The sequence below is a fragment of the Cecembia lonarensis LW9 genome (assembly GCF_000298295.1).
Classification (GTDB): Bacteria; Bacteroidota; Bacteroidia; order Cytophagales; family Cyclobacteriaceae; genus Cecembia; species Cecembia lonarensis.
Genome location: NZ_AMGM01000002.1, coordinates 1 through 57,671, shown reverse-complemented (window position 1 = coordinate 57,671; position 57,671 = coordinate 1). Strand labels below are relative to the sequence as shown.

General features: G+C 39.5%; 44 protein-coding genes (1 of these 44 running past the window's edge). 29 read left to right on the top strand and 15 right to left on the bottom strand.

Annotation, left to right across the window (positions count from 1 at the left end):
• Window positions 1-778: the 3' portion of a mechanosensitive ion channel domain-containing protein gene (locus B879_RS00970; protein ID WP_009183249.1), read on the top strand. 1,685 nt of this gene lie to the left of the window's left edge; 778 of the gene's 2,463 nt are visible here — the last part of the coding sequence; its start codon lies beyond the left edge, outside the window; the stop codon is at window positions 776-778.
• Between the two features lie 605 nt (window positions 779-1,383).
• On the opposite strand, the gene rlmB is transcribed toward B879_RS00970, so the two are convergent.
• Window positions 1,384-2,157 carry a 23S rRNA (guanosine(2251)-2'-O)-methyltransferase RlmB gene (gene rlmB, locus B879_RS00965; protein WP_009183248.1) on the bottom strand — a complete coding sequence of 258 codons (774 nt, stop codon included), beginning with the start codon at window positions 2,155-2,157 and terminating at the stop codon, window positions 1,384-1,386.
• On the bottom strand, window positions 2,130-3,380 hold the full coding sequence (locus tag B879_RS00960) for a GWxTD domain-containing protein (RefSeq protein ID WP_009183247.1): 1,251 nt from the start codon (window positions 3,378-3,380) through the stop codon (window positions 2,130-2,132). Before B879_RS00960 ends, rlmB begins: the two co-directional genes overlap by 28 nt.
• Window positions 3,381-3,428: 48 nt before the next feature.
• Here B879_RS00960 and B879_RS00955 point away from each other — a divergent pair, with 48 nt between their 5' ends.
• Entirely contained in the window at window positions 3,429-4,205 is a 777-nt protein-coding gene (locus tag B879_RS00955) for a class I SAM-dependent methyltransferase (protein ID WP_009183246.1), read from the top strand.
• Window positions 4,206-5,378: 1,173 nt separating this feature from the next.
• On the opposite strand, the gene B879_RS00950 is transcribed toward B879_RS00955, so the two are convergent.
• Window positions 5,379-8,360 carry a glycosyltransferase family 117 protein gene (locus B879_RS00950; protein WP_009183245.1) on the bottom strand — a complete coding sequence of 994 codons (2,982 nt, stop codon included), beginning with the start codon at window positions 8,358-8,360 and terminating at the stop codon, window positions 5,379-5,381.
• Window positions 8,361-9,287: 927 nt separating this feature from the next.
• Between B879_RS00950 and trxA the strand changes: the two genes are divergently transcribed.
• The 5 genes from trxA (at window position 9,288) to B879_RS00920 (ending at window position 13,819) form a co-directional block, all read left to right on the top strand.
• Complete coding sequence (gene trxA, locus B879_RS00940) at window positions 9,288-9,608, top strand: thioredoxin (protein WP_009183244.1); 321 nt, start codon at window positions 9,288-9,290, stop codon at window positions 9,606-9,608.
• 111 nt (window positions 9,609-9,719) lie between these two features.
• Window positions 9,720-11,141, top strand: a complete 1,422-nt coding sequence (locus B879_RS00935) for an MBL fold metallo-hydrolase (RefSeq protein WP_009183243.1) — start codon at window positions 9,720-9,722, stop codon at window positions 11,139-11,141.
• Between the two features lie 132 nt (window positions 11,142-11,273).
• Window positions 11,274-12,662: an OprD family outer membrane porin gene (locus B879_RS00930; RefSeq protein ID WP_083847913.1), complete on the top strand. Its 1,389-nt coding sequence runs from the start codon at window positions 11,274-11,276 to the stop codon at window positions 12,660-12,662.
• Between the two features lie 81 nt (window positions 12,663-12,743).
• On the top strand, window positions 12,744-13,325 hold the full coding sequence (locus B879_RS00925; protein WP_009183241.1) for a YeeE/YedE family protein: 582 nt from the start codon (window positions 12,744-12,746) through the stop codon (window positions 13,323-13,325).
• A gap of 11 nt (window positions 13,326-13,336) precedes the next feature.
• A complete protein-coding gene (locus B879_RS00920) occupies window positions 13,337-13,819 on the top strand; it encodes a DUF6691 family protein (RefSeq protein ID WP_009183240.1) in 483 nt (160 codons plus the stop codon).
• 244 nt (window positions 13,820-14,063) lie between these two features.
• Here B879_RS00920 and B879_RS22810 read toward each other — a convergent pair whose 3' ends face one another.
• Complete coding sequence (locus tag B879_RS22810; protein WP_162136882.1) at window positions 14,064-14,264, bottom strand: hypothetical protein; 201 nt, start codon at window positions 14,262-14,264, stop codon at window positions 14,064-14,066.
• Window positions 14,265-14,277: 13 nt separating this feature from the next.
• On the opposite strand from B879_RS22810, the gene B879_RS00910 reads away from it, so the two are divergent.
• Both B879_RS00910 and B879_RS00905 read left to right on the top strand, forming a co-directional pair.
• Complete coding sequence (locus B879_RS00910) at window positions 14,278-15,456, top strand: MFS transporter (RefSeq protein ID WP_040400040.1); 1,179 nt, start codon at window positions 14,278-14,280, stop codon at window positions 15,454-15,456.
• On the top strand, window positions 15,437-16,171 hold the full coding sequence (locus B879_RS00905; RefSeq protein WP_009183238.1) for an acyl-[acyl-carrier-protein] thioesterase: 735 nt from the start codon (window positions 15,437-15,439) through the stop codon (window positions 16,169-16,171). The genes B879_RS00910 and B879_RS00905 overlap by 20 nt, the downstream gene beginning before the upstream one ends.
• A 33-nt stretch (window positions 16,172-16,204) precedes the next feature.
• On the opposite strand, the gene B879_RS00900 is transcribed toward B879_RS00905, so the two are convergent.
• A complete protein-coding gene (locus B879_RS00900) occupies window positions 16,205-16,504 on the bottom strand; it encodes a hypothetical protein (protein ID WP_083847912.1) in 300 nt (99 codons plus the stop codon).
• A gap of 539 nt (window positions 16,505-17,043) precedes the next feature.
• Between B879_RS00900 and B879_RS00895 the strand changes: the two genes are divergently transcribed.
• From B879_RS00895 to B879_RS00815, 18 genes are all read left to right on the top strand, one after another.
• A complete protein-coding gene (locus B879_RS00895; RefSeq protein WP_009183236.1) occupies window positions 17,044-17,319 on the top strand; it encodes a GIY-YIG nuclease family protein in 276 nt (91 codons plus the stop codon).
• Between the two features lie 588 nt (window positions 17,320-17,907).
• The gene (locus B879_RS00890; protein ID WP_009183235.1) at window positions 17,908-18,975 is read left to right on the top strand and encodes a c-type cytochrome; all 1,068 of its coding nucleotides are present in this window, start codon (window positions 17,908-17,910) and stop codon (window positions 18,973-18,975) included.
• Window positions 18,972-20,348 carry a hypothetical protein gene (locus B879_RS00885; RefSeq protein ID WP_009183234.1) on the top strand — a complete coding sequence of 459 codons (1,377 nt, stop codon included), beginning with the start codon at window positions 18,972-18,974 and terminating at the stop codon, window positions 20,346-20,348. Before B879_RS00890 ends, B879_RS00885 begins: the two co-directional genes overlap by 4 nt.
• Window positions 20,339-20,674, top strand: coding sequence for a thioredoxin family protein (locus B879_RS00880; RefSeq protein WP_009183233.1), 336 nt, complete (start codon window positions 20,339-20,341; stop codon window positions 20,672-20,674). Before B879_RS00885 ends, B879_RS00880 begins: the two co-directional genes overlap by 10 nt.
• Before the next feature lie 205 nt (window positions 20,675-20,879).
• Window positions 20,880-21,218, top strand: a complete 339-nt coding sequence (locus B879_RS00875) for a hypothetical protein (RefSeq protein WP_009183232.1) — start codon at window positions 20,880-20,882, stop codon at window positions 21,216-21,218.
• 6 nt (window positions 21,219-21,224) lie between these two features.
• Window positions 21,225-22,286, top strand: coding sequence for a coiled-coil domain-containing protein (locus tag B879_RS00870; RefSeq protein ID WP_009183231.1), 1,062 nt, complete (start codon window positions 21,225-21,227; stop codon window positions 22,284-22,286).
• Window positions 22,287-22,491: 205 nt separating this feature from the next.
• Window positions 22,492-24,165, top strand: a complete 1,674-nt coding sequence (locus tag B879_RS00865) for a hypothetical protein (RefSeq protein ID WP_009183230.1) — start codon at window positions 22,492-22,494, stop codon at window positions 24,163-24,165.
• 3 nt (window positions 24,166-24,168) lie between these two features.
• Window positions 24,169-25,692 carry an Hsp70 family protein gene (locus B879_RS00860; RefSeq protein ID WP_009183229.1) on the top strand — a complete coding sequence of 508 codons (1,524 nt, stop codon included), beginning with the start codon at window positions 24,169-24,171 and terminating at the stop codon, window positions 25,690-25,692.
• Between the two features lies 1 nt (window position 25,693).
• Window positions 25,694-26,794: a formylglycine-generating enzyme family protein gene (locus B879_RS21700; RefSeq protein ID WP_009183228.1), complete on the top strand. Its 1,101-nt coding sequence runs from the start codon at window positions 25,694-25,696 to the stop codon at window positions 26,792-26,794.
• Window positions 26,795-26,796: 2 nt separating this feature from the next.
• A complete protein-coding gene (locus B879_RS22920) occupies window positions 26,797-27,723 on the top strand; it encodes a hypothetical protein (protein ID WP_009183227.1) in 927 nt (308 codons plus the stop codon).
• A gap of 122 nt (window positions 27,724-27,845) precedes the next feature.
• On the top strand, window positions 27,846-29,183 hold the full coding sequence (locus B879_RS23475; RefSeq protein ID WP_009183226.1) for a tetratricopeptide repeat protein: 1,338 nt from the start codon (window positions 27,846-27,848) through the stop codon (window positions 29,181-29,183).
• Between the two features lie 104 nt (window positions 29,184-29,287).
• The gene (locus tag B879_RS22940; RefSeq protein WP_009183225.1) at window positions 29,288-31,168 is read left to right on the top strand and encodes an SUMF1/EgtB/PvdO family nonheme iron enzyme; all 1,881 of its coding nucleotides are present in this window, start codon (window positions 29,288-29,290) and stop codon (window positions 31,166-31,168) included.
• 67 nt (window positions 31,169-31,235) lie between these two features.
• Entirely contained in the window at window positions 31,236-32,705 is a 1,470-nt protein-coding gene (locus B879_RS23075) for an energy transducer TonB (protein ID WP_009183224.1), read from the top strand.
• Between the two features lie 147 nt (window positions 32,706-32,852).
• The gene (locus tag B879_RS21680; protein ID WP_009183223.1) at window positions 32,853-34,205 is read left to right on the top strand and encodes a fibrobacter succinogenes major paralogous domain-containing protein; all 1,353 of its coding nucleotides are present in this window, start codon (window positions 32,853-32,855) and stop codon (window positions 34,203-34,205) included.
• A gap of 76 nt (window positions 34,206-34,281) precedes the next feature.
• Complete coding sequence (locus B879_RS00825) at window positions 34,282-34,881, top strand: hypothetical protein (RefSeq protein ID WP_157231481.1); 600 nt, start codon at window positions 34,282-34,284, stop codon at window positions 34,879-34,881.
• Window positions 34,878-35,129 (top strand): FISUMP domain-containing protein, encoded by a 252-nt coding sequence (locus B879_RS00820; protein ID WP_009183221.1) that lies wholly within the window; start codon window positions 34,878-34,880, stop codon window positions 35,127-35,129. Before B879_RS00825 ends, B879_RS00820 begins: the two co-directional genes overlap by 4 nt.
• A gap of 12 nt (window positions 35,130-35,141) precedes the next feature.
• A complete protein-coding gene (locus B879_RS23555) occupies window positions 35,142-35,336 on the top strand; it encodes an SUMF1/EgtB/PvdO family nonheme iron enzyme (protein ID WP_368678975.1) in 195 nt (64 codons plus the stop codon).
• Window positions 35,337-36,621: 1,285 nt separating this feature from the next.
• Window positions 36,622-37,218 carry an outer membrane beta-barrel protein gene (locus B879_RS00815; protein WP_009183219.1) on the top strand — a complete coding sequence of 199 codons (597 nt, stop codon included), beginning with the start codon at window positions 36,622-36,624 and terminating at the stop codon, window positions 37,216-37,218.
• Between the two features lie 433 nt (window positions 37,219-37,651).
• Here the strand turns inward: B879_RS00815 and B879_RS00810 are convergent, their stop codons facing one another.
• The 3 genes from B879_RS00810 to B879_RS00800 all read right to left on the bottom strand — a co-directional run bounded on the left by B879_RS00810 (window position 37,652) and on the right by B879_RS00800 (window position 40,839).
• On the bottom strand, window positions 37,652-38,251 hold the full coding sequence (locus B879_RS00810) for a hypothetical protein (RefSeq protein WP_238542055.1): 600 nt from the start codon (window positions 38,249-38,251) through the stop codon (window positions 37,652-37,654).
• Between the two features lie 193 nt (window positions 38,252-38,444).
• Window positions 38,445-40,016, bottom strand: a complete 1,572-nt coding sequence (locus B879_RS00805; protein ID WP_009183217.1) for a tetratricopeptide repeat protein — start codon at window positions 40,014-40,016, stop codon at window positions 38,445-38,447.
• Between the two features lie 484 nt (window positions 40,017-40,500).
• Entirely contained in the window at window positions 40,501-40,839 is a 339-nt protein-coding gene (locus B879_RS00800; protein ID WP_157231479.1) for a hypothetical protein, read from the bottom strand.
• 423 nt (window positions 40,840-41,262) lie between these two features.
• Here B879_RS00800 and B879_RS00795 point away from each other — a divergent pair, with 423 nt between their 5' ends.
• Window positions 41,263-41,664, top strand: a complete 402-nt coding sequence (locus tag B879_RS00795) for a response regulator (protein WP_009183215.1) — start codon at window positions 41,263-41,265, stop codon at window positions 41,662-41,664.
• Here the strand turns inward: B879_RS00795 and B879_RS00790 are convergent.
• Window positions 41,646-42,695, bottom strand: coding sequence for a hybrid sensor histidine kinase/response regulator (locus B879_RS00790; RefSeq protein WP_009183214.1), 1,050 nt, complete (start codon window positions 42,693-42,695; stop codon window positions 41,646-41,648). The genes B879_RS00795 and B879_RS00790 overlap by 19 nt on opposite strands.
• On the bottom strand, window positions 42,685-45,237 hold the full coding sequence (locus B879_RS00785; RefSeq protein ID WP_009183213.1) for a PAS domain S-box protein: 2,553 nt from the start codon (window positions 45,235-45,237) through the stop codon (window positions 42,685-42,687). Before B879_RS00785 ends, B879_RS00790 begins: the two co-directional genes overlap by 11 nt.
• Window positions 45,238-45,436: 199 nt before the next feature.
• Between B879_RS00785 and B879_RS00780 the strand changes: the two genes are divergently transcribed.
• Window positions 45,437-46,144 carry a LytR/AlgR family response regulator transcription factor gene (locus tag B879_RS00780; RefSeq protein ID WP_157231478.1) on the top strand — a complete coding sequence of 236 codons (708 nt, stop codon included), beginning with the start codon at window positions 45,437-45,439 and terminating at the stop codon, window positions 46,142-46,144.
• A gap of 98 nt (window positions 46,145-46,242) precedes the next feature.
• Here B879_RS00780 and B879_RS00775 read toward each other — a convergent pair whose 3' ends face one another.
• The 5 genes from B879_RS00775 to B879_RS00755 all read right to left on the bottom strand — a co-directional run bounded on the left by B879_RS00775 (window position 46,243) and on the right by B879_RS00755 (window position 57,465).
• A complete protein-coding gene (locus B879_RS00775; protein ID WP_157231477.1) occupies window positions 46,243-47,115 on the bottom strand; it encodes a hypothetical protein in 873 nt (290 codons plus the stop codon).
• A 138-nt stretch (window positions 47,116-47,253) separates the two neighbouring features.
• Complete coding sequence (locus B879_RS00770; protein ID WP_009183210.1) at window positions 47,254-49,551, bottom strand: OmpA family protein; 2,298 nt, start codon at window positions 49,549-49,551, stop codon at window positions 47,254-47,256.
• 8 nt (window positions 49,552-49,559) lie between these two features.
• On the bottom strand, window positions 49,560-50,519 hold the full coding sequence (locus B879_RS00765) for a PorP/SprF family type IX secretion system membrane protein (RefSeq protein WP_040400058.1): 960 nt from the start codon (window positions 50,517-50,519) through the stop codon (window positions 49,560-49,562).
• Window positions 50,520-50,524: 5 nt separating this feature from the next.
• Window positions 50,525-55,438 carry an Ig-like domain-containing protein gene (locus B879_RS00760; RefSeq protein ID WP_162136881.1) on the bottom strand — a complete coding sequence of 1,638 codons (4,914 nt, stop codon included), beginning with the start codon at window positions 55,436-55,438 and terminating at the stop codon, window positions 50,525-50,527.
• A 191-nt stretch (window positions 55,439-55,629) separates the two neighbouring features.
• Complete coding sequence (locus B879_RS00755) at window positions 55,630-57,465, bottom strand: AraC family transcriptional regulator (RefSeq protein ID WP_009183207.1); 1,836 nt, start codon at window positions 57,463-57,465, stop codon at window positions 55,630-55,632.
• Between the last annotated feature and the right edge of the window lie 206 nt (window positions 57,466-57,671).

Sequence of the window (57,671 nt, the reverse complement as noted above, 5' to 3'; positions counted from 1 at the left end):
TCTGTATATCGCAGTCTTTCTGGCCAATGTTGTGGCTTATATATCTTCATTAAGAGATCAGCAAACTGGGAATTTAAGAGGTAAAAAATTGGGCTCTACCGTTTTATTGATCAGATTAGCCCTTTTGATCACCGGTTTTTTGATTGCAGCCGCAGCTTCCGGTATTTCATTGGATAAAATTGCCATTATCCTGGGCGCCTTTTCCCTGGGTATTTCCTTTGGCCTTCAGACCATAGTCAACAACTTGGTTTCGGGGGTAATATTGGCCTTTGAAAAACCCATCCAAATTGGTGACACAGTACAGGTTGGAAATGTTGAAGGCATTGTTAAGGACATAGGCATCAGAGCAAGTAAAATCAAAAACTGGGATGGGGCAGAGGTTATCATTCCCAATGGAGACCTATTGGCCCAGTCCTTAACCAACTGGACCTTATCCGACAAACAAAGACGGGTAGAGCTGATTATTGGTGTAAGTTATAATGCAGATATGGACCAGGTCACCCAGCTCATCCAAAAACAGTTGGAAGTGGAAGGCATATTGAACTCCCCTCCTTCCAGGGTATTGCTTCAGACTTTTGCGGACAATTCCGTTAATTTCCGTGTACTCTTTTGGGTAGAGGATATCGATGTATGGATAACCATACGTGATAGGGTAATGCGCGGAATTTTCAAATCATTTAAAGAACATGGAGTGGAAATTCCGTTCCCTCAGCGTGATTTGCATGTCAAAAGCTTTCCCGGTTTAATCCAGGAAAAAGTGTTCAAAGCAGATGATTGACAACTGGAAACAAGTAGTATCTAAAATGGAAATACGGGGATATCCATGTTGGATCAGGTCATAAATTCCAAGGTTATCCGTGGCTTCCAGCCCCGGTCGGTATCAAACCTTGTCGTCAAACTTCGGGATAGGCCTTCGACCTATCCTATTATATCCAGGGCCTTCAGCCCTATTTTGTATATCTGTAAAACAAGAGATTAGTGTAATTAGTGGCTTAAAAATATTTCCTGCTCACTTTTCACCTTTCCCCTCGTACCTTTTCCCTTTTAAACTATGTTGGAGACCCTCTTTGGCCCGTCCTGAAAACACTAGACAGGTATTATACTTTCTTCCCTTTTGTTTGACTCCTTTGGAGTCGGGATTCCCGAATATAATAATTGCTTCACAACCCCGGGTTTACCCACCCTAAAGGGATTAAACCCCTATCGGGGTTGTTTTGTCACTATTTTAAGCAATCACCTTAATGAATCCCTTAAAACCTTAACTACTTAATGGTTCCGAAATCAGCCTTCCGAAATCCCACTTTGATTCTTGTCTCTTGTCTCTTATTTCTTGACTCTAAGTCTCGCTTCTAACCTCCTACCTAAAGGTAGGCAAGCTCGCTTCTACTGCCTTTGCCTTATCGCCTCGTAAATCACTACCCCAGCAGAAACAGAAACATTCAAACTTTCAATTTTACCCGACAGAGGAATTTTAACAGCAGTATCAGATTGACCCATGAGCTCATCTGAAATACCGTCTTCCTCAGAACCCATGACCAGTGCAGTGGGCAAGGTAAAGTCTGCCTGATACATAAGTTGCTCTGTCTTTTCGGTAACCGCTACCACTTGCAGGCCCATTTTTTTTAGGTCTTTGACGGTATAGTATAAATTTTTTACACGGGCAATGGGAAGGTGGTTAAGAGCTCCAACGGAGGTTTTAACCGCATCTGAATTAATCTGCGCACTGCCTTTTTCCGGAATGACGATGGCATGAACGCCTGCGCATTCTGCTGTCCTGGCAATGGCCCCAAAATTCCTTACATCTGTGATACGGTCCAATACTAAAATCAAAGGAGCGATTCCTTTGGAAAAGCAGGACTCTATCACATTATCCAATGAGGCGTATTGGATCGCGGACATATGCGCCACAACGCCCTGATGATTTTTACGTGTGATGCGGTTAAGCTTGGCATCTGGTACCCTTACTACAGGGATTCTCTCTTGTTTAGCCAAAGACAATAACTCCTTGACCAATTCATTATTTACTTCTTTATCTACTAAAATCTTGTCAATATCTTTCCCAGCAAGGATCGCCTCCATGACTGCCCTGGTGCCAAAAATAAAATCTTTATCGTGCTCTCCTTTATTGATCAGAAAACCATCTGTCCGTTTCTCCATGTAGTGATGCTTTTGAACCATTCCGGCTGAAGGGCTCTGGAACGGTTGAGTATGTAATAATTTGGTGTCAGGATATTCTTGACGCGTGCAAAGGTAAAGGTAATTTTTGAATTTGAATTGGCACTCAAATAAGACCACACTTCCCCATTGGGTCTAAAGTACACTTCATTGGGTGGCCCCATCACTGTATAGACCATGCCCCGGTCGGTTTTCCATCCTTCTTTAAAATCGGTAAACAAAATATTGGCAAATTCAATCTGTTTGAAATATTCACGAATGACATTGATAGCGGTCTGTTCATCTTTCAACATCCCAATCCAATATTTGTCCAGGGCAAGTTTTTTGTCAGTTGCCTCCATGAGGGCCTCATGTTCTCTTCTTGTGGATATATAGGCCACCATGTCGACCATTTCTTCATAATCTTTAACCCTTGGAAAGGCTTCATGCACAGTTTTCACCAACATACCTTGGGTAGAATTGGTGTCGGCCTGAATGAAATAATAGCCCTCTTGATCAAAGGATTTTGGTGCGTTAAGAAAAAATTCTCCCTCGTAATTGACCACTACCTCCCGCGGAACATTGGCAGGCCTGATTTCCATAGGGGGTAAAGGCACATCAAACTGTGTGGGGTAATGAAAGGAATGCAAACTAATCCCCGTTCTGCCCTTGAATTCAAGTGGATCATTTTTCTGAATAAAGGTCTGGTCAAAAGGAATCCTATCGCCGTAATAGGCCCAAAAATCAGGATGACCAAAGATATAGGGGCTCATGAGGTCAATATGATAATAATAAATATCACCTTGACGGGTATCCGTCACTTGCAGCAGTGCAATGGCTAAATTTTGATCTTCCGGGATCTGGACGCTTTTTTCAAAATAATAATGGAAATCAGTGTCGGCTACCAAATCATTTTCAGAAAGGGGTACTAAATTTTGTGCTGTAATGGGCTCCTGATAGCTATTCAATACCACATAGGCAAACTGATAAGTTTCAAATTGAATGTTTTCCTCAATTTTCTCAACAGGCATTTGGAGCAAAAATAACCTTTCATCCTCCTGGACAGGAATAATTTTAAGAGCCAATCTAGCGTACCTTGAATACCTCAAGGATTGGTCGATGGTCTCTAGTGTTTGTTGGGCCAGTAGAACAAAAGGTGCCAAAAACAAGGACATGAAAACTAGTGCTTTTGCCATTGGGTATGTTTTGGTAATGATTTTGGTCATCTGTTTTAAAAATTAAACGTAATTTTGCCCAAATTAATGAAATTTTAGATGGCTACCTATACTACTGAGATTGCATCTGACCGATTGATCAGCGATAATCCCATACATCAACGTTTACTAAAGGCCTATATTGCTGCCAAACCTTGGATTAAAGGTGATTTACTGGAAGTGGGATGTGGAGAAGGAAGAGGAGTGGAAATTTTGATTGAAAATTCGGACTCCTATTTGGGAATTGATAAAATCCAGGAAGTTGTGGACAGGTTGACCGAAAAATACCCACAGGCCAATTTCAAACAAGCCTTTATCCCACCATTTGCTGACATAGCTGACAACAGCTTTGATACTGTAGTGAGTTTTCAGGTGATCGAACATATTAAAAATGACCGGCTGTTTTTGGAGGAAATCAAACGGGTATTGAAACCCGGCGGCAAAGCCATCATATCTACCCCAAATATCCGCCATACCCTATCAAGGAATCCATGGCACATCAGAGAATATACCACCCGACAACTTAAAGAACTTTGCTTAGGTGTTTTTGAAAAGGTCACTGCAATGGGTATCGGTGGAAACGAAAAGGTATGGGATTACCATGAGGCCAACAGAAAGTCGGTCAATAAAATTATGCGATGGGATATTTTGAACCTACAGCACAGACTACCTGCTGTCATGCTCCGATGGCCCTATGAAGTGCTAAACAGGATCAACCGCAATAAACTGCACCAACAAAAAGGGAATGCAGTCACTGACATCAGCCATGAGGACTATACCCTGGAGGATAGTCCGGAAAAGGGATTGGATTTATTCTTTATGCTGAGGAAGGGGTAGTAAAATTAGGATAAAGGTTCGAAAGTTGGATTCCCAAATCCCCCTTTCCATTTCCGAAATCTTTTGTCTTGTGACTTAGGTCTTGCGTCTTGCCTCTAAATTTCGTAAAGGCTGGCAAAGGAGGCGCTGAGGTACGCAAAGCAGTAAGGAATGAAGAATTAGTGGTTTTCACTAATCAACTCTTAACGTTTTTAACGCTTAACAAAATATTTTATTTAAACCACGAATTCCACAAATTACACTAATTATACTGAATCACAGCTGCTTAGAATCTTTGATGTGTTTGTGATATTCTACTGGCAAGGCATAATGAATTAGGCGCAGGGCTTACGAATTAACGCGAATTAGATCCAGCTTCTAAGTATTTGGGAGAAATCAGTCTAATTTCTCGACTCTAGCTTCATGGCACCTCCCCTGGTACTTCGTATTTGGTTCTTGGTACAAAATTATTTAGTGATCAGCAAGTAACACAACAAGTTGAAGAAGGATCTTATCCAAAAAAAGACCGCCAAGGTTTTCATAACCCGAGTGGTCCATATGTAAAATTCTGTTTCACTAAATTTTCAATTTCGAGAAGCCATTAATTGGCTTTCAAATCCATGGTATCAAGTTCGGGGCTACAAATCCCAAAGAGCACCCTTATCCGTGGCTTCCAGCCCCGGTCGGAAACATACCTTGCCGTCAACTTTGGGATAGGCCTCCGACCTACACTATTATATCTAAGCTCTATTTCTGTAGATCTGAAAAACAGGAAATTTGTGGAAATTCGTAAGCCCCGCGCTTAATTCAGTTTCATCATTAACATATGTTATACAATCAGCCAGCAAGAAACCTCATTACTTGAGAAACTAGTAATTAGTGTAAATCTGTGAAATTAGTGGCCTAAAAACGAATTGCTAAAAGACCTGTCTCTCAAACCTTACCAAGGTTCCTTTTCCACTTGCATCCTTTGCGGTTACAAGAATAGCTGAAAGCTTCATATTCAATGGCCCCGCGATACAACCGCGGGACAACAGCACCTGCCACTTTTTTTATTTGCGTGGAATTGGAGAATTCTTCCGAAATCCGACTTCTTACTTCCGAAATTTTTATCTCTTGTCTCTTGTTTCTCGCTTCTCGCCTCTAAACTCTCCCCTCTTGGTACTTGGTACATTGTACTTGGTACAACCACCTCTATCTTCTATCCAACATAGAACCTCCACCAATCGGCCCCATCACCCTTTCAAAATCCTTTCTGATCTGGGAAGAAAGCTCTGTATAACCCCTTTCATCCAGCAATGGGATAAAGAATTTCAACATTTCAGAAGAAATCATCGCTTCCCGATCAAAATCCCTGTTTTCCCTGTTATAGAACTCCAACATTTGTACCGATTTATGGGAAAGCTTTTCTACGATATCCAAAGCCAAGTCATCTTCACCAACTTCAAAGAGCAGCGGTACCATCTGACCGGAAGCCAAATCATAGGGTATAGCTTCATTGGGCATTACCTTTAAGCTGTATTTCAGTATCTCAGCTGCCCTATCCAGATCATCTTCATCCAATAAGGCTATTGCAATGGAATTGATAGCCGAACGGTGATTAGAAGTAAACCTTCTGTACTCATCATCAAAGTAGTTATTAGGATCATCCATACCTCTAAAGGCAAATTTCTCCATGACATTTTCAAAGGCCAAATCGGTATTGACCAATTCGGTGCGCATGCCCTGTGGCTTTCTGACCGGCAATAACCTGTACGTGAGTCCTTCCATGACCACATAATCTTCAATGTCCAAGCCAATGGTAGCCAATGAGGTATTGTTAAAATAAATTGGCCTTTCCCAATTATTGCTGGTAATTAGGTCAATCAACATCATATTCCCTTTGGTAAGATAGTTGCCTTTCACCCTCAGATTCATTTGATCCACCATGATTCCTTCCATGCCTTCTGGTATCAGCCCCTTATTATAAGCTTTTTCAATATCCACATCCAAAATCAGGTTCCTCGAAGGCACCATATTGTAGGTACTTCTACCGCTTGAAGATAACCTTAACAGCTCACTTTCATTTTTCAATAATCTTAAGTACTCTCTTGCAGATATTGCCTCCAGATTTTGGCGGTCCATGACATATAAAACATCATTAGTGCCCTTTCTGTAATTGCGGAATTCTAATGAAAATGGCAAAGGAGCAGACTCATTCGCTTGACGGGTCATCTGTTCCACGTACCAATCTGTATCAAAGTAACTCAATACCACTACCCTTACATCAGTTCTGAAGCCCTCCACTTCCTGCACATACCAAAGCGGGAAAGTATCATTATCCCCCCCTGTAAATAAGATGGCATTTGGCGCACAGCTTGCAAGAAAATTCCTGGCCGAATCCACAGAAAGAAACCTGCCTCTCCTGTTGTGATCATCCCAGTTTTGGGAAGCCATCAATACAGGAACTGGGAAAGTAATTAAAGTGGCCATCATCCCGGCAAAAGCAAGATTTTTATTGAGTTTACCTATCCAATGGGCCAAAGCCAATACCCCCAAACCAATCCAAATGGCAAAGGCATAAAAAGAACCCACATAAATATAATCTCTTTCCCTTGGCTCCACAGGAGGAGAATTCAGGTAAAGGACCAAAATAACACCCATCATTAAAAAGAGCATGGCGTTGACATAGAATGATTTGGGGTCATTTTTTGCCTGGAAAAACAAACCGATCAACCCTAATAGCAAAGGCAACATCAGATAATTGTTATGTGCCTTATTCTCTTTGATATAATCCGGAAATTTATCGGTAAAGAAATCGGATATGCCCAACCATGGCGCATCCGAATAATCACTTTCCCTGCCAGAGAAATTCCACATGAAATAACGCCAGTACATGTGCCCCAATTGATGGGAGAACATAAAATACAGGTTATCACCAAAAGTAGGTTTTTGCCCTTCTCTTAATCCCAACTTGGAACGGTAAATTTGCTTATGCCTTTCCTGGGTGGAATAAATGCGAGGTAAAATAGTGGTTCTATCAGGATCATAAACATTCACAGTAGCATAATCCACCACCTCATATTTATCTTTCCCTTTCACATAAATTGGCGCTCCTTCTTTTTGATCAATCAGTTCTGCATCAAAATATTGTCCATGCAAAAGCGGCCTGTAACCATATTGCTCCCGCTTCAGATAGGAAACAAAGCTGATAATGTCCTTTGGCGCATTTTCATTGATCACAGGGTTTTGATTGGAACGGATGACAATCAAAGCATAGGATCCATATCCAATCAAAACAAATGTCAGTGAGAGAAGAATGGTATTCAGCACCACTTTTTGCTTTTTGATGGAATACAGCATGCCATAAATTAAAGCACCAATAAAAGCAGCCGAGAAAAAGACAATACCCGACCCAAATGGCAATCCAATACTGTTTACAAAAAAGATTTCAATAGAACCTGCCAAACTTGGCAAGCCCGGGATAATGATATTATTGATGACAATCAATACCAGTCCTCCGGCAGCTAAGGCCAGAACTCCCCCTTTAAGGTTAGGATTGGGATATTTTTTGAAATAATAAATTAAGGCCAAAGCAGGAAGGGTCACCAAGTTAAGTAAGTGTACGCCTATGGATAAACCCACTAGATAGGCAATAAATATCATCCAACGGTTTTCTTCCTTAGGATCTTCGATGGTGTCCCATTTCAAAAATGCCCAAATCACAATTGCCGTAAAGAAAGAGGACATGGCATAAACTTCTGACTCAACTGCTGAAAACCAAAAGCTGTCTGTAAAGGTATAGGCCAAAGCACCGATCAATCCCGCACCCATCAAAGAGATGGTCTGACCTTTGCTCACTTCCTCCGCTTTGATCTGAAATAGTTTCTGGCCAAATAAGGTGATGGACCAAAACAAAAACAGGATGGTGAGCCCTGAAAATAAAGCACTGGCAATATTCATCCAAAATGCCACCTGCAGCACATCCCCTAAAGCAAAAAAGGCAAACATCCTGTATATCAACAGGAAAAATGGCGCTCCCGGAGGATGGGGAACCTGAAGCTTATAGGAAACCGCAATAAACTCTCCCGGATCCCAAAAACTGGCAGTTTCTTCCACTGTCAGCACATAAACCATGGTAGCTACCAAAAAAACCAACCATCCGGTGAGGTTATTGACCTTTTTATAATCAAGCATTGTATAAATAAATAGTTGTGATGGGCGAAAATAATGAATTAATCCTAATCAAAAGCCAAATTAACAGCATTTAACCCTGCTTCTCGAAATTTGTCCCCGCTTATCGGAATTTGCAATTTCGAAAAGGGATAAAATGGATTTCAAATGCTAAGGGATGAACGGTTTAGAGGTTAAATTGATCTAAAAAAGTAATCAAGGTCGCAAAGGCAGCCAAGTGTGGCTGCAAAGCCACCTTTGCGCAACTTTTCTTTGCGTCCCTTGAGAAAACCCTCGCGTCCTTTGCGGTTAATGGAAGAGCTGAAAGCTCCATATTCAATGGTTCCGCGGTTCAACCGCGTGACAACATCACCGGCCACTTTTTATTTGGCAGTATATGGAAAATTGAGTCTGTATATCTGAAAAACAAGGAATTAGTGTAAATCCGTAAAATTAGTGGCCTATAACTCTTTCCTAAAAGACCTATCTCTCAAACCTTTCCAAGGTTCCTTTTCAATTCAACTCCTACCGGAGTTGGGAAAAGCGGAAACTTAGGCTACCCTTAACCACCGGGTTATACCCAGGGCAAATAACCTCCGGTATTTGACGCTTTCTGCGTCCGGAATCAGGAAAATTTACAATTCTTGCTCATTACTGCCCGGCAGAAATAGTGAATGATTATTGAACCAAACGGTCAACCTATTTCAGGGAAGGACATCCATCCCACTTTTGCCTTTTGCCTTTTTACTTGGCTCTTAATTCCTGTCTCTCTCCTTGATGAAATCCTTAAAAATCTTAACTTCATAATGGTTCCACTTTCGAAATTCCACTTCCAACCTCCCCCCTCCTAAGGACATCTGAGCTAAGCGATCTTGGTCTGTGATAAACATTACTGTATGACAGCCTTTAAGCGATCTATCTTTGTAATGTTCAAAATAAATATTCAAGACTATGAGCACACAACCAAAAACATTCAGCGAACTGATTTCAGGAGACCAACCGGTATTGGTTGACTTTTTTGCCACTTGGTGCGGACCATGCCAAATGATGCAGCCCATATTAGAAGATACTTCGCGTCAATTGGGCGAAAAAATAAAGATCGTCAAGGTTGATGTGGACAGAAACCCATTGGCTGCCAGCAAATTTCAGGTTCGTGGTGTACCCACACTTATTCTTTTTCACAAAGGGGAAGTAATTTGGAGGCAGTCAGGAGTAGTTCCTGCCCACCAATTGGTCAACATTGTAGAAACACATTTGACTGAGAAAGTTTAACCATACCAATCACATTTTATTTTACTCAAAATGTGTGACAAATGTCATTTTAAAAAAAGGACCAAAGAAATAATTTTACATCATCATTAAAATAAAAAACCCAATAAAGCTATGATAATCGAACAAATTTATACAGGATGTTTGGCTCAAGGAGCTTACTACATCGAATCAAATGGAGAAGCTGCAATCATTGATCCTTTGAGAGAAGTTCAGCCATATATTGAAAAAGCAGAACAGAATGGAGCCAAAATCAAATATATTTTTGAAACCCACTTTCATGCGGACTTTGTATCAGGCCACCAAGATCTTTCAAAGAAAACAGGTGCACCCATTGTTTTCGGTCCTACCGGTATGAAGATGGGATTTGATGCCATTGTTGCAGAGGACAATCAAATTTTTGAAATCGGAGACATCAAAATTAAAGTAATTCATACACCGGGCCATACCATGGAAAGCTCCTGTTTCCTTTTGATCAATGAAGAAGGAAAAGAAGAAGCCCTGTTTACAGGCGATACCTTGTTTATCGGAGATGTAGGTCGACCAGACTTGGCACAAAAGGTCATCAAAGATTTGACACAGGAAAAATTAGCGGCTCATTTGTATGATTCCCTGAGAAATAAAATCATGCCATTGTCTGATGACATCATTGTTTATCCGGCTCATGGTGCAGGTAGTGCCTGTGGCAAAAACATGAGTAAGGAGACTACCGACACCTTGGGTAATCAAAAGAAGACCAACTATGCGCTTCAGGATATGACCAAAGATGAATTTATCAAGGAAGTACTGACAGGTTTGACACCTCCTCCTGCTTATTTCCCACAAAACGTTTTGATGAACATCCAAGGTTATGATTCCATCGATGAAGTATTGAACAGAGGTTTTAACCCATTAAGTCCCGCTGCTTTTGAAGCTGCTGCCAATGAGACTGGAGCCATTGTATTAGATACACGTGATGCCCAGGTCTTTGCAAAAGGATTTATACCTAATTCTGTAAATATCGGAATTGATGGAAGTTTTGCGGTATGGGTAGGGACCCTAGTTCCTGATGTGAAACAAGAAATTTTAGTGGTGGCCGAAGCTGGAAGAGAAGAAGAGATAATCACCAGATTGGCCAGAGTTGGTTATGACCATTGTATCGGCTACATCAAAGGTGGATTTGAGGCTTGGAAAGCCGATGGCAGAGAAGTGGATACCATCACATCCATCTCAGCTGAAGAACTTGCTAACATTATGGAAAAAGAAGGAAATGTGAACATTCTAGATGTGAGAAAAGCCAGTGAGCACCAAAGTGAGCACGTTATTGACTCCATCAATGCGCCTTTGGATTACATCAATGACAGCATGACCAAGGTAGACAAAAACAAAACTTATTATGTACACTGTGCAGGAGGATATAGGTCTATGGCTTTTACTTCCATATTGAGAGCGAGAGGCTATGAAAATCTTATCGATGTTAAGGGTGGTTTTGACGCCATAAAAGACTCTGCCTTGTTCCAAGTAAGCGATTATGTTTGCCCAACAACATTGCTATAACAATTAACTGAAAGTCGATAATTATCCCAACCGAGAAATGGCAAGGCGTAGATGTCTTGCCATTTTTCATTAGAAATCAGGTTGGGTGATAAATGTCACTTATTTGATCCAAAAGATTAGTGAATTTTGAGTATGCTGCGATTTATGATATTTGTCATCTTTTTTGCCTTAGGCAGTAATGTGTTTGCCCAAGGTGAGGAGGTTGCAGAAGACTCAGTACAGGTGGAAAAAGAAAGTTTAGCCAAAATACTGAAAAGTGGTGAAGTGGATTTTCACATAAAATCCTTCTTCATGGCGACTTTGAACAAGGGGGATCTATTGAATTATGCCACCCTGGCTTCGGGTGCTGGGATCGGTTATACCACACCGGAATGGAGGGGATTTCAAGCCAGATTTAATGGTTTCTTTACCTTTCAGGTATTTGAGCAGAATGTACGTATTCCTGACCCAATTACTGGAGCTGGAAACAGGTACGAACTTTTGCTTTATGACATGAATGACCTGACCAATACCAATAGATTGGACCGTTTGGAAGAATTGTACCTTACTTACCGAAAAAATAGGTTCAAATTCACCTTTGGTAGGCAAAAAATAGTTACACCCTTGCTTAACGAGCAGGACAACCGCATGAGGCCTAACGTTTTTGGAGGATTGTCCGCCGTATACTCAGGGATGAACACCAAGTTGACAGCCATGTGGATCAACTCTGTAACCATACGGGGTACAGTAGACTGGTATTCCATTGAGGAGTCATTTGGGGTCTATCCTTTTGGAAGGAACTTGTATGGAGAACCTTCTGATTACAAAGGGAAAATTTCTTCTAAAGGCATCGGCATGACAGGAGTCCAGTATTATAAAAGTGGTCTGACCCTCCAAGGATGGAATTATTTTGTGGAAAATGTATTCAACATGAGTTTTCTTCAAAGTGATTATACACTGAATGTGGGAAGAACCAGAATCCTTACGGGGCTTCAGGGGTTTCACCAATTTCCCGTTAATGAGGGTGGTAATCCTGATTCTCAAAGGACATACATGCATCCTGATGAACGGTCTTCAGGAATAGGAGCAAAAGTGGGTGTGTTTTCAGGAAGACATAATGTATCTTTGAATTACCTAGGCATCAATGACAAAGGAAGATTTCTCTTTCCAAGAGAATGGGGAAGAGAAATTCTTTTTGCAAGCCTACCCAGAGAAAGATATGAGGGAGCCGGAAATATGAATGCCTGGGTAATAAAATATGACTTGATCACCCCATTCGATGGTTTATTTGCACAGTTTGGTGCCGGAAAGGTTAATCATTCCGGCCTTGACTCCTACCGGACAAACAAGTATGCCATTCCATCTTACTACCATTTTTCGGGAATGTTGGACTTTAGGTTCAAGGATTACTTCGAAGGCGTTAACCTGATGCTATTGGTAGTGAACAAGGCTCCTCAGGATAGGGAAATCATGACCGATAGACTTCGAATCAATCGGGTAGAAATGTGGAACTTCAATTTGGTAATGGATTATAGATTTTGAAAAAGAAGCAAGCTTGCCTACCTTCTGGCAGGAGATGAGACAAATGAAAAACAAAATAAAAATTAAATAAAAACTATTGTTATGGAACAGTTTATCGAGTGGATCACTCAGCCTTGGCCCTGGTATGTAGCGGGCCCTTTGATTGGATTGACAGTACCGATTCTATTAATAGTCGGCAACAAATCTTTCGGGATATCATCTTCACTCAGACACGTCTGCGCGATGTGTGTACCTGCAAATATTCCTTTTTTCACTTATAACTGGAAAAAGGAAATGTGGAATATTGCATTTGTAGTTGGTGTATTGTTAGGAGGTTTCTTGGCAACCACCTTCCTATCGAATCCTGATACCATAGTAGTAGCTGAAGCTACACAGCAGGACTTAGCTGCACTTGGTATTACAGATTATTCTCAATTATTACCCGCCGAGATTTTCAATTGGGAAAATCTTTTTACTGCTAAAGGACTTCTTTTCTTTGTTATAGGTGGTTTTATGGTAGGGTTTGGAACAAGGTATGCCGGTGGTTGTACATCTGGACATGCCATTATGGGAATCAGCTCCTTGCAATGGCCCTCATTGGTTGCTACCATCTTCTTCATGATCGGTGGTTTCTTAATGACCCATGTATTTTTGGGGCCTTTAATGAAAATGGTTGGATTTTAAATTAGATTAGGATGAAAGTAGAAGAAAAAGCAAAAAATACACAGCCTGTAGAGTGCGAAGCACCAAATATGCAGGATAGCAGCGATGGATTATTGAAATACCTCATCATAGGAATTTTATTCGGAGGAATATTTGTGAAAGCAGAAATCATTTCCTGGTTTAGGATCCAGGAGATGTTCAGACTTCAATCCTTCTTTATGTATGGGGTTATCGGTTCAGCAATTCTTGTTGGTATAATCTCCATACAGTTGATCAAAAAATTCAACATCAAAACCATTAAGGGAGAGGTCATCAATATCCCTAAGAAGGAATTCAGAAAAGGCCAGATCATAGGTGGATTTATCTTTGGATTGGGTTGGGCACTTACCGGTGCATGTCCTGGACCATTATTTGCCCAAATAGGAAGTGGGTTTACGGTGATTCTGGTAACCTTGGTTTCAGCCATAGCCGGAACTTGGGTGTACGGTAAATTTTCCGACAAACTCCCGAATTAATAGATATTGAAAGTAATTGAAAAGCCATCTCCAAAAGGGGGTGGCTTTTTTTAACCCGAAATATGCATTAGGAATTCTATTACGAGCTAAAAACACTTCATAATCAATCGCTTCACTGCATTTAGCTCATTCACCATAGATATGACTATGATTCATTCGCTAAATGCTTGATTATTTTGTGTTTTTAACTCTTCCCGATAGTCATCGGGACAGGCTACTACGAAACCTAATGCATAATCCGGGTTTATTGAAAAACCTTTTTGACAATTACCCTAATCATAAGTATGGCTGCTAAAATAACTGAGCCTGCGATAACAAATTCCATATTTTTTCTTTTATCAACATTAAAAACAGCAATATGTTTTTCCAAATTTAAGTAAACTCCGAGGTAATTGATTTTCTTATTTCCCTTTTTTGGCCTTAGCTTTGCCTCTTCAAACCTCAACCTATTCCTATTCATGACTTTGCTTCAGAAAAGAAGGCTTGCGCTGGGCAGTATATTTTTTATTGCCGGGCTATGCTTCGCATCATGGGCTTCCAGAATCCCTGATATTCAAATGAAGTTCAATTTATCCGAAGCACAATTGGGCACCCTCCTTTTGGGCCTACCAATTGGTTCTTTGGTAGCTTTACCTTTAGCAGGCTGGGCGGTGTATAAATTTGGAAGCAAAAAAGTAATCCTGGCAAGCGGCTTGGGGTATCTGGTTTTTTTACCCCTGATAGGATTTAGTCCTTCCATATTCCTTTTGGTGCCTATTGTGGTTGTATTTGGGATGATAGGAAACATGATGAATATCTCCTTGAATACACAAGCATTGGCATTAGAAGACAGTTATGGAAGAAGTATCCTGGCTTCCTTTCATGGATTATGGAGTCTTGCTGGATTTACTGGGGCTGGCATTGGTGCTGCTATGATTTACTTTGATGTTGTCCCAAAATTCCATTACCTATTCATTTCCACCATCGTATGCTTAACCCTTCTTCTAGCCCGAACCTATTTAATCAGTGAACAAAGAGCTGGAGGTGGTGGTGGCCTGGTACTCAGAAAACCAGATCCCCTTTTACTCAGAATTGGTGTCATCGCTTTTTTGGGGATGCTCAGTGAAGGTTGTATGTTTGACTGGAGTGGTGTTTATTTCAAAAAAGTGGTGGAAATCGAACCTGGCTTGGTGGCTTTGGGCTATGTTTCTTTTATGGGTGCCATGGCCGGTGGCAGGTTTGTCACCGATAGGATCATCAATAAGATTGGGCGCCTAAACCTGTTAAGGATAAGTGGAATATTGATCTTCTTCGGATTATTACTTGCAGTACTTATTCCTGTTCCGCTCACAGCGACACTAGGTTTTTTATTGGTAGGTTTTGGAGTGGCTGCTATCATACCCATCGCTTACAGTACGGCAGGAAGGTCTAAATTATATTCTCCAGGAGTAGCCCTTGCCATGGTATCTACCATTTCTTTTTTTGGTTTTTTATTGGGTCCCCCACTCATTGGTTACATTGCAGAAATATTTAACCTGAAAGTTTCCTTTACACTGATAGCTCTTGCTGGATTGGGAATTGCTATTTTATCCAGTGTTAGGTTAGAAGTATTTGAATCTGTAAAATCCTTAAAAAATCATGAAGGAATCGAGCAATAAACCCTTTCAGTTCCAAAAAACCTTTGAGATTCTTTCTTTCCAAATTGATCCGTCTGGAAAGCTCCGATGGGCTGCCTTGGCGGATTTGTTACAAGAGGTAGCCTGGAAACATGCAGACAGCAGGGAATTTGGCCAAGTGCTTTTTGACAAAGGCTTTATGTGGGTGCTTTCCAGATTTGACATCCAAGTCCATGCCATGCCTTCTTGGGGAGAGACTATCCACATAGAAACGGCAGGCAGGGGAATAAATAAACTCTTTGCCCTTCGGGAATTTAGAGTCACCGATAGTAGTGGAACTGTTTTGGCCACAGCCATGTCAGCGTGGCTGTTGTTGGATATTAAAACCAAGAGACCTCAAAGGCCTTCTCTGGTCCTTCCCTCTGAACTTTTTGAGACCGAGCCTTCAGACTATGCCCCACCGGAAAAAATCTCTGTTCCTGAAAAAGGTCACACTGGAAAGACTTTCCATGTAAATCATTCTGATTTGGATATGAATAACCATGTCAATAATGTCAGCTATATCCGATGGATAGAAGATTTTTGTTTGGAACAGGGATTTACTTTCGACAAAATAAGCATCAATTACCTGAATGAGGCACTACTTGGGGAGAATATTGAAATTCTCTTTTCCTTAGATGCTCAAAAAATGTTGGTCTCTGGCCGGTCTGGAGAAAGGGATGTTTTTACTTCTTGGGTAGAGAAATTAAATGGGTAAGGTTGTATTACTAAAAAAACTATATGCATATCCTCAAAGCTGCCAGTAAGTGGGGCGTGCTGAAAAACGCCAATTGGAGAATGATTTCTTTAAATTTAGATGAATACCAAATTTATTAAGAGTTGTCTTTTTAAGCAGCTGCAAACTTGTTAAATGATTTAGTTTGATTGGCATGGACTTGAAAATTTCAAAATCCGAAATTTTCAGGCTAGCCTCAGGCATACCATTCCTGCCTGGCGACTTGACAGGTTCTTCATTGGGCTCATTCGAAGTATAAGCATACATCTTCATTCGCCCGCTTCGAACTTGCCTACCGATAGGAAGGGCTGGCATACCTGAGACTTTTTCAGCAAGCCCTAAGTACCATTGGGCCTCGGCTTCGCTCTGCCACCGAGAATAGCGGACTTTGTTAGGGGGGAGGGGCGGCTTCGCCGCCCCTCCCCCCTAACAACTCAAAAATCCCGGTCACCGAGCAAAGCCGAGGTGTATTCAAATTAGATAAAGCTACTGGCAGGATTGCGGATAACCGTAAAAACTTAAAGATCACCGGATAAATTTGATGATATGGAGAAGGCCTTCTCAACCTTTACAGGCGAAGACGGGACTGGCAACCGGAGAAAAAACATGATGAAAGAAGTGGGTCTCGGCAAGTCTGCTTGAGGCAGGTAAGCTCGGCCAGTGTAATAAAATTAATAAAAGGAGTGGGTCTCGGCAAGCTCGACCACCGGAGGTTATAGATTTTAAGAGGAGGGGGGGAGATGGGGGCGGCGAAGCCGCCCCCATCCCCCCCTCCTCTGTTTATATTTAGTCCGGTCACCGAGCTTGCCGAGGTGCCAATTATTTAATAAATTGAGAATTAATCTTTTCAAATCATGAAAGCCTACATGTACATTTTACTTTGCAGCAATGGCCAATATTACGTTGGTAGTACAAAAAATCTAGAAAAAAGGTTAGAAGAACATCAAATGGGAAATGGTTCTAATTTCACCAAAAAACACCTTCCTGTAAAATTGATGTATTTTGAAGAATTTGACAGTATCACGCTTGCATTTAGAAGAGAAAAACAAATCCAGAATTGGAGTCAAGGTAAAAAAGAGGCTTTAATCAAAGGCGACATCGCTTTGTTAAAAAAGCTTTCTAATTCTTAGAATTGAAATTTCCGGAACAAAGGCAATTTTTAAATAAAAATTCCTGAGTAATCGTAATCTTAGGCATAGTAGAATTAAATTTGGTTGAAGAGCCCCACGGCAAGCCTGACAGGCGAAGACTGACTCTACCACCAGAAAAAGTATGATTTAGAGAGGGGTCTCGGCAAGCCTGCTTGAGGAAGGCAAGCTCGACCAGTGGAAAAAATTTAATAAAAGGAATGGGTCTCGGCAAGCTCGACCACCGGAGGTTATAGATTTTAAGAGGAGGGGGGAGGGGCGGCTTCGCCGCCCCCATCCCCCCTTCTCTCTATTTTTTTTACTCCGGTCACCGAGCTTGCCGAGGTGCCAGTAACCTCAATCTCTATATATCAAATATTCTGGTCACCGAGCCAGGTTGGTGAGCTTGCCGAACCAGGTTGGTGAGCTTGCCGAACCATGCCGAGGTGCCCATTATTTAATATTGAGATTTCATTTTACCCCAACAGGCTTTTTTTCTCCAGTTCGTTAAAACAATAACCTATGTGATGAAAATCACAGCATTTTCTTTGGGAATTGAATCATATTTGTAATTAGCTGACATTAAACCCAATGAAAAATATTTTCGAACCCCTTGTTAAAATGATGTCCTTAATGGTAGGTTTGCTGGCCTCAATCACTTTGCTCACTGCATTATTGATTGGCTTAGTAGTCTTCTTATTCAATGGAGGAAGTCTACCATCTATCAATCAATCTTCTGATATGACCATAGCAGTGGTTGAAACACAGCCAATCTACAGGGGTGTTGTCCCAAAAGAAGGCATGTGGAAAGCACCGGAATGGAGTACTGTGGACCAAGAACCTAATGCAGATGACATTCGATATGGACGGGAATTAATAGCTAATACTTCAGCTTATCTAGGACCAAATGGTAGTGTAAGAAAAATTTCCAATGGCATGAACTGTCAAAATTGCCACCTGAATGCCGGTACCGCACCATTGGGTAACAATTATTCAGCAGTAGCATCTACCTATCCGAAAATCCGTGGCAGGTCAGGGCAAATGGAAGATATCCCCAAAAGAATCAATGATTGTTTTGAGCGCAGCCTGAATGGCAAAGCTTTGGACCGAAATAGCCCAGAAATGATTGCCATGGTGGCTTATATGGAATGGTTGGGAAAAGATGTTATTCAAGGTGAAACGCCTCAGGGGGTTGGCCTCTACGAAATCCCATTTTTGGACAGAGCAGCTGATCCCATCAAAGGCAAATCAGTCTACGCGCAACATTGTCAGAGCTGTCATATGGAAGATGGCAACGGGATGATGAAGCCAGACAAGTCCGGATATACTTATCCTCCACTTTGGGGAGACAATAGTTATAACCATGGGGCTGGCCTGTACAGGATGTCCAGGTTTGCAGGCTATGTGAAAACCAATATGCCACTAGGCGCAACATTTGAAAGGCCCATGCTGACCGATGAAGAGTCTTGGGATGTGGCCGCTTATGTCAACTCCATGCCAAGGCCAGCAAAAGACCTGAGCAAGGACTGGCCTGATATTTCCAAAAAACCCATTGACCATCCATTTGGACCATTTTCAGATGAGTTCAGTGAAGAACAACACAAATTTGGACCCTTTAAGCCAATAAAAGCAGCAAGGGAAACGCAAGCGACAAAATGAAATTTCTAAGTATAGTATTTACACTTTTTTTTCTATTACAGCACAACAATTTTGCTCAAGAAACTGAACCCGTGAACAATAAGGCTAAGCCTCCCATTTCTGGGGAGATTGGCCTTCGTTCCTTTTGGATGTCCACCAGTTACTGGGAGGACTTTAAGGGGGATTTTGCCCTAGGTCAAAGTGCTTATCTACAATTAAAGACCCAATCTTACAAAGGGTTTTCGGCTATTGGAAGATATACGGTCTTTGGTAATGCCTGGAGCTCTGATCTTTTGGCACGTGACCCCATTACCCAAAACTTCAACCGCTATGAAGTAGGCTTATTTGATGTTTTGAATCCTGATGATCGGTTCTTCGGAAAGCTTGAAGAATTCCAACTCCGCTATCAATCGGAAAAGTTTGAGGCCGCTATAGGCCGAATGGATATCAACACCCCATTTATAAACCCTCAGGACGGAAGGTTATCTCCTACTTTCGTAGAAGGCATACGCATAAACTTCAAACCAGATCCTAAAAATAGTTTCTCCGCTGATATTATAGGCAGAATGAGCCCCAGATCCACTTCAGGTTGGTTTGATATAGGAGAGACCATAGGCATTTATCCCGTTGGACAAAGTGAAATGGGGATGCCTTCTAAATATCAGGGAAATACAGCCAGTGATTTCTTTACGGTATTGGACTGGCAGCACCATTTTGACAAAGGCGTTCAACTACAGGTAAATCATACTTATGTAGATAATATTTCCAGTACCTACCTGACTCAGGCAGTAAAAGACTGGAATATAAGTAACAGTAACAACAAATTGTTAACAGGTCTTCAATTGACGTTTCAACACGGCATAGGAGAAGGGGGAAATCCTGAGCCGGAAAGAAGGTTTAAAAATCCAGATGATGCCAATGTGGTTATCAGCGGCCGTTTGGGAATCAAAAATCCAAGATCCCTCCTTTTCTTCAACTATACACGCATAGACGGCAGCGGCCGGTTTCTTAATCCAAGAGAATGGGGGAGGGATCCTTTTTTTACCTTTATTCCACGGGAGAGGAACGAAGGGTATAACCAGGTAAATGCATTCACAACATATTACCAAAGAAATTTACCTGAGAAAGGACTTCAGTTTTATGGTTTTGCCGGATTGCATTTTCTGCCTGACCCTGCTAATGCAGAATTGAATAAATATGCATTTCCATCTTATGCACAAGCCAATCTTGGCAGCCGGTATAGTCCTGGATGGGCAAATGGACTGGACTTACACTTCATCCTGATGAGCAAAATCAACCTCAAATCAGGAGAAATGAGACCACAATGGATTTACAACAAAGTAAATATGATCCACGTCAATCTTATGGTGAATTACAAAATACAATGGAACTAAACCAAACTTTGACAACAGGGGAATTTGAAGGCCTGATAAGGCAAAAAGAAGCCCTCATGATTTATTTTTATCAGGATCGGTGCGGGGTATGTAAAGTGCTTTTTCCAAAGGTAAAGCGCTTGCTGGAAAGCCAATTTCCAAAAATTGAATTGATTGTACTGGAGGCTGAAATAAACAGGGAACTTGCCGCTCAATTGCGTATGTTGGCCGTACCAGGGATATTGGTATTTTTTGATGGGAAAGAATTTCTACGTTTCAATGGTTTAGTGACCATTAATGAACTGGAAAGTAAAATTGAAAGGCCTTATGGCTTGTTTTTTGGGTAAAAAAATAAAAGTCCATTTTTTTAAACTAGGATTTAAAATTTAGAATTTCAGAAAATTCCAAAAAAACAGTGTTTAAATTGGCGTTCAAGCAATTTAATTTATATTTTTCAATCTAAATTTTGTTTTTAATTATGAAAGTTTTGAATAAATTTTATAAATAATACAGCTTTATGAATTCAACTTTCAAATATCTGTTCACAAAATCATGAAAAAAGATTCTGATAAAAAAGAAAAAACTCGCTTGAAAAAAGAAAAAATAGCAACTGCTGCAGGGGGAGTAATCGCAGGAGGAGCAGCGGCCGGCCTTTCAAATAAGGTGATGGGAGACCAACAATACTCAGGCAGCCCAGGTAATATCGAAGAACAGGATGCGGCTTTATCTTCTGAAAACAGCGAGGTAATTGATAAAAACACTACAGTCAGTGCTGTGACAGCTAAAACCACTAGCAGCGCTAAGTCAGAAGAAGCAAAAGATATCAATCTTCTCATGACTGAAATTCTTGAAAAAGCAAGCATTTTAAATTCAACCATTCAAAACCTATAAATAATCATGGAATCACCACAAGAACTTTTAGCCATCGCAGCGGAGCTGGACAGTGCTTTAACAAATCTAAATAGTAAGGTATTTGAGATGCAGAGTTTATACGAAGAGATTCAAAACAACCATCAACAAATACAGGCATTAACTGAGGAGGTTAATAATTACAGAAATGAAGTTATAGCACTTAGGGAAGAAATCAACGAAAACAAAAATCAAACAGATGTCTTTCGTAATGAGAGTGAAGCCTTAAGGGGAGAGATCGAAGTTTTTAAAGAACAATCTCAAGAACTATTAGATCAAACAAACGCACATCAAAACAATGCCCTGGAGTCTTTAAACATTACTAAGGAGCATGAAAACAATGCGCTGGAATCATTAAATATTGTAAAGGAGCATGAAGGGAACGCATTAGAATCCTTCAATCTTACAAAAGAACATGAAGCTAATACATTGGAGTCTCTAAATATTACGAAAGAACATGAAGCCGCTTCTCTTGAGTCACTTAATATCACAAAAGAGCATGAAGGAAATGCACTAGATTCATTAAATAATAGTAGAGATCATGAAAACAATGCGCTAGAATCATTGAACATAACCAGAGAGCACGAGAATAATGCGCTTGAGTCACTCAATATGACTAGAGAACATGAAAATAACGCGCTGCAATCTTTAAATACTACTCACGAACATGAAAACGGCGCATTAGAGTCCTTGAATACAACAAAAGAACATGAAAATGCCGCATTGGAGTCTCTGGATACAACAAAAGAACATGAAAGTAATGCCTCGGAAGCGTTGAATACCACCAAAGAACATGAAAACAGTGCTTTAGAAGAACTCAATACCATTAAGGACCATGAAAGTAATGCATCTAATGCATTAAGGGAGACAGAGGAACATGCAAGTAATGCTGAGAGTGCGTTGAGCAACATACAGCAGGCAGAAAGTGCTGTGGAGAGTGCTGCAAGCAATGCAGAAAGTGCTGCAAATAGAGCCGAAGGTGCTGCAAGTGATGCTGAAGCGGCTGCAGCCCGCGCCAATTCATCCGGCGGCAGTTTTGGTTCTTGGTAAGTACATTACGGATTACCCAAAATTTAACATTATATAAAGCTTAGATAATCAAATACATTGAAAACTTTATATCAGATACCCTGATCCGGTCAGAATTACCGAACCGGGGTATTTTCCTTTTAATTCACCCTGTTTGAAAATTGGTAAAAAGACTGCGACACCTATTTGACTGAATTTTAAACACTTTCACCTTTTTATTAGGGACATGCATATTTCCAAAATAAAAAATGCTCTTAAAGATCTGAATAAAATTGCAGAGCTTTCTTTAGAGCATGGTGCTATAGCACACCTAACGGACACCATTTTTAAAATAGAAAATGAGATTTCTTCAGCCAAACTTAAACTGGATATACTTTTTTTGGGAAATGAAAAAATGCTGAACAAAGTAATTCCGGAAAATCTTTTAGGTGATTGGCAACAAAAGGAATTTCTACAATGGAATGATGGGAAATACATCATCAGAGTTTTTGGCCCCAAAAATTTCCCATTGGTAAAAATTGACGAGCTACAGCCTGTAATCAAAATAATAATTTGGGATAATATTGAATTAGACCAAGAGGATTTCAATTATATGATTGAGCGTTTCACAAAAAATACCGCCTTCATATATTTTTTTAGCAATCTTTCCAAAGACAAGATGAGCTTTGAAGGACAGCAATTGATTCATGCCTGGAAAATGAAACTAAATGCTCTCGATGAATTTTTGGGACCTGTTGAATTTTGTAATTCACTGCCAGAACAGGCGAAGAAAGCTTTCATTTTTATCAGTGCCGTTTTTGCAATAAGAAAGATTTCAGAGTTTTTGGAAATTCAGATGATAAATGAACAAAAAGACCTTGATGCAAAAAAAATCTCGGTAACTAAGGAATTGGAAACTCATAAAAAGTCCGCAAACTCAAAAACTGGTCAGGAAATCTATAGCCATATTAAAACCAATCTTTCGAAAAGCGCTTCAGAATTTGAAAAAGGAATAGGTGAGCGATTCGGTAAAATTACAAAAGTACAGGATAACTCATTGTTTTATAAGATAGAAAAAGAAATAGATGAATTGAAAGCCCTGAGTGAAAAGGAAGTAGATGGAGAGATGATACTCAAGCTTCCCTCATCTGTCGATCAGCTTTTGGGATGGATAAAAGAGGAATTAAAAGACCATCTTACCAATGATGTTATTTCCTTGAATGATTTTCTATCCGCTTCTGTGGAAGAAGTGGAAGAACAATTGGAAAAAGCAGGACTTTCTAATGCTAAGATCCCATTTGAAGTTTTCGATAAAAATAAAATCGATCCGCTATTGGTGCACAATATCAGATTGGAAAAAGATTTCGAAGCTAAAGGAGTAAGCAAAAACTTCAATACCATATTCAGTGCCATCAGACAACCTGTATTTATGGTCATGTCTATTTTTATGATAGCAGGATTTGCAGGATTTAACCAAGAGATTCAGTTCATTAAGGATAATTTCAGCATTCTAATCGTAATTCTATTAGGATTTGGTACCTATCAGGCATTTCATAATATCGCAAAGGAAAAGAGAAGGAAAATGTCAGAAGAGACAAAAAAAGCCAAACAATTTTTATTGACTGAGTTAAAAAAAATACTTTCAAACATAGAACGAGAGTGGAAACAACCTTATACCGATTTTTTGAAAAAACAAATCAGGGATGTAATTGACAGCTGCGAAACCGAATTAAAAAATATGAGCCAGAAACAGGCTCAGGAAAGTCATGATAAGAATTTACTCACACAGCGAAAGATGCTGACCATCAATAACCAGGAAAAACAATTTCAGAGTGGGTTAAGGGAAAAACAGAATTTTGACAATAAGCTAAAAAGCCTGATAACCGATACAAAACTGGAATTTAACAACTTAGCGAAGTAGTATATGTTGGTAGGAATCGACTTGGGCACTACTTATTCCCTGATATCCAGGGTTGGAAAAAACGGAATACCTGTATTGATTCCGGATAATCATAAAAACAGTGTATTTACGACGCCATCAATCATACATATCGATGGCGATACGGCTTACATTGGTGAGTTTTTAGAGACAAAATTGGAACGAAATCCCGGGCTCAATCTGATCAAATTCTTTAAACGACACTTTGGAGAAAACAAAGCCCTATATTATGACAGGGACGGTACCCCTTGGTATCCTGAAGGATTGGCTGCCTTATTATTAAAAAAGCTTATAATCGATGCAGAAGCCTATACTACTGAGAAAATAGAAGGAGCTGTAATTACTGTTCCTGCACATTTCACAGATGTACAGAGGAAGGCTGTTCTCAATGCTGCTGCACTGATAGACCTTCCCGTACTCAATCTGTTGGAAGAACCCATAGCCGCAGCCATGCATTATGGCCTAAGCAATAAAAAATACAATAAAACCATCATGGTCTATGATTTAGGTGGTGGCACCTTTGATGTTACCATCATGACCATGGATCAAAACGGAATCTACGTAATTGCCAAAGATGGACATACAGAAATTGGGGGGAAAGAATTCGATGAAAAAATCGGAGAAATCATTCTTAACCAATTCAAAGAAGCATATGGGAAAGAGCCTGTATTAGATGCAAGAAATGCACTCCACCTTAGACGCTTTTCTGAGATGCTGAAGGTAGAGCTTTGCATGCCGGGAACACGATTTGTTGACCAAGTTTGTGTTATTGGAAATCAATCACTTGAAGTTCACGTATCCCGTCAGGATTTTGAAGGGGCCATAGAATCGTATCTGATAGACTGCGAAGAAATACTGGGGAGGTGTCTTAAAAGTGCGAGCCTGGATTATTCAGACGTAGATACCCTCCTATTGGTCGGAGGGTCCTCCATGGTTCCACTCATTAAAAAGCGGCTACAGAAAATTTTTTCGGATGAGCACCAAGAAATACTGACGCATGAGCCCATGCGGGCCGTAGCTTATGGGGCAGCTCTGCATGCAGTCCAGTTATCCGACCAAAAAATAGATTTTGAACTCCCGCCGGAACTAAGGGGAGTTACGGGGTACAACCTTGGAGTCCGTGCCATCAATCCAAGAACAGGGAGAATAGTTATCGATAATATGGTCAAAAAAAATATGCCTTTGCCTTTTCAAAATTCCAAAACATACTATACCTCCAATGCTGACCAGAAGAAAATGAAATTGGAAATCATACAGTATATTAATAAAGGTGAAAAAGAAGTCAGCCTTGGTACCTTGGTGATAGGACCACTACCCTCTTTTGATGCCAATTATCCTATAGAAGTGAAGATCGAAAACAGAGTAGATGGTACAGTATGGTTTTCGGCTTTTGATCCAAAAACAGGTATTGAAATAGAAAAAGTTTTTGGAGATGAAGTAGAAGGGATTTCAAAATTACCAAGGCAGAAAAGTATTGTCCGGTCCACTTATGTCAACATGATTGTATAAAATGAAAAAAGCAGAAGCCTTGGCCATACTTAAGATTTCAGAAGATGCCTCTCCTACAGAGATCAAAAATGCCTTCGAAAAACAGTACGAAGCAGCCAAGCGCCTTGCAGAACATGCACCTCTAGCGAGTCAGAAGCATCAATATAGACAAAAAATGAGTTTGTACTGGCAAGCTTATGCTTCACTCGTAGATATCCAAAACCCGGCAAACCTAACGAAATTCTCAGGGACTAAAGAAAATGCTCCTATTATCGGAAAATCAGATAAAACCGGACAAATATTTCAGCAGGAACATCCAAAAGCATCGAAAAACGAGACAAATAAATTACACTGGAAGCCTGTCCTGATAATAATCCTGCTTATTGGAGCATTGGTTTTAGGATGGCAATACCTGAACAGAGTTCCTGAACCAGTCAAGCAATTAATAGCTGACATGGAATACATTTCCGGTGGCACTTTTGAAATGGGCTGCACTCCAGAACAATTTGGAAAATGTGCCGAAAATGAAAAACCCGCCCATGCCGTAAGCCTTTCCAGCTTTAATATTGGAAAATTCGAGGTCACCAGAGCGCAATGGGTTTCAGTAATGAAATATCTTCCAAAAACGGATAGTCCCTGTAAAGACCCACGTTGTCTAATCGTGAATGTGACCTGGGAAGAAGTAAAGACCTTTATCCAAAAACTCAACAAAATGACGGGGCAGGCCTATAGATTACCCACTGAAGCAGAATGGGAGTATGCAGCGAGAGGGGGTAACAGTGCCCGTAAAAGCATATTTGCCGGATCAAATCAGCAGAATCAGGTAGCCAAAACAAGTAAAGCCCCTTACATTGTAGGAACTCTAAGACCAAATGAAAAGCAACTTTTCGACATGAGTGGTAATGTTTGGGAGTGGTGCGCTGATGGATTCGATGCTGAATATTATAAAAAAAGCCCAAAAACTGATCCCCAGGGCAAAAGTACAGCCAGTTGTAAAGTAATCAGAGGTGGAAGTTTTCAATCAACTGATCAAAGCTTGCGCGTTAGTAGTCGCAACTGCCTCGATAAGGATAAGTTTTCCAACGAAGTTGGGTTTAGGTTAGCCATTTCATTCAATCGATAAAAATGTGCAGTAAATTATCAGACAGGTTTCAAGATAAGCAAGTCCGATTGTCCGACTTTGAAAAAGAGGTTTGGGTAAAATGCCCCAAGTGCGAGGCTATGGCAACATGCACTGTAGATTTTGAAATTAAGCGTGCCAAACTTGTATGCTTACACTGTGGTAATAATCAACAAAAAAGCACCGTTTATGCAAAAAATGGCAGTTGGGAAGTAGCCGCTCACGTATATTTTGAAGCAGAATTGTGGTTGTCTTCCAATTTTAGAGGAAATCACCTATTTGCCTACAACAAGGCCCATCTTGAATATTTGGAAAAATACATTGCAGCAGACCTGAGAGAAAACAAAAACCGGAATTTTTTTACCATGCTGGAAAAATTACCCAAATGGATGCAGTTAGCCAAAAATCGGGAAATGCTGCTAAAACAGATTGCTGTCTTAAAAAGAAAATTCCATCTATCTAATCATGTCAAAATGAAAGAAGAAAAAGCCTTAGAACTCCTGGACCTTGAACCCGGCGCCTCTGCCTCTGAGATCCGCAGGGCCTATCAGGAAATCTACAACGAACTGCAGATCCGCCTGACCAATGCCCCTACCGAGCATCAAAAAGAACTCTACCGCAAGCGACTTACTGCTGTGGAAGAAGCCTATCTCTTTCTCGGCGGAAAAAGCGAAGAAGACCTCAGCGAACTCCCCAGTATGGGGCCTGTGGAAACTGCTCCTGAAGAAAAAGCCCAAGCTTCCAAGCCCCAACCTATCACTGAGGTAGCTGCTTTAGAACTACTGGGACTCAGCAAGACTTTTACCCAGACTGACCTCGATGAAGCATACCAACAAAAAAAGAGGCCTTTCAAAAAGGTCTTGAGGCAGCTCCTAACACGACGCTTAAAGCTGCTTACCAGCAATCGCTTTCAGAACTGGAAGAGGCCATAAAGATTCTAAAGCCATTGGCTGAAAAACCCAGCCAAGTAAATCCAGCACCAAAGCCTGATCAAAAATCACAAACCCAAATAAAAAAGAACAAGCCAATAAAAAAGCAGAAAAAAAGCCATCTTTTGTGGGTTCTACCATTGGTAATCTTACTAGGATCAGTCCTTTGGTTTGTCTTAAAAAAAGAGCGTATCAGCCCAGAGACTCAAGCCCGGTTTACTGCATTAAAAGCACAAGCCGACCTATTTGCTGAAAAACTCGAATGGAAACATGCTTTAGAAAAATACCAGGAAGCATATAGCCTGATTTCTGATGAAGTTGTTCAGGACAGTATCTCCAGTATCAATCACCGATTTGATCTATTGGAAAGTGGAATGAGAGCCTACAACCAAGTTGATTACAAGGAAGCCATGGCTTCCTTCCAGGTAGCAGCCAACCTAAATCTAGCCGAGGCTTACACGATGTTGGGTTTTATGCATTACTGGGGGCATGGTTTAGATGCTATAGATCGTACAAAAGCTGGGGAACTTTTTGAAAAAGCAGTGTCGCTGGGTGATGATAAGGCAAACCTTGGATTGGCTTCTTCTGAAAAAAACCCTGTCAATAAAGAAGACCTTTATCGCAGAGCCAGTAAGGCCATCATACAAAGAGCGGAAGAAAAAGAGCCGTTTTGGAAGGTCAGATTGGCAGGACTGTATCAAGATGGCAATGGGGTGCAAAAGGATGTACAAAAAGGAATTAGTTTACTAAAAGAGGCAGCTCAAGCTGGGAATCCTCAAGCACAACTCAACCTGGGCTTCGCTTTTCATTATGGTAATGGAGTCCAAAAGAATTACCAAGAAACAGAAAGACTCTATAGATTGGCTGCAGACCAAGGACACCCAGCAGCTGAATTTAATATGGGCATTTTGTATCGGGATGGATTAAGTGTTCAGCAAAATTTCGCTGAAGCTTACAACTGGTTTGAAAGAGCAGCAAAAAAGGGATTTGCAAATGCCGAATTTGAAATTGGCCTTTTGTACTATAATGGAACAGGAGTAAAAAAAGACGATACTGAAGCTGTGAAATGGTACCTAAAAGCAGCAGAGCAAGAGTACACTTTAGCAGAAAGAAGTTTGGGGATTATGTATGCAAACGGTTACGGAGTAAAAAAAGACGATACTGAAGCTGTGAAATGGTACCGCAAAGCTGCCAATAAGGGAAATGCTACCGCTCAACTTAATTTAGGGATTATGTATGCAAACGGTCGCGGGGTTAAAAGAGACTACACCGAAGCTGTGAAATGGTACCGCAAAGCTGCCGATCAGGGAAACGCTTCCGCTCAAAATAATTTAGGAGTGATGTATGCTAGGGGAACAGGAGTAAATAAAAATGAAAATGAAGCTATCAATTGGTTTAAAAAGGCTGCTGCTCAAGGTAATGTTAATGCAAAGAATAGCTTAAGAAGTAGAGGTATAAATTGAAGTAAGGCAGTATTTACGGGATTAACCCCGTAATCGGATAGTTAAAGAGGTGTTTTCACCCGAAAATCAGCTCTTTGAGATTACAAATCCTAAACCAGAACACCATGAACGAACAAAAAGCTTTAGAACTCCTGGACCTTGAACCCGGCGCCTCTGCCTCGGAGATCCGCAGGGCCTATCAGGAGGTCTACAACGAACTGCAGATCCGCCTGACCAATGCCCCTACCGAGCACCAAAAGGAACTCTACCGTAAGCGACTTGCCGCGGTGGAAGAAGCCTATCTCTTTCTGGGCGGGGAAAGCGAAGAAGACCTCAGCGAACTCCCCAGTATGGGGCCTGTGGAAACTGCTCCCGAAGAAAAAGCTCAAACTTCAAAGCCCATGTCTGAGTCAGCTGCTTTAGAGTTACTGGGACTCAGCAAGCCTTTTTCCAGAGGGAGATTAGTAGATGCTTATAAAGGCAAGAAGGAAGAGTTTGAAAGGGGGTTTAAGAGTGCTCCTAATAATGAAATAAAGAATGCCTTTAAAAAAACATTGGGTGATCTTGAAAATGCTTTTAGCTTATTGGAACCCTTAGCAGAAAGCCCTGCCCCTCCCAGATCAGAAACTCCTAAACCGGATCCTCCCAAACAAGAAATTCCCAAACCCCAGCCTGAAAAGAAAAAATCACCCCCTTTGCTTTGGGCAATTCCTGTCCTATTGCTTTTGGCAGCGGGAATTTGGTTTTTCCTGCCTAAAGGAGAGAAACAAGATGAAATCTCTCAGGAGGTTAAGGAAGAATTTATTAAGGTTAAAAGTCAGGCAGATCTATTGGCTGAAAAACAGTACTGGGATCAGGCCTTGGAGAAATACCAGGAAGCTTATGCTTTGATGGCGGATGCAGAAGTTCAAGATAGTATTACAAGTATGGAAAAGCGCCTGGGAGACATAGCATCTGCAGCACAAAAAGAAGCAGAGTCCAAAGACTGGGCTACTGCCCAAAGGGCCAATAGCACTTCTGCTTACCTGGATTTCATCAAAAAACACCCCTCGAGTAGCTACACTGCCCAAGCAGAGCAAAAGATCAAGGATTTGGAGTCACAACTGAGAAACCAAAGACAAGCAAGTAGTACCTCCACAAACCGGAGCACACAGACCACCTCACCGGCAAGTACAGCGACAAGCATCCCTTCTACTTCAAGTATGGGATCTTTACCACAAGCTATTCAAGAATTACAGCGGAATATGGTATTAGTACAAGGTGGTACCTTTACTATGGGTTGTAACACTGGACCATTTGGTTGTTCTGATCGAGAGAAAACCATATTCAATGTAAGCCTTTCTGATTATTACATAGGAAAGTATGAGATTACAGTTGCTCAGTTTAAAGCATTTATAGATGCTACTAATTATCAGACTGATGCTGAAAAGGAAGGCATTGGCACAGTATGGAATGGGAATTTTGAAGTGATTAATGGTGTAAATTGGCGTCATGACTCTAGAGGCAAAATCCGTTCTATTAGTGATTACAACCATCCTGTAGTCCATATCAGTTGGAATGATGCAACTGCTTTCGCGAAATGGTTAAGCAGAATAACTGGTAAGAACTATAGATTACCTACAGAAGCAGAATGGGAATTCGCAGCGCGAGGTGGAAATAAATCAAAAGGCTTTACATATTCTGGAACAAGTCGAAATATTAAAGATTATGCTTGGTACTATTTTTCCAATAGTGGGAATACATCACCAGTTGGACAAAAAAATGCAAATGAACTAGGTATATTTGATATGAGCGGTAATGTTGCCGAGTGGTGTGGAGATTGGTACGGGAATTATACATCCACTCCCAAAACAAATCCTGTAGGACCATCAAATGGATCAAAACGCGTTATAAGAGGAGGCGGTTGGATGAGCGAATCTGAGGGCCTTCGAGTATCAAGTTCTGGTGCTGCATCTTCAAATACTTTTAATTTCCAATTAGGTTTTCGTCTAGTATATATTAATTGACCTTCCTTTCGAGATTACAAATCCTGAAGCGCGATACCAAGGATTTTAAATCCTAAACCAGAACACCATGACCGAACAAAAAGCCTTAGAACTCCTGGACCTTGAACCCGGCGCCTCTGCCTCGGAGATCCGCAGGGCTTATCAAGAGATCTACAACGAACTGCAGATACGCCTGACCAATGCCCCTACGGAGCACCAAAAGGAACTCTACCGCAAGCGCCTTGCCGCGGTGGAAGAAGCCTATCTCTTTCTGGGCGGGGAGAGCGAAGAAGACCTCAGCGAACTGCCCAGCATGGGGCCTGTGGAAAATACTTCGGAAGAAAAAGCCCAAGCTTTCAAGCCCCAGCACCTTAGTGAGGCAGCTGCTTTGGAATTACTCGGAATTAGCAAGCCATTTTCAAGAGGGAAATTAATAGATGCGTACAAGGATAAGAAAGAAGGTTTTGAAAAGGGAATCAAAGTAGCCCCTAATAATGAAATAAAGAATGCCTTTCAAAAATCATTGGTTGATCTTGAAAATGCTTTTAGCTTATTGGAACCCCTAGCCGAAAGGCCTACTCCAGTCCCTCCCAAACCAGAGCCTTCCAAATCCAAACCTGAAAAGAAAAAAGCATCCCCTTTGCTTTGGGCAATTCCTGCCCTTTTGTTTTTGGCAGCAGGGATCTGGTTTTACCTGACTAAAGGAGAGAAACGAGATGAAATCTCTCAGGAGGTTAAGGAAGAATTTATTAAGGTTAAAAGTCAGGCAGATCTTTTGGCTGAAAAACAGTACTGGGATCAGGCCTTGGAGAAATACGAGGAAGCCTATGGATTGTTGGCAGATACGGAGGTCGGTGATAGTATGCGGAGTATTGGGCAGCGCTTGGAAGCTATGGCATTGGACGCCAAGGCCGAAGAACAGGCCTTAGCCTGGGCTATTGCCCAAAGGGCCAACAGCACTTCTGCTTATGAAGACTTTATCAACAAATATCCTTCCGGCACCTATACTGCACAAGCTGAGCAGAAGATCAGGGATTTGGAGGCCAATAGCGAACGGAAAGCAGCAGAACAGCAACAGAGGTGGCGGGAAGCCGAAGAACAAAGGAGAAGAGACCAAGCTGAAGTAGAAGAACAAACGCGTAAAAAACAGGCAGAAAGTGACAGAAGAATAACCGAAGAAGCAGAGCTTTTACGCAGAGAGGCCGAAGTGGTTTCTAGTAAGCCAATTGAGGAAGTCACAAATGAAATTTATGACAAACCCGAGGTACTTCCTACTTTTCCAGGAGGACTAGCATCATTTTCACACTATTTATCAAATAACCTGGTATATCCTACACTTGCAAGGAATATTGGTGTCGAAGGGATAGTTTATGTAAAGTTAATTATTGACACTGATGGGTCTATTCAGGATGTTGAATTGCTAAAAGGTATAGGTGCAGGCTGTGATGAAGAAGCTATAAGAGTAGTTCAAAATTCACCCAAATGGAATCCCGGAATGGTTAAAGGAAGGCCTGTAAAAGTAAGAATGAACCTGCCGATTAGGTTCAAGCTTAGTTGATTATGGGCAAGTCTGGAAAATAAATTGAATTTAGAAGAGAAGAAAATGAATCTAAATTTTCATTAAAGATTTGAAATCTCCCGCTCTTCGGGATTTGTAAACCCGAAGTTCAACACCAAGAATTTCTAATCCAAAAATTAGAACACCATGACCGAACAAAAAGCTTTAGAACTCCTGGACCTTGAACCCGGCGCCTCTGCCTCCGAGATCCGCAGGGCCTATCAGGAAATCTACAACGAACTGCAGATACGCCTGACCAATGCCCCTACGGAGCACCAAAAGGAACTCTATCGCAAGCGCCTTGCCGCCGTGGAGGAGGCCTATCTCTTTCTGGGCGGGGAAAGCGAAGAAGACCTCAGCGAACTGCCCAGCATGGGGCCTGAGGAAAATGCTCCCGAAGAAAAAGCCCAAGCTTCCAAGCCCCAACCTATGTCTGAGTCAGCTGCTTTGGAGTTACTGGGACTCAATAAGCCTTTTTCCAGAGGGGAATTAATGGATGTTTATAAAGAGAAGAAGGAGGATTTTGAAAGGGGGTTTAAGAGTGCTCCTAATAAAGCCATCAAAGATAGTTTTCAGCAACTTCTCAAGGAGCTCGAGATTGCCTTTCGCCTATTAGAACCCTTAGCCGAAAGTCCTGCCCCTCCCAGACCAGAACCCTCCAAACCCCAGCCCGAAAAGAAAAAAGCATCCCTTTTGCTCTGGGCTATCTCGGTCCTTTTGCTTTTGGCAGTGGGAATTTGGTTCTTCCTACCTAAAGGAGAAAAACAAGATGAAATCTCTCAGGAGGTTAAGGAAGAATTTATTAAGGTAAAAAGTCAGGCCAATCTATTGGCTGAAAAACAATACTGGGATCAGGCTTTGGAGAAATACGAAGATGCTTATGCTTTGATTGCGGATGCAGAAGTTCAAGATAGTATTAAAAGTATAAATATACGTTTAGACCTAGGGAAAAAGGACAATTCTAACTTTAAAACTGTAGAAGTGGGTGAACAGGTTTGGATGGCAGAAAATTTAAATGTGGATACATTTAATAATGGGGACACGATTTTTCATGCCAAGACTGCTGCGGATTGGTTAAAAGCTGGACAAGAAAAAATTCCTGCTTGGTGTTATTTTGAAAACAACCCAGCAAATTATAGTTTAGGCAAACTATATAATTGGTATGCAGTAAATGATACCAGAGGACTAGCTCCAGAAGGATGGAGGATCCCAAACAATAACGACTGGAATGTATTCTCCGGTTTATTGAAGGGAAATTTGGTGATAATGAAAATATGGCACTCTTACCTCAATGAAAGGGGTTTCTCTGCCGTTCCTAGTGGATCCCGTTATTATTATAATGGTGGATTCACGGAAATCGATCGTTATTGGAGTGCTTCAGAAGCTAATGGCCAAGCAGCCTTCCTTGCTTGGGCTGATTTAGTATCCAAAAGATCGCGCGGACCTATATGGTTGGGATCAAAAAACAACGGCTTTTATGTGCGATGTATTCAAAATTAATCAAATAAACATTCAATTCCCGGTTCAAATACTTAAGAAAAAAGATACCTTTCTTGAAAAAAATGACTTTTCAAATATGACAAATCTTGATTTTGAGCAAACACTTGAAAAAACAATAACTTCTAAATTGAATAATATTAATATTAAAAACATAATCATTGTTTTAATATTTAGCCTATTCTCTTCCTGCTCAAATAAAGACACCCTTTGCCACAATGAGCAATCCAAAGCAGCACTTCAGGAAAGCATCATCGAGTCAATCAAGGAACAGGCAATTATCATTGACAAGCAGGACATAAGCCAGCTTGAGCTTCAATTAAGGGATTTGTTTAGAGAAAGTAATATCCAACTGAACCATGTTTCTTTGATAAGTGAGGATATGGATGCTGATTCAAATACAACCTGCACTTGTGGTACCAGAATGTCTTTTGCTGATGAGGGGGCATTTCTAAAAGCCGTTGGGCCCAAAGTGTCAGCGCTAAAAGAAAAAAACGACAAATACAGTAACGAATATTTAAAAAATAAGCACCTCATGGAGTACTATGAAAAGCAATACTATCCTTTCTTTTTTACTGTGATTGAAACAAAAGAGGGTATTTCTGCCTCGCCCCATGATTATAAAGTTGCTTCATTATTGTTGGACTATTTAAAATTTTTGAAAACAAATGAAAAATGAAAAACAGAAAAGGATGGGAAAATAATGGGAATGGAAATAATAGAAGCGGTTTCTCAGGACTACCGGGAGGTTATGTCAATTCGATGGGGCACTTCTCTGACCTTGGACTTGGTGGCTATTGGTGGTCAGCTTCTAAAAACAACAAAGATAATGTCACACACAGACAGTTAAGCGCCAACGATGAATACCTCAGTCGGTTCCAGTCTACTAAAACTGCCGGGTTTTATGTCCGATGTCTTAAAGATTAGTTATCAAAATACATTAAAAAACCAAATGAGCTTGGTCTTTACGATATGGGCCGAAATGTATTGGAATGCTATAGTGGTTGGTACCACGAGGATTATTATTCCAATAGTCCGCAGACTCATTCAAAGGGGCCTTTTTCTGGAACATGGAAAATATTAAGAGGTTGCAATTGGCCCTATGATCCAGTTCGAACATCAGTTTATTTTTGAAGCTTCAACTTCCCTAATGACGGTTACGGTACCGTTGGATTCCGGCTGGCATCATATATTCAATAGCTATAGAATTTCTACGTTTCAATGGTTTAGTGACCATTAATGAACTGGAAAGTAAAATTGAAAGGCCTTATCAGCTTTTATTCGAATAAAAAAAGAGGTGCCAAAAACACCTCCTTTACGAGAGCAGAATGCAAATGCGTTGAACCATTAATTAATTATGTCTATCAAGTTAATCTTCAATAAATAAGTATTCATCACAAATGCTGCTTTTTGTAAACAATATGGATGAAATGAATCCAATTTCTTCAATTATTCGGATTTTCTTTTAACAGTGCTACTCTTATGACATTTTATTTACAGATCAAAGCATAACGGTTCTTGTATCAATTTAAGGCAATAAATTTGAATGTTATTGTTAGGTCAATCCCATTAGGAATTGATTTCAAAAACCATCATTACAATAACTAATCGGTCTATTTTAAAATACTAAAGAGGTTGCTCTTAAAGTCGCAACCTCTTTTTTATTAAAACGAAATGACCTTTGAATAAATAGAGAATATCACTCCCCAAAAGTTAAATATTCACTTCATTTACAATTAGATACAAAGTAAATATGCTTGTGCATTTTAATTGTATCATTGTAGTATTGATTTTTTATGCGGAATTGTTGATATGTTTGTAGCTAACCAAATCTCCTAAATCTCCGCAGAATCAGTCTGGTCTATTTGACTTTTTTAAGGCTGTCAGTTGTAGGGCTGACAGCTTTTTTTTTAAATGGTTAACCCTTAACTGTTAACATCCCGATATGAAACCATACCAGCCTTAGAAGTGCGGAGAGACATGAGGTTCAATTGTTCAGGGTTCATTGTTCAAGGTTCCACTCCGAAATCCGCCTTCCGAAATCCCACTTTGTTCAGGGTTCAATGTTCAGGGTTCAAGGTAGGCTCATGAAAGTTACTAAGCTATTTTTATAGGTTAACAGTTAACTTTTAACTTTTAACCCTTAACTCTTAACCTAGTCCTTAGTCTCTGGGGAAGTGCACCTAAAAAATCCAATAATTTAAAAAATCGGTCTCACGAACCTTAAAATCCCCTACGCTCAGAAAGCCATGTGTTTTTATTTACAAAAAGTGACAAAATATTAATTATTAACAATTTAAACCAATTGTTCACCATCAATTTATCTTATTTTAATGATGAAGTTTTCTAGTTGGCTTAGCCGGAATACAAGTCTAAGCGCATGATTAATAATAATTACTATACATAATAATAATTTAACATGGAGAGAAAATTTAAAATCTGCATAGGCGCAATAGGGCTAATTTTTGTCATTTTCAGTATGCAGTTACAGGCACAGACAAAAAGTGGCTTCGGTATCAAAGGAGGTTTAAATTACAATTACAACGAAAACTTCTTTAAGGATGCACAGCTGATCATGGAAGACCCATTCTCTAGTTTGGGTTACAATGTCGGTTTTTTTGGTAAAATTAAGCTTCCTTTGGTTTACTTAAGGCCGGAATTGGTTTACAGTAATTTGAGTACAGTAGTTCAGAACCAAACCTTTACCACCCAAAGACTTGATGTTCCAATTTTGATAGGGGTAGATCTATTAGGTTCATTTATATCTGTTTTTGCAGGTCCAACTCTGCATTACCGTATTTCGGATGATTTAAAGGACTTCAAAGTAGATGCTTTGTCAACAGATTTCACTACAGGCTACCAAATAGGTGTAGGTCTCAATCTGGGTCCTGTTGGAATAGACCTACGCTACGAAAAAGAGCTTACTGCCCAAATTTGGGGCCTCAATCAAGCATTGAACCAAAATACAGAATTCCGATTCCAACAACTCATTTTAGGCCTATCCTTTAAATTTTAACTGTTAAGATCCTTACTTGAAAGCTTCCTCATTTATTGGATGAGAAGAGAAAATTGTTCAGGGTTCAATGTTCAAATGTTTAAGGTAAGCTCATGAAGGTTACCAAGCTTTTTTTGAAGGGCGGAGAGGCGAAGGAGCAAAGAGGCGGAGAAGCGGAGGTTCATTGTTCAATATTCTGTGTTCCATTCCGAAATCCGCCTTCCGAAATCCTACTTTGTTCAGGGTTCATTGTTCAGAGTTCAAGGTAGCGTAGTTAAAGGTTACCAAGCTTTTTTTTGGTTAAGGGTTAAGGGTTAACTGTTAACTGTTAACATCCCGATATGAAACCATACCAGCATTCGGAGGGCGGAGAGACATGAGGTTCAATTGTTCAGGGTTCATTGTTCAAGGTTCCGTTCCGAAATCCGCCTTCCGCAATCCCACTTTTAATTCCTCACTCCTCCCTGTTCACCCCCTCCATGACCGCCATGCTACTGACTTCAGATTGATACAAACGAATAATTTCCAAAATATTTTCAGCACTTAAATAACCCTCCAAAATCAAAGATTTAACCTCAGGCTTATCTCCAAAGAAGTGCAGTAAGTTATTTTTAAAGAAAATATCCTGATTATTACTTACATGCAACCAAGTAGCCATTTTTGCACCTTCCTCCAAGCCAAAGTAATACCACTTTTCATGAAGCTTGTTTTTACCTGTTTTGTACAACTTGACATGCCTGTAGATTTTTTTACCGTTCAGGTCTGCAAAATACATCAACCATTGTCCTCCATAAAAACTTACAGGAACATATTGGTAGCGAATGATTTCATCTTCATAAAATATGAAAACATCCTCTACCGCTTCTGCCGGTATCTTGATAAAACCTCCTGAATCCGCAGTCTTAACTTTTAAATGCTTAAGTTTTAATTTTACAATGCCTTCATGAAGGATGCCTTCCTTAGTAGTGACCAGTCCATTGACCTTTTGCCCATAGGTGAAAGTACCTGAAAGAAAATAAACCATTAGCAGAATAAACAAAAAAAGATCCTGCAAGGATTGGCATCAAAAGAAAATGACTTAGTACGATGATACGTTACGAGATCCAGAAGAATTACACAATCACGCATTATTAGACTTATTGACAAAGTCTAAATTTGCGCATCATTCAAGCCTGAGGCGAACAATTGTACCGGAAGGTAAATGAACTGTAGGAAAACAAAGGGGCCACCTATGCTGCAAAAAACAATCAAAAATTAGAAAAAAAACTGTAAAGGTTTTCTCCGGAATTGGTAAGGCCAAGTTTTTTCCTTAACCTGATCCTCCCCATTTCTACCGCCCGGTTATTTTGAGCCGTGATTTGTGCGATCTCTTTTGTAGCAAGCTGAAGTTTCATAAAAGCACATAACCTTCTATCGTTGGGGGTCAAATCCGGATACGTTCGATTGAGCTTTTCAATAAACCCGGGATATGCCCGTGCAAAATTAAATTCAAACTCACGCAAAAAAGTATTCCTTCGTGCATCATTCACTTCAAGCAGCATCTTCTTTAAATATCCCTGTAAATTTTCATCATCCATAACTCCGGCCTTGTCCGACAAAGGTGAAATAATATCTACAGTTTGATCTTTGCTTACTGTTTTGGAATTAGCCAAATGATCATCACTTATCTCTTCTCCTTTATCTTTATCAGATTCCCTCATAGATAGGTGGGGGACGATAAGTTTTTCTAGCCCTTTCTGCTGTTGGTTATTCCCAATAACTTTAACAATCAATAAGACTATTACGAGAAGGAATATGATGGACATTGCAAGCAGAAAACTTTGTTTTTTCTCATAAAAAAACCTGAGCTCCGACTTTTCCTGCTCAAAAACACCGGCAAGTTCTTCTATAAGCATCTTATCAGATGCTTGATTGATCCGCAAGCTATCAAAATAGCTCCTACTAAGGTTTGAATAAAAAAAGGCAGAGTCTGCCATTTTCAAATTTCCATACACTATGGAAAGACCTTCTGATAAGTGTCTTAGATGCGAATAAGCATGGGCAGATTTGGCCATTTCAAATCCAAGCTTAAAGTTTTCTATTGCCTCCGGATATCGGTTCAGGTCCATATATAATTTCCCCAAAGCATTGTAAAGCATGGATTTCATAACGGTATCAGGGCCTTCACCCAATACAGCAATTCCTTTTTCATAAAACGCCAGCGCTTCTAAGAACAAGCCTTGGCTACTCAGGTTATCGCCCATATTGCTCAATATACGGGCATGATCAACAACATATTTTCTATCGGTTTTGGCCAGGGAGATTCCCGAGATAAATGCTTCATTCGCTTTGTTATACGCTCCATATTTGGAATTAATCACTCCAAAATTGTTGTATAATTTAATTTCAAGATGTCTGACTTGTGGATTATCACTACCCGAAAAAGCATTTAAGATGGTCCTGGCCCGCTGGTAATAACTTTCTGCTTCCAAAAAATTTTCATTAACCAATTTATGGTTACCCAAAAGGATATAGGCTTGCGCCTTCCATACCGGTTCTTTGGCGCGGTTGGATAAATCAAGCAATTCATAAGATAAATTGATGGATTGAACATAAAACCCTTTATAAAAATAGGTGGTGGCAAACTTTAATGTTGAAAACATTTTGAGCTCAATATTTTCTAAACCCTGACTCAGCGAATATGCCTTTTCTGCATACTTCAATGCCTGGATGAAGTCTATGTATAATGAGTTATCCACGCTATCCAAAAGAGCCCTGATCAACATTTCCTCAGATGCCTGCTTTTCCAGTGGCTCAAAGGACCTATAAATTTCAGCCATATATGACTGATTAGCAAATGCTTGCAAGTAAAAAAGAAAAAAAACAGCTAGTAAAACTTTTTTATAATAAATCACGAGTACCTATCAGGAATGCGCACGAAAATATTAATAATTAAACCGAAGTAAAACCATAAAATCAAACTAATCATTGATTAGCTTACACTTACTAGGTTTATTTGATTTTAAAATAAAAATAATGATGGTTGGATACAAAAAAACCAAAGATTGTTAATGAACTGAAGGTCTTGTAAAAATACAATCTGAGTATCCTTAATCTTACACGTAGTAGAATTATATTTGGTTGAAGAGCCCCTCGGCAAGCTCGGGGAACGGAATTTAGGTTTGGAAAATCGGGGGAGGGAAGAAATGCGGCTTTGCCGCATTTCTTCCCTCCCCCCCATATTTATTTAAGTCCCGGTGGCCGAGCTTGCCGAGGCCCTCCAATTGATACGTGTAACATTCCGAATAGACAGAAAATACAAAATCAAAATTTTGGAAACGCTTGGTTCATTTCGATATAGTAATTTTCTTCCATTTCTTCAAAGCTTTCAAAGCCAAACTGCTTTGCAAAAGTTTCTTTGTCGGCAATAGGCTGCTGAAGGGGAATAGCATTAAAAAGCGCCTCAACCCTCAATTGACGGATTAACCCTACAAAACTTTTACGATAAATAGAGAAAATCAAACCTTCCAATTGTTCTACTTTTACCCCCAGCTCAGCACTTAATGAGGCTAAATCAAAATCAGGATCTAAATATTTTTTTTCTAAAAACAGTAATCTGTGAATATGCGCAATCCTTCTTTGATTAAAATCCAAATAATCCATAACAATAGGTGAAACCATTTTCAATAACCAACACAAAAATACATCGCTATTTCTTTAAATTTGCATTTTTTCATGTCACAAAAATGTCACAAAATAAAAAAATTGCATTTCAAATAACATATTATCCTTTTCAGTCAATATATGTCATAAAAAAGATATAAATAAAATTCTATTTTTTGGATATAAAATACACGAATTGTCCCTATCGAAAATATTATTTCACTTTAAAGATGTTTACACACAAAAAGTATTTTTTCTAAAAAAAATTCCAATCATTTACAATTAGCTGCAAAAATGCCGCTATCAAGCAAAATTGAAGAACGATTTATTTAAATTTAAGAATTGAGAGTCTTTCATGTAGAAAAATGTCCATTCTTTTTAAAATAGCTCAATGAATCAGTAGAATATTAATTTACTAACATAATGCAAATGTTACATGGAATAATTGTTGAAGATGATAAATTGATCCGTTTGATGCTTAAAAAGGTATTGGAGAGTAAGGGTTTTGAAATACAGGAAGCCTGCAATGGGTTGGAAGGTTTTGAGCTGTTCGAAAAAACAGAGAAAAAGATTGATTTTATTTTGACAGATTTTATGATGCCATACTTAAATGGAATTGAAATGGCTGAACGCATCAGGGCAACTGAAAAAGGAAAATCTATCACACTCATAGGCATGACAGCAGCTGAAGAAGGAATGTTTGATAAGGAGCAGGTCTATTTTAACAAACTATTAAGAAAGCCTTTCAAAATCTCTGATATACATCAACTTATAATTGATGTAATGAAAGGAGACCAAACAAGCAATCAGGCAAATTCAATTTGAACCTGAAAGTCTCCGTTTTTTAAGGTTTCTGCTTTAAATTGCCAGTGGTGCTTTTCGCAATACTTTGAGGCTATAAATAAACCTAAGCCCAAACCTTGCTGTTCCTGTTGCGTCCGATCGTACTGACAAAAAGGGCTGATGGATAAGGCCATGTCTGGAGGAAGGTAATTTTGGGTATTTGTTACCGTTATTTTTCTTCCCTCATTAAATGAAATGCTTACCTTGGCATCATCAGTGGCTTTAAACTTGATGGCATTCTGTAACAATTCAGTCAATATAAAGGTCAACTGTTTTGGGTCAAAAGATACTGAAAAATCATTTCCTTCATTGACTATTTCAACCGTATCTAAACCAAGCCCGGCAACAATTTCCTTCACAAAGAAATACAAAGAGGGGAAGTACTGCAAGTTGATTTCGTTGTCAGCAATCTTTTGGTATATATATAATTTAGATAGGGTCCCATCCAAGCGATTGGAGGCATCAAGGGCCTTTTCAACCAAAAGTTGTATTTCGTTTTTATCTAGTGCATCTAAGTTTTCTGATAAAAAATCCAAGATGCCCATCAATCCGAACAGTGGCGTTCTAAGTTCATGGTACTTCACCTTTCGTTCGCTTGTAATGGCCTTGTTAATGGCCTCCTTTATCAGCGCCTCCCTTTGTTGTTTCTTGTCTAATGCGGCATGTATCGCATTTAAGAGACTATTGAATGCAATGGGCTTGATAAGGTAATCTTCCGCCCCCTTTTCCATACCCAGCCTTTGGTCCTTTAGAGAAGATTTAGCTGAGAGAAAGATAAAGGGAAGGTTAGAAAAACTAGGATTGCCTCTAACAATTTCCAACAATTGATAGCCATCCAATAAAGGCATCATGATATCAGAAATCACCAGGTCAATGCTCTGCTTATTGATAAGTTCCAGCCCTTCGATCCCATTTATTGCCTGAAAGACCTGAAAACCTTCAATTTCGAGCATTTCAGAAATATTCTGTCTCAGGTCCTGCTCGTCTTCAATTAATAAGATTTTAATAGGCATAAGGCAATTCCACTTTAAACGCTGTCCCTTTTCCAAAAGTACTCTCAAATGAAATTTCTCCCCCAAGATTAGCGAGAAACTCCTTTACAATATTCAATCCTAATCCGGTACCTTTGATATTGGCAACATTTTTTGCCCGGAAAAAAGATTCAAATATATATTTCTGTTCCTCATCAGGTATCCCTATTCCATAATCCCTGATGGTAACGCAGTAGCTTGATGGTCCATAGGTAAGTTTTAGTACAGGCTTCAAGTCAGAAACACCGGAATATTTCAAAGAGTTCTCCAAAATATTTCTGAAAATATGTGTCAGCCATGTAGGTTCAGTCACAACCTCTTTGTCCTCTAAAGGTAATTCCAATTGAATTAGACCCTCTCCATTATGATCCATGAAATTATTAAAAACCAGAGATTCAAAAAACTTGCAAAGAGCTATTTTTTCCTTTTGTACAGCCTTTTTTCCATGTGAGCTCTTGTCTAAAACCAACACATCCGATATGATACCGGAAAGCCGGTAAATTTGGCCATTGATTCTGGAAAGATGCAGCTGCAACTTTTCCTTAAGCTCTAAATCATTGACCTTATTGCTAAAAATAGTCAAGAGTTCTGTGCTACTTAATATGGTGGAAAGTGGCGTCCTGAATTCATGCGAAATCATGGAAATAAATCTTGACTTCAACTGACTCAATTCCTTTTCCCTACTTAGAGATTCCTGCAATTCCTGTAAGATTTCCTCTCGCTCGGTAACATCTCTTGATACCGCTATAGTTCCCGTGGGAATACCCTTATCATCATATAAAATTTCACTTAAAATTTCCAATCTAACAAGTTTTTGGCCATTTTTATGCATATGGTCAAGCACTAACCTTTTCCCCGTTTCAGGTAAACTTGCCGGAACCACAGTTGAACTAAACACTTCACTTGGCTTTTTCCCTATCACTTCTTCAGGTTTATATCCCAAAACATCAAAAATGGAGGGTGAGACATAGCGGAAGGTAAGGTCCAAATCATGCACTGCTATGATATCCTTAGAATTTTGGGCAATAAGATCATAAAGCTGCTGTATTTCTTTATTTTTCTGCTCTGTTTTTATTCGCTCCCTAAAATATTGGGTAGATTTGATAAAGTTGGCATAACCTGAAATAATCGGAGTTAAAAAATCCACATCTTCTTCCACGTAAGGCTTTACTTTGTTGGCCAAGCCCATCATACCAATCAATTCATTGTTTTTTTTGACGGGAATACCTAAAAATCTTTTCAATGGAGGATGACCGGCAGGCGTACCCTTGGCCCTTTTGTCATTACCCACGTCATTTGCAATCAATACTTCTTCCGTTTTTACAACCTCTCCAAACAAGGTATCCAAATTGCGGAACTCCATTCCTGAATAATAATGATCTTGGTAAAAAGCTTCAGTTTCTTTTGACCAAGAGATATTTGAAATCGCATGGGTCTTTAGGTAGGGCTGACCTTGTTCATCATATAATATCTCGGCAATAAATCCAAATTTACTATCTGTAATTCTCAAAAGAGACTTTAAAAGATTTTCCAATGGCAATGCCATATCATCAGATTCAAAATAACCTAGCTGTATTTCATTTATAAGTTGAAAAAACTCAGTCAACTTCTGGATTTTTTGTTTTGATCCTACTTTTTCATGGATATCCATTAAAAAGCCCTTAAAACCTCTAAAATCTCCATGATTTGAAAAATCAGCTTTAAATCTAATCAAAAACCACCTGTACTTACCATTGGCCAATCGCATCCTTAACTCTTTTTGTACAGAGGTATAGCCTTCCATTTTTGTACGGGTAAAGGCGGACTCCAAATTGGAAAAGTCTTGAGGTTCTATAAAACTTAAAAGGCTTTTCCCCATACAGTTGCCAATTTTGTATCCGGTATAGTTTTCCCAAGCCTGATTCAAAAAAACAAACTCTCCTTTGGCATTCAGCTTAAATAAAATGTTATCCAAGGATTGTATGAATTCCCAGAATTTCATACGCTTACGCTTCAAAAGTTTCCTTTGCTTGCGGATCATGATTTCTGAACCAAAATTACCCGCAAAGGCATGAAGTGCCGCAACTTGCTCTTCTTTAAACTTTTCTATTCTGGTACAATTATCGAAACCTATGTATCCCCAAAACTTTTCTCCGGTAAAAATCGGCACAAATAAGTACGAAATAATTCCCTGTTCATGCATAGTCTCATAAAAAAACTGATTGGTTGAATTCTTCACATAATCATTGATGGGAACATTGGATTCAAGCTTTTCCAAAAGTTCAGGAAACAAGCTCCAGGATAGATTTTGTAAAGGTTCAAATTCCAATTGCGCCGAAATACCTTCTTTGGTCCATTCGAAAACCTGGGACATACCCAATGATTCATCGGGCAACATATGATTTTTAAAGATATACACCCTATCCACATCGGAAGCCCTTCCCAATATCCCCAATACCTCTTGAATGGACTTCTTCAGTAAGTTTTTAGTGTATAATAATTTATAGGACTCCCCTAAACCTAAAAGAATTTTACTACTTAACATTATTTTAATTTAACCTTTTTAATTCGTTTTCAACACCACTCCATTTACATTTTATTACAGTTAATTGGTAAAACCGCTTAAAGTTCAAAAATTTAAAGTAATTAAAGTGAATATTTTGATTTCTCTTGTTTTTAACAAGGTTAAAACCTATGAAACTGAGAGGAGATTAATCCATCCGAACCTCCATAATTACAAAAATGTGAAAGAAATTCTTATTGTCGAGGACGAAAAAGAGTTGGCAGAAAATTTACAAGAATTACTGCAAACGCTTGATTTCAATGTTTTGGATATTTTTTCCAATGCGAAAGATACACTGGAATACCTAAAAAAGAGAAGGCCGGATTTAATTATCATGGACGTACTACTGGAAGGTACGCTTGATGGCGTACAATTGACACAGGTCATCAAAGAGAAATATGATATCCCTGTATTATTCTTAACAGCTTATTCAGACAATCCCATTTTGGAAAAAATCAGTAACGTAACTTATGATGGGTTTTTATTAAAACCTTTTGATTTTCAAAGACTTAAGTCTGCTGTTTTTTTAGCAATAAACAGAATTCAGTTTAAAGAAAAAACCGATCGACGCCAAAAATATTTGAAAATCAGGGATAAAGGTTTTTTAAGCCCTGTTTCGGAAGACAAAATACTCTATCTTCAAGCTGATGGCATGTACACCAAAGTGGTCACTAAAGACAAAACATACATGATAAGGGACATTCTTAAGGATGTAAGTGGTAAACTTTCTGATAAAAAATTTATCCGCATACATAAATCCTATATTGTTAACGTTAGTCATATTGCTTCTTTTAATTCCAAAGAGGCAATTGTCAATCAAACTTCCCTACCTGTCAGGAGAGGATTCTACAAAAAGCTTAGAGAATTGATAATTTCAAGACTTTCATAGACTTATAATAATACTAAGCTGGATTTAGGTACGGTAGCTATAATGCTACAATTCAATGAATTCTAGATAGATTAGAAAAAAAGCAATATCAAGGAATTTTAAAGTACAATAAAATTCCATCGTTTTTGGGTTACTACCACGCCAACTGATACAATATCCATCATGGAATCATTCGAAAGACTTAGTCTATTTGTCAATACCTGTAAGATGCTTTCATGTTCTAGTTTAACAGCTATCGACTCTTTAAACAATTTGTCCAAATGCGAGAAGAACGTATCCAATTCCGATGAAGCGAGAACCAAATCAGAACAAATATGTAAATAACATGTCTCTTGCTTATCCTTGTTCACCAAAACCTGAAGCTTCTTCAAAAGATACAGGATATATTCCTTCATTTGACTGGATGGGTCTTTCAAAAACTTGGTTTTGCTTTTAGAAACAGTTCCAATATTATTTTTTTCACCCATTAATTCCATTGCCAGCCAATCATCAAATCCTTTTGCCTTGAGGTATTCTTGATTTTCGCTGCTACGGTTGAGGTCAAAGGAAATGGCCTCTAGCCCATTTTTTCCCAAATCTACCAATAGGAAACGTTCATTTCCATAAATCCTGCATAAGTGGAGAGATTGAAGGTAAATTCCAGGATAAAGCGTAACGGATTCAACGCCAATAAACTTTTCGATATATTGATCCTCTACTTTGGAACGGATTAACCTTTGTCGCTTCAGATGCATAAAGGAAAAGTTCTTCTCGTAATAGTCTTTTAAACTTAAGCCAAAGGACAACCGGTAATTATTAAAAGGTAAAGATAGGCCCAATAAACCAGCCAGAAGCAAATAATGGGGTTTGTTAGGTACTTCATTAGATTCACTATCCTCCAAACCTCCAACCCCTATCACAAAATCCGGCCCTAAAATTTCGACCGGAGTATAAATATCGGATAATTGGTAGGAGGGTCTGGACTTAAGCAACACCGTAGAGTTTAAATCAAAGCGTTTTGAAATAGAAAGCGAAACCATTAATAATCATTTAGCCGGTAAGTTAAAGCCTTTGTTCTGTTTCTACTTTTTTTGGCCTAAAATTGTTAATGAAATGTTTTGGATTTTTCCTTAAGGCTCAAACTCCAAAATCCAAATATCAGGGCTTTTAAAATTTAACCTGTTTTGATCCAAACGCGCTGAAGCCTGCCAATAATAATCGAACTTTTCAACAGCCAATCTGTATAAATCACTTTCCCCATAAGGAGGGATGATATATATACTTATCCCTTGGTCCATATACATCTGTGAAGCTAATAATGCCCGCTGATACGAACTGAAACTGGAAATAATATGAAAAAATTTCCCCCTTTCCCCTTCATTGACCTGAATAATCTCAGGGAAAGAGGATACTTCCCCATCAACAAAAATTGTTAAATTATCTCTTTCAGAACTTTTTATGTAGGCCCCTCCTCCAATTTTTTCTTGCTCAGTATTACCTTCTAGAGCAGGATTATCCTGTTCGTAAAAATAATCATCGATTAAAACAATTTCAGTTCTCCTATTCCTGGCATACTCTTCATCAGAACAATCATTTCCGCAGTCAATGATTGGAAAATTCCCGCCTTTTCCTTCATATGATATTCTAGAAGTGGCTATACCGAGATTAACTAAAATATCATGAGCGGCTTTAGCCCTTCTTTGCGAAAGCCTAAGGTTGAAGGCTTCCGAACCTCTTGCATCGGTATGGGCGGTAAGTTTGACCCTAAGTCTAGGATAATCTAACAATATTTTGGCTAATTTTTCCAACTCTCTCATAGATTGAGCTGTAATTTCATCCTTACCAAATTCGTAGAGAATATCGTTAATTGAAAAAGCTTTATTAAACATCATTCTTTTTAGACTAAAGGACAGCGTATCGCTCTCCCCTAATTTATAATTGGAAAAAGATTCGAAAACATACCCAGATCTACTTAAATTGACACCTAATGCATCAATCCCTTTAGGTAGGGTTGTAATGACCCTACCACCTTTATCGGAAATATATGTGCTCATTACATCGGTCAAAGGATTCACCAATTCCAAAACAACATTATTCAGCGGTTCCCTTGTTTGTTCATCTACAAACTCAAAAACTATAGGTCGGTATTGCTCTTTTTTTCTAAGAAAATATAAGTCATCTTTTCCTTTTCCTCCATCTCTATCCGATGAAAGGACCTGAAGATCATCTTCCCACTTATCAATCATAAAGAAAAAATCATCCTTATTAGAATTAAAAGGAACACCTAAATTTTCAGGGACGCCTTGAAAATTATCATTGGCTATACTCACTTTGTAAATATCCAGACCTCCGAGTCCGCCTCTCCCTTCAGAAGAAAAATACAAGGTATCCTGATAAACAAATGGACTTCTCTCATTTCCAAAAGTATTGATGTGTTCTCCCAAATTAATGGGCCTGGACCATACACCATTGCTATGCAAAATACTGTAATAAATATCCAACTTTCCAAAGCCTCCGGGTTGGTCAGAAACAAAATACAAACGCCTCTTCTCTTCATCCCAGAAAGGATCCAAATATGTAACGTTTAAGGCATCGTTGAATTCTAATAGGTAAAAATTTGAATCAGATCCCTGATTTTTCTTGTAATAAATTTTAGGAACAATACTCATCATATTTTCCCCAAGCCTTCTCTGTCTCCTATTTGAATTTAGGGATTGAACAATAAAAGTAAAAGATTCACTTACATGTAAAGGACCTTGATGAAGTTGGTTTTTAAATTCATTCCATCCTTTAAAAGAAAACTTTTCAGTCACATTATCGGTAAATCCGGAAAAAATATTCAAGAAAGCGTTTCCTGTTACTTGATCTCGATCTTGGATTATCAAATCCTCTCCCTCAAACCTATCTGAAATAAAGAACTTCTGATTCTCAAAAGAGGTATAGCCAAATTCAGAAAACTGGGTATTGATATCATCTAAAGGTATCAACTCGTAATCCGTTGGGCCATTTAAGATGGATTTAGCGGTCATCGCAGATTGCCGAAAAGAGCTCCACTTTGGACTTTTGGCCTCGATTCGATCCAATCTTTCAATGGCTTCCAAATGATAATTGGCCTCCTCAAATCTTGAAAGCCCTATCAAAACCTTAGCATAGTCATAATGATCCTCTATTGAGAGTTTCTGCAAGCTGGAATACACGTAAAACCAATTATCTGCCAGTACAAAATCCCTCTTTTTCAAATGAATGCCTGCAATCCTCCTTGCAATAAGGGGAACTTTTTGTTTTTCCCACGCAGCCAAATAATAATCCAATGCATCTTCAAATTGCAAAAGGTCTTCGTGGGATTTGGCCAATTTCATTTTGGATTCAAATGAAATACAGCTTGAAGCCATGAAGAAAATGATATATAGAAAGTTAAAATTACGCATAGCCATCATTAAAAAAACCTAGGTGATAAAATCTTTTTTTTGGTTGACCCAAACCGGAAGCTTACATTTAGTTCATGTGTATCGAAATTACCTATTAGCTGCCTTAAGCCATAATCATAGGAATAAGCAAGCCGTAGATTTTCCTTTATAAATAATTCTAAATAGCCAATAACCGCGACTTGATTGCTTATAGGAGAAACTATAGACCTTCCTGCATAATCTAATCTTGTCCTGTAACCAACTCCAAAACCGATGCGCTGATTATAAAGCCATGAGGAAGACAATTCCAAACTTGCAGGGCTTTTAAAATCATCCCTAAACAAAAAAGATGGTCTGATCAGATGATTTTCTGCCAGTTCAAAAGCCATCCCTGCTGAAAAATTCAAATGAACCCCAGGTGTAAATACTACATCACCTTCATCAAACCTAATTATCCCCGCCAGTGCGTTGTCAAAGGAAAATCCCATAAAACCCCAATTGGAATAATAAAACATCCCTATTTTTAGGTCCGGATAGCTCATTCTATTTTTACCAACACCCAAGATAGGATCATCAGAAAAACCGGGATCCAGGACACTTTCATCCAATCTCCATTGAGAAAATCCTAAGGAAGCACCAAAACTCAGAAATTTCTCATTTGATAATTGTAAATGGTAGGCCAGGTTTCCATAAAGTGAAAAGGTCCTGTGTGGCCCAACCTGATCATTCCTAACAATAAGGCCGTAGCCCAGACCATAGCGCTCATGAAATGAATCCAAAGCGAAGCCTAAAGACCTTGGAGCACCTTCCAGTCCTGCCCATTGATAGCGATTAAAGGTCTGTAGGTATAATTCCCCTTTATAACCCGTATAAGCCGGATTGATAAAGACCGGATTAAAGACAAACTGACTGAAATTAACTAATTGCTGCCCAATAGCCTGAAAGCAAAGGGCCAAGAGGAAAATAAATAATATTGACCTTTTAAACATAACCATCACCTTAATACTGTCACAAACCCTTGATGCTGAGTAACCCTGTTGTTTATATCCTTCAAAACCAGTCGGTAGAAATACGTACCCTCATTCAAGCCAGGAGCATTCCAGTCATTTTTGTAATTCGTGGCCCGAAATACTTCTACACCCGAAGTATTAACAACAATGACCGAATTTTCAACAAACAAGTCCAAACCTTCAATTACCCAGAAATCATTGATCCTGTCTGAATTGGGTGAGATCATGTTTGGAATGTGAAAACGTAAAATATCCATCTCCACAGCAGATCTTGTCGCATAACCTTCCTCCAGGCGCTCATTAAGTGTCATTTCAGCCTCATTCCTGATCCCCTTATTCACGGCTATTGCCCGCACACGAATCCTGAGCAAAGCATCCTGACCCGCCTCTAATACATCCAATTCCCATTTAACCAAGCGATTGCTGGGGTCATACTCCCATCTTCCAAGGCTGGAACTGACACTTAAAAACTCAAGTTCTGAAGGGAGTGCATCCAAGACGGTGATTCCGGTAGCAGTACCATTGCCTTGATTTTCCAGCAAAATTTGATATTCAATTACAGCACCTTGCTCTACTATGGGTTCTGAAACGGTCTTATTCAACAACAAAGCAGCTGTTTTTTGCAAAAGCGCCATTGATGCAATTTCCTGCAAGGGAACATTGTCCCCCTCTACCTCCATTCGGTTGACCAAGCCCTCCGGGGATGCTGCCAATAGAAAACTCACACGGATCAACAGCTCCTCACCCGCTTCAAGCCCCTCATCACCAAACACCAAAAGCCCCTCCTCTTCCCTTAAAGGACTCGGATCGGAAACCAAAAAATCAAGACCCGAAGGAAAAATGTCCCTGATCTCAATATTCCGGGCCGCAACATCTCCCACATTCTTCAAACGGAGGGTGTAATTAACAAGATCACCCTTATTATAACGGTCAAACTCCGCAAACTTCTCCAACTCAAGCTGGGCAGCTGCTGGGGCCTCTACCAATAAGACCACCGTATTGCTCGCTCCGCTACCACCCGAATAACTGTAGAAAGCCGTATTCCCAAGCATTTCACCTATCAGCGAAGTGTCCCATTCAACCAAAACACGGTACTGCCAGCGCAACTCCTCCCCTGGTGATAGGGAGAGAATGCTCCATTCCAAAACCCCTCCGCTACTACCCTCCAATTCAATATCAGCATCCAGAAATACCATAGATGCCGGAAGACTGTCAAAGACCAGTAATTCCTCCAGTATAACATTCCCCGTATTACGCAGCAATAGCTCATATACCACCGTATCACCTATCGAAATACCATCCACTAGCACCTGCTTTTCCAGGGACAACTCGGACACCGGAACCTCCACCTGGGAATGACTGGCTTCCGCAACTACAGAACGTCCTGAGGGCTGCTCCCTGTAAGACAGGTCCGCACGGTTGACTACAGACTCACCCAACAAAAGGGCTTCCACAGAAACCAACAGCTCTTCCGTTGACCCTCCGGCCAGTGTATCCAGCTCCCATACCAAAGTACGTGATACTGCATCAAAGCCTACACTACCCCTGCCCGAATCCCCACCTACAAAAACCACTTCCTCAGGAAGGACATCCACTACCCTCAGACCCGTGGCATGCTCATCCTCCGGATTCTCCACAGTAATCCTGTACTCAAATCTATCACCCTGAAAAACCATATTTTCAGAAACCTCCTTGTCCAGCACAAGGAGAACTTCCTTCCTGGAAAGCGCCATTGATGCAATTTCCTGCAAGGGAACATTGTCCCCCTCTACCTCCATTCGGTTGACCAAGCCCTCCGGAGATGCTGCCAATAGAAAACTCACACGGATCAACAGCTCCTCACCCGCTTCAAGCCGCTCAACACCAAACACCAAAAGCCCCTCCTCTTCCCTTAAAGGACTCGGATCGGAAACCAAAAAATCAAGCCCCGAAGGAAAAATGTCCCTAATGGAAAGATTCAGGGCCGGAAAATCTCCCATATTTTTCACACGAAGAACATAATTCACTATATCTCCTTCGTTGTAGCGGTCAAACTCCGAAACCTTATCGAATGCCAATTCAGTTTCAGGCATAGGAATCAGGAGCACTGGATTGGATTGAGCACTGACCGAATTTCTCAAGGTCGTAGCTGATTTAAGTAAAGCCTCATTCTCAATCAGGCCCGGAATGGCATCTTCCTTACTTTCAAAGATTAAATCAAAATCGACCTTTTCGCCAACTAACAGCGTATCTATTTCCCAGCGAAGCAGGTTACCTTCCAGAAATTCAAAATTCAACCTTGAATCAAATTGATTATCGGAAGAAAAAATCAGCCTTTCATCAAAAAAATCTGTAATTTCTACACCTAACGCATCACTTGGACCTTGATTGGTTACTGAAAAACGATAAATGAGCTGCCCTCCGACTATTAACGTATCAATGAGAGCCGATTTTTCAAGATCAATGACGGCTTCAGCCACAATCACCACCGGGATCAAATCCGTTTCAGTTGATAGCAAAGTTTCCTTTCCATCAAACTCAACAACATAAGCAATATTTTCAAGTTGGCTTCCATTTGGAATTGCAGGGGATATTTGTAATGTCAACCCAATAGAAAAAGATTCAGCATTAGCCAACTCCTCTATTTTCCAGCTAATCTTGTTGCCAATAACCGCTGCCGGTTCAGGAACTGCACTGACCAAGGAAGTCCCGGGTGGAAGGCTGTCTACCAATACAATTTCCGTAGCCGTATTGATTCCTTCATTGCGCAAAGTAATTTCATAAGAAAGCTCTTCTCCTGCAACAGCTTCCAACTTTTCAGGCTGTTTGGTCAAATGGAGTCGGGGAGAACAATCCAAAAGCCGAACTTCTACGGATACCCGATCAACTGACTCACAACCAGATTCATTGCGTATGCCTGCATAATAAGTACGGGCATCCTCCAGAAGCAAGTCCGGACTCAGTGCTTCCGTTGCTTCTTCAGCATCGTACCAGACAAGCTGAACTTCCTGGTCAAGGGCGCTAATGTCTGCTAGCGTTGGTAAAATATCCGAACAAAACTCGAAAAGATCCTGTCCAAAGCTTGGGGCTTTAGGCCTTTCCAACACCTGCAGTTCAACACGCTGCAAAAGTCCAGGTAAAGATGCACAGCCTGTTTCCAAATTCCTTAAAGATAGAAACAACTCATATAGGCCAGAGTCAGGAGCAATAAGCCTTAGTCTTCCCTCTCCGTCAAGCTCATAACCAGGGAGATTTCCCAAGACCGGGACTGTAGCAGTTTGATCGGTAAACCATATAAACTCAACGCTATCGGGATTCAATGATAAGCCATCACCTATCAAGGTCGGAGACAAAATGATGTCTTCACCTTCACAAAACAATCCTTCCGTACTTACATCGGCCCAATTTGAATCAGGTGCCGGATGGATAAGCAGTTCTACCGGATACCTGAATCTGGAAACACATCCATCTCTAACAGGATTAACCCAGTAGGTATATAACCCTGGCTCCAAATCGCTGATATTGTCTAATTTAAATACATTTCCTGAAAGCAACTGATTCCCGTCAGTTTCTTGATCAAACCACCTGATCAAGGTACCTTCAAAGGGACTTACTTCCAAAATTGCTAGTTCATCACCTTGACATACTTCTACCGCTTGCGTCGGAATTCCCGGAGACCCGATCACCATTTCTGCTTGATGTACGTTTACAATAATTTCTTGAGCACTGCCTGCCCGGACCGTCACACTTACTCTGTCAAAATTACCCATGGATTGGATCCTAAAGACATATCTTCCACTACCATCATCTAAAATTTCTCTGATCTCATCTGCGTTATTCAAAAATATAGCTTCCCCTACACGTGCTGATCCATTCAAAAGTTGTAAAGAGACAAACCTGTAGTCTTCCCAAGCTGTAACCTCCTCCTTATTACCGAAAGAAAGTGTAAAAAAAACTACATCATTTTTTACACCATCAATATTTGTAAATAAAATATCCTGTGACAACCTACCGTTTGAACCTGAATTAAGGCCACCTTTCACTCTGATTTCTGAAAAGGTTTCCAGGTTATTATCCACTGCTCTGTCCTTTTCGATGACATCACAATTCAGATTACTACTGCAAGGGAAAATTCTTTCGGATACAATAGTTATAGCACCTAGGGTACAGTTTGGTGCAGAAGGCTGTTCAGGCAAAACTTCGACCAAAACCAGGACAGATTCACTGATACAACCATTTTCTTCCACATACACCTCTATTTGGAACGTACCCAAGGGTAAATTCTCAGGTAGGTTGAGCGTCTCGCCTCTACCAATTTCTCTTGAATTACGGTCCACCCATACTACTTCTGAATTTTCTGAATTCCCATTAATAGCCGTTAAACTATAAGGACTCAATTCCAAAGCATCCGGAGCCAAAAATGCACCTTGCTCGCTGGAAAAAGGAAAAGGAAATTCAGGTTTTGATGGAGGGGTTTTAACTTCTATCTGGACTTCTTTTGAAAAGGCTATACCATCCTTACAGATCTCTTCATGTGTCAAGGTCACATAAACAGATCTGCTTGATGTCAAATTCTCCGGGCCAAGTTCCAATACCGACCCCCTAAATAATTCAGTTTCCAAAGTCTCATCTGCATACCATACAATTTCAGCATCAGGTAAGCTTGAGGAAGAAACTTCTACCTGAACCCCTTCACCTTGACAGATAGCAAAGAAGCTTTGTGACAGATCAATATCATCCTCCTTTAGATCTCTGCAAGAACTAAAATCACTTGTTTTTGAATACAACAAATTCTTCTCTCCTGAAGGAATAGATTTATAAAAACCACCATATACCCTCTCATTAAGATGTAATGAAGTTCCAGAAAAAAGATGAACTGAAATTAACATCAATAAGGCAAAAAAAAGGTACTTACGCATAAACATTAAATGGAAAATTTAAACAAACCAAACTTGAATAATCAAAGATTTAAATCAAAAATACTTTAAAATTCACCACTCAATATTCTGATTCCCGAAAAGTATTTTCACATTTCTGGAAAATTGGTCTTTTTTTCTGAAAACCACTTTCAGTTATTAAATATCCAATGATTTAAAAATTGAATTCAACTTTAAACATCTGTAATCTTGGATCTTCTTCTACCTAATTGATTTTTAAACTTGGAAGGGCTGACCCCCGTGTTTTTCAAAAAAGCATTATAAAAAGCAGTACGACTATTAAAGCCAACTTCATACATTATCTCATTAATGGTATGGTCCGGGTTTTTTAACATCAAATTCTTGCAGGCTTTCACCCTATAATCATTGATCATCTGATTAAAATTACTTCCCCAATATTCATTAATTGCTTTCGATATGTATTTCTCATTGGAGTTTAACCTTTCTGCAAGGGATTTGACAGATAAATTTGGGTCTTTGTAGATTTCTTCTTGTTCTAATAGTCTAACAATATTTTTAAAAAGCTCATGATTAGGATTAGTCAATTCCTTAGAATTTTGTAAAACTTCGGATATTTTACTACTTCTACATATATCAAGTTCTCTATTCTTAACCTGTATTATTTGAACATGCTTTTTATTTCGGTAATGGTAAACCGTAACAACAGCAAAGACCAAAACAAAAGAGCATAAAGATATACCAAGAACCTTAATAATCTTGTCACTGAATTCTGCTTCAAGCTGGGCTTCCATTAGCTTCCTTTCATTTTCTAATAGCTCATATCTGACAAGGTATTCATCAATTTTTGATTTACTTTCCTGATTTAAAACTTCTTTTTCCAAGTCAGAAAAAGATTTAAAGTAGGCCAAAGCATTTTTATAATCGCCAGACTTTTCAAAAAGTGTAGCATAAGACTTAAGAACAAAACTTTTTTCTTTTTTGAATCCCATTTTTTCAACATAGTAAAATGCAGAATCTAAAAGACCTAATGATTGTTCATAGGCATTTTGTTCTTGGTAAATTTCTGAGAGATTCATGTAATTCAACACCAGGCCATAATCTATGAAATGCTGCTTACATAGTTTTATTGAGGCGTTGTAATAATCAAGTGCTTTGGAGAAAGCACGCTTCTTTTTATAAAGGTTTCCAATGTTCAATAAATTTTGAGCCTGATTTAAAGGCATATTTTGAATTTTAGCAAATTCAAACCCTTTTTCGTAATATTTTAATGCAAGTTCATATTCTCCAAGATTTACATATGCAATACCAATGTTGGAATATGCTTTCATTTTATTTTCAGGGTTTCCAGACCTTTCCGCGACATCTAGAGCCATTTTATAAAATTTTAATGTCGAATCGAATTCATCCAAACCATTGAACGCTATGGCTAAGCCGTTATAAGTATGATAGAGTAAATAGTCATCATCAGATTCTATGAAAATCAATTCCGCAATAAAATATTCCGAAACAGCTTCATCAAGTTCACCTAAATGACCATGTAGATCCGCTTTCATAAGGTGATATATTCCGGTTTGATAGACGTCTAAAGGGAGTGATTGTAACCTGTAAATTTGTTCTTTAGCTATGAAAGAATTCCTAAACTTCACTGCCAATTGACCAATAGATATGCGGAATTTAATTTCATTTTCAAGAGGAATAATTTCAAGGTTGCTGACTAAATTTGATTGTAATGAATCAAGGGCTCCTGCAAATGGCAATATATCCTTGCTCCTTTGAAAAAGAACGCTATGGTAAGATAAAATACCAGGAAGGTAATTTTCGGCGTGTGATTTAGTCTTCAGCTTATCAAGCAATTCCCAAAAAATTTCGTCTGCATCTCCTTCCCATGAACTTAAAATTTGAATTAAAATCCTGGGATCATTCGTTTCAATATCCTCCACTTTTGTTTGTCCGTTTCCAGGGATTACAATAACAAACGTTAACGCGAAGATGCAAAGAAAAACCCGACTGTGATATAATTTAAATTTTCTAGTAGTTGGAGCAATCATTTACGGAATTTAATAAAAAAATACCCTGAGAAGAGATTATTTAGTTAACAAAAACCCATTTAGAGGATTTTTGTAAATCAAAAGTAAAAATTGAGTTTGAGCCCTTTTTCAACAAAACAAAGTGTCAAATTTTAAAAACATAATATTTTTAAAAACTTGTGACATTTTTGTAACAGTTTTTAATTGGTTTTTTTTAAAAAAATTAT

What these genes read in the sequence shown, in the direction of transcription:
- B879_RS00805 (WP_009183217.1), bottom strand. Translation starts at nt 40,016, where the DNA reads ATGGCTGAAATTTATAGGTCCTTTGAGCCACTGGAAAAGCAGGCATCT.
- B879_RS00895 (WP_009183236.1), top strand. Translation starts at nt 17,044, where the DNA reads ATGAAAGCCTACATGTACATTTTACTTTGCAGCAATGGCCAATATTAC.
- B879_RS00765 (WP_040400058.1), bottom strand. Translation starts at nt 50,519, where the DNA reads ATGTTTAAAAGGTCAATATTATTTATTTTCCTCTTGGCCCTTTGCTTT.
- B879_RS00870 (WP_009183231.1), top strand. Translation starts at nt 21,225, where the DNA reads ATGGAATCACCACAAGAACTTTTAGCCATCGCAGCGGAGCTGGACAGT.
- B879_RS21680 (WP_009183223.1), top strand. Translation starts at nt 32,853, where the DNA reads ATGACCGAACAAAAAGCTTTAGAACTCCTGGACCTTGAACCCGGCGCC.
- trxA (WP_009183244.1), top strand. Translation starts at nt 9,288, where the DNA reads ATGAGCACACAACCAAAAACATTCAGCGAACTGATTTCAGGAGACCAA.
- B879_RS00800 (WP_157231479.1), bottom strand. Translation starts at nt 40,839, where the DNA reads ATGGATTATTTGGATTTTAATCAAAGAAGGATTGCGCATATTCACAGA.
- B879_RS00910 (WP_040400040.1), top strand. Translation starts at nt 14,278, where the DNA reads ATGACTTTGCTTCAGAAAAGAAGGCTTGCGCTGGGCAGTATATTTTTT.
- B879_RS00785 (WP_009183213.1), bottom strand. Translation starts at nt 45,237, where the DNA reads ATGTTAAGTAGTAAAATTCTTTTAGGTTTAGGGGAGTCCTATAAATTA.
- B879_RS00935 (WP_009183243.1), top strand. Translation starts at nt 9,720, where the DNA reads ATGATAATCGAACAAATTTATACAGGATGTTTGGCTCAAGGAGCTTAC.
- B879_RS00905 (WP_009183238.1), top strand. Translation starts at nt 15,437, where the DNA reads ATGAAGGAATCGAGCAATAAACCCTTTCAGTTCCAAAAAACCTTTGAG.
- B879_RS00795 (WP_009183215.1), top strand. Translation starts at nt 41,263, where the DNA reads ATGCAAATGTTACATGGAATAATTGTTGAAGATGATAAATTGATCCGT.
- B879_RS00820 (WP_009183221.1), top strand. Translation starts at nt 34,878, where the DNA reads ATGAAAAACAGAAAAGGATGGGAAAATAATGGGAATGGAAATAATAGA.
- B879_RS00960 (WP_009183247.1), bottom strand. Translation starts at nt 3,380, where the DNA reads ATGACCAAAATCATTACCAAAACATACCCAATGGCAAAAGCACTAGTT.
- B879_RS00950 (WP_009183245.1), bottom strand. Translation starts at nt 8,360, where the DNA reads ATGCTTGATTATAAAAAGGTCAATAACCTCACCGGATGGTTGGTTTTT.
- B879_RS00865 (WP_009183230.1), top strand. Translation starts at nt 22,492, where the DNA reads ATGCATATTTCCAAAATAAAAAATGCTCTTAAAGATCTGAATAAAATT.
- B879_RS00825 (WP_157231481.1), top strand. Translation starts at nt 34,282, where the DNA reads ATGACAAATCTTGATTTTGAGCAAACACTTGAAAAAACAATAACTTCT.
- B879_RS23075 (WP_009183224.1), top strand. Translation starts at nt 31,236, where the DNA reads ATGACCGAACAAAAAGCCTTAGAACTCCTGGACCTTGAACCCGGCGCC.
- B879_RS21700 (WP_009183228.1), top strand. Translation starts at nt 25,694, where the DNA reads ATGAAAAAAGCAGAAGCCTTGGCCATACTTAAGATTTCAGAAGATGCC.
- B879_RS00815 (WP_009183219.1), top strand. Translation starts at nt 36,622, where the DNA reads ATGGAGAGAAAATTTAAAATCTGCATAGGCGCAATAGGGCTAATTTTT.
- B879_RS00920 (WP_009183240.1), top strand. Translation starts at nt 13,337, where the DNA reads ATGAAAGTAGAAGAAAAAGCAAAAAATACACAGCCTGTAGAGTGCGAA.
- B879_RS00875 (WP_009183232.1), top strand. Translation starts at nt 20,880, where the DNA reads ATGAAAAAAGATTCTGATAAAAAAGAAAAAACTCGCTTGAAAAAAGAA.
- B879_RS22920 (WP_009183227.1), top strand. Translation starts at nt 26,797, where the DNA reads ATGTGCAGTAAATTATCAGACAGGTTTCAAGATAAGCAAGTCCGATTG.
- B879_RS00930 (WP_083847913.1), top strand. Translation starts at nt 11,274, where the DNA reads ATGCTGCGATTTATGATATTTGTCATCTTTTTTGCCTTAGGCAGTAAT.
- B879_RS00860 (WP_009183229.1), top strand. Translation starts at nt 24,169, where the DNA reads ATGTTGGTAGGAATCGACTTGGGCACTACTTATTCCCTGATATCCAGG.
- B879_RS00900 (WP_083847912.1), bottom strand. Translation starts at nt 16,504, where the DNA reads ATGCCAGCCCTTCCTATCGGTAGGCAAGTTCGAAGCGGGCGAATGAAG.
- B879_RS00885 (WP_009183234.1), top strand. Translation starts at nt 18,972, where the DNA reads ATGAAATTTCTAAGTATAGTATTTACACTTTTTTTTCTATTACAGCAC.
- B879_RS00770 (WP_009183210.1), bottom strand. Translation starts at nt 49,551, where the DNA reads ATGCGTAATTTTAACTTTCTATATATCATTTTCTTCATGGCTTCAAGC.
- B879_RS00955 (WP_009183246.1), top strand. Translation starts at nt 3,429, where the DNA reads ATGGCTACCTATACTACTGAGATTGCATCTGACCGATTGATCAGCGAT.
- B879_RS00925 (WP_009183241.1), top strand. Translation starts at nt 12,744, where the DNA reads ATGGAACAGTTTATCGAGTGGATCACTCAGCCTTGGCCCTGGTATGTA.
- B879_RS00880 (WP_009183233.1), top strand. Translation starts at nt 20,339, where the DNA reads ATGGAACTAAACCAAACTTTGACAACAGGGGAATTTGAAGGCCTGATA.
- B879_RS22940 (WP_009183225.1), top strand. Translation starts at nt 29,288, where the DNA reads ATGAACGAACAAAAAGCTTTAGAACTCCTGGACCTTGAACCCGGCGCC.
- B879_RS00760 (WP_162136881.1), bottom strand. Translation starts at nt 55,438, where the DNA reads ATGCGTAAGTACCTTTTTTTTGCCTTATTGATGTTAATTTCAGTTCAT.
- rlmB (WP_009183248.1), bottom strand. Translation starts at nt 2,157, where the DNA reads ATGGAGAAACGGACAGATGGTTTTCTGATCAATAAAGGAGAGCACGAT.
- B879_RS00755 (WP_009183207.1), bottom strand. Translation starts at nt 57,465, where the DNA reads ATGATTGCTCCAACTACTAGAAAATTTAAATTATATCACAGTCGGGTT.
- B879_RS00790 (WP_009183214.1), bottom strand. Translation starts at nt 42,695, where the DNA reads ATGCCTATTAAAATCTTATTAATTGAAGACGAGCAGGACCTGAGACAG.
- B879_RS00890 (WP_009183235.1), top strand. Translation starts at nt 17,908, where the DNA reads ATGAAAAATATTTTCGAACCCCTTGTTAAAATGATGTCCTTAATGGTA.